Genomic DNA, 57,671 nt, shown 5'->3' with positions numbered 1-57,671 from the left:
CCGGTGCCGCAGATCTATTAAAGGCTGATGATTTTAATCAAGGCCCTCTAGTTTCTGCACAACAATTAATTTCAGGAAAAGTAGCGGGTGTCTCTGTAACTTCTGCAAGTGGTTCTCCAGGAGATGGTCAAAACATTGTAATAAGAGGTAATGGATCTTTAAGCCTATCTAGTAATCCTCTTATTGTATTAGACGGTATTCCTTTAGATCAAGGAGGTGTTGGTGGATCTAGAAATCCTCTAAACCTTATTAACCCGAATGATATTGAAAGCATGACGGTATTAAAAGATGCCTCTGCAACATCAATTTATGGATCTAGAGCAGCGAATGGAGTTATTATGATTACCACTAAAAAAGGTAAAGACTCTGAGTTTAGATTTAGCGCATCAAGTTCTACAACAATTCATACTTCTGTAGATAGAGTTGATGTTTTAAACGCAGATCAATTTAGAAGTATTGTTAACAGCCATCCTAACGCAAATGCAGCTACTCTCGCACTTTTAGGCAACTCTAACACCGATTGGCAAGATGAAATTTACCAAACAGCTTTTGGACAAGATCATTCATTTAGTGCATTAGGTAGTTTATTTGGTGTACCAATGAGGGTTTCTTTAGGACATTCTGATCACGATGGGAATCTAAAACGCGATAATTTTCAAAGAACAACAGCGTCTTTAAATTTATCACCAAAATTATTTGATGACCATTTAAAACTTGATATTTCAGCAAGAGGAAACTATACAGAAAATTTCTTTGCAGATCGAGGCGCTATTGGTAGTGCTAATAATTTTGATCCAACACAATCTATATATGATTCTAGCTCACCTTACGCAGGTTATTTCTCATGGATTGATGCTTCAACAGGTAATCAACCTACATTAGCAGGCACAAATCCTGTTGCATTACAAAATTTAAAAGATGATAGTTCTGAAGTAAGACGTTTTGTATTAAATGCAAAAGCAGATTACAAACTACACTTCTTTCCTGATATAACAGCAACAATAAGTACTGGTATTGACCAATCTAACAGTCATGGCAGAACGCTTGTCTCTGAGTTAATTCCGACATCAGACCTTACTTGGAATGGATCGAGAAGCACTTACACTAATGAGTCTACAAATAAATTATTTGACGCGTATTTTACCTACAAAAAATCATTTCAAGATGTTCACAATATTACAGCAGTTGCTGGGTATTCTTACCAATCTTTTGAGTATGATAACTTTAGTTATGATAGTGAAGCAGAAGAAGATGGAAATGATTTTGAATTTATAGACAAATCTAAAAATGTATTGCTATCTTATTTTGGTCGTTTAAATTATGATTATGATAGTAAATATTTATTAACGGCTACTTTAAGAGCCGATGCATCTTCAAAATTAAACCCAGATGATCGTTGGGGTTACTTCCCTTCTGTTGCATTAGCTTGGAATTTACACAATGAAGATTTCTTAAACGATAGCAATAACGTAAATGAACTTAAATTACGTGTTGGTTATGGTGAAGTTGGTAACGTAAATGGTTTAGGTGACTATTTATTTTTAACACGATATACAGGAAGTCAATCTACGGCTAATTATCAATTTGGAAATTCTTTTTACCAAACCTACAGACCAGAACCTTTAAATGAAGATTTAAGATGGGAAATAGGTAACACTTTTAATGTCGGTTTAGACTATAGTTTCTTTGATAGAAGAGTTTCTGGTTCGGTCAACTTATACCAAAAAGAAACTAAAGACTTAATTGCTTTTGCTTCTGTAGATCCGTTTACAAATTTCGGTTCTAAAATTCAGAAAAACATTGGTGATATGCAAAACCGTGGTGTTGAGTTTGCCGTAAATTTAATACCTGTAAGAACTGATGATTTTGAATGGTCTGTTAATTACAATATTTCATTCAATGATAATGAGATCACAAATTTACCTTTTGATCAAGACGCAGGAGGAATTAGTGCAGGAACAGGTAACAACGTTCAGATACATACTGAAGGTGCAGCACCATACAGTTTTAATGTATACCAACAAGTTTATGATACTAATGGAAAACCAATAGAAGGTGCCTTTGTAGACAGAAACGGAGATAATGTAATAAATGATGAGGATAAATACTTATACAAAGATCCTTATGCAGATATTATTATGGGATTAAACACGAACCTAAGCTATAAAAAATGGGATTTAGCTGTTGTAACCAGAGCAAATATTGGAAATTATGCATACAATGATGTATCTGCAAGTAACTCTTACTTAGATGGTGTAATACCAACAACAAATAATTTCTTAACAAACTTACACTCAAGTTATTTAGAAAATGGATTTATAAATCAATCTAATGAAAACACTTTTTTAAGCAGCCATTATGTTCAAGATGCTTCATTCTTTAAAATTGATAACATTACTTTAGGTTACACCTTAGATAATGCAATTAAGAATATGACTTTAAGACTTTATGGCTCAGTTCAAAATGTGGCAACAATAACGGATTACAACGGTTTAGATCCAGAAATCTCTGGTGGTATAGATAGTAACTTCTACCCTAGACCTAGATCTTACGTTTTTGGAGTAAATGTAGATTTTTAAAAAAGTTTGAATTATGAAAAATAGAATGAAACAAATTATATTTATAGTAACTATCTCACTTTTTATGACTGCATGTCATGATGATTTAGATCAAAATCCTATTGATCCAGATAGTTTTACAGAACAAGATGTTTTTGCAAACACAGCAGAAGCAAAAGGAGCCCTTGCTAAGCTTTATGCAAGTTTAGCCTTAACAGGTCAACAAGGTCCTTCTGGACAAGCTGATATTGCAGATATTGACGAAGGATTTTCTCAATATACACGTATGTTATTCAACTTAAATGAATTAACAACAGATCACGCTGTAGTGGGTTGGGGAGACGCAGGTTTACCAGATTTACATGGTTTATATTGGTCTGCTGGAAACGATTTTACAGGAGCGATGTACGTGCGTTTAGCACAAGAAGTTTCTTTTACTAATGCGTTTATTAAAAATGCATCTGAATTACCAGAAGGAGAATCTCAAACATTTATTGCTGAAGCTCGCTTTTTAAGAGCATTTGCGTACTATAATCTTATAGATTTTTATGCTAATGTTCCTTTAGTAACACAAATTACTACAGACTTACCTTCTCAAAGCTCTAGAACTGAACTTTTTGATTTTGTTGAATCTGAATTATTAGAAATTCAAGATTTGTTATTAGATTCAAATGAATACGGTAGAGTTGATAAAGTAGCTGCATGGGCATTACTTTCTAAGTTATATTTAAATGCAGAAGTATGGACAGGAACACCTAGATATACCGATTGTATTACATATTCTGAAAACGTACTGAACTCTTCTTACACTATTAACACAACTGATGCCAACGGAAACGGGAATGCTTATGATGAATTATTCTTAGCAGATAACAACACTAACGGAGCTCAAAATGAATTTATTTTTGTAGCCAACTTTGATGGTATTCAATCTCAAACCTTTGGTGGCTCTACATTTTTAGTTCACGCTGCAACAGGTGGAAGTATGGATCCTTTAAGCTTAGGTATCAACGGTGGTTGGGGAGGCTTAAGAACAACCAAAGCTTTAGTTGAAAAATTTGAATCAGGGGTCATTAATATCCCTCAATTAAATAGTCAACTTAGCGGTACACTTTCTAACTGGGGACTTGTAGGTGATTTAAATGAATGGGGAGATGAAGATGTAAAATTATACGAAACTTCTACAGACTTATACAAATTATATGTTGAATTACCTGATGGAGAATTAAAATTCAGATTTGATGAAAACTGGGGTAATAATTATGGTGACACTGGCGCTGATGGTATATTAGAATTTGGTGGTGATAACATCGCAGTAACAGCAGGCACATACTTAGTGACTTTTAATTTAGCTAATCTAACTTATAGTTTTGATCCTGTTATTTCAGAAGGTGATAAAAGAGGTATGTTTTATACTGATGGACAGAGTTTAGAAATAGGAAGTATTCCTCCTTTTGCAGAAGGTTATGCTGTAACTAAATTTAAAAACATTGATTCTAACGGTGCCCAAGGAAGCGATACAAGTGGTGATTTTGTTGATACAGATTTACCTCTTATACGTTTAGCTGAAATTTATTTAAACTACGCGGAAGCTCATTTAAGAGGTGGAGGAGGAAGCTTAAGCACAGCTGTTGAAAAAATAAACGAATTAAGAACAAGAGGTTATGCTAGCGAAAGTGGAAATATTACTTCGGGAGATTTAAATTTAGATTTTGTACTAGACGAACGCTCTAGAGAGTTGTATTGGGAAGGCCAAAGACGTACCGATTTAATTCGTTACAACTATTTTACAACAAACTCTTACTTATGGCCATTTAAAGGAAACCAAGCTAATGGAACTTCTGTAAGTACATTTAGAAACATATTTCCTATCCCTACAAATACAATTTCAACAAATCCTAACTTAATTCAAAACAACGGGTATTAATAAACTAATATAAACAACAACACTATGAAAACAATTAAATATCTAGCGCTACTGCTTATCACCGTAATCAGCTTCAATGCTTGTGAAAGTGACGATAGCATAACATATATAGCACAACCTACGGGAGAATTAACATTTACGAATGCTTTCTTAGAAGAATACATTCTCATACCTTCTGCTTCTAGCAACATAGGAGAGCGTTTTACTTGGAGTGATGCTGATTTTGATATACAGACAAATATTAATTATGAATTACAAAAATCTATAATTGGTGATTTTACAGATACAGAAGTTATTGGCACAACTACAGACAACTCTTACGCAGTAACAATCGGTGACTTATTAAGCTATGCAGAAGAAGCTGGTTTAGATAGTGATGATGCTACAGAAATGTCAGATACTGGTAATGTTTATTTTAGAGTGAGAGCCATTTTAGGAACGGATGCGACTTTAGAAATAATTTCTGAAACTCAAGCCTTAAACCTAAAACTTATCAATGGAGGAGAAACAGTAGAAGAAACTTTTAAAAATCTGTTTTTTGTTGGAGATGCTACAGCACCAGGTTGGAGCGAAAACAATAATAACCCCGCTTTAATTAGACATTCTGATAACGAAAACTTATTTAGCTACAAAGGCTACTTTGTTAGTGGAGGTGAAGGTTTTAAATTATTAGAACAACTAGGACAATGGCAGCCACAATGGGGTGCTGGTGCAGGTGAAAATGAAGCAGCAGTTAACGATGGTTCGGGAGAAGATCCAAGTGCTTTCACTATAGCTGCAGATGGGTATTATGAATTTACTATTAACACTGAAGAAATGACTTATTCTTTAGTAGATTACGATGCTTCTGCTGCAGCAACTTATACTACTATAGGTATCCTTGGAGATGCTACCGCAGGTGGTTGGGATGCAGATGCAGACATGACTCAATCTACTTTTGATCAACATATATGGAACATAAACGGTGTAGAATTAGCTGATGGTGAACTAAAATTTAGAGCTGACGATGCATGGGATGTAAGTTGGGGTAGTGCAAATGCGCTTAGTGGTTTTGGTGAATTAGGAGGAGCTAATATTCCTGTAACTGCAGGAACTTACAACATCTGGTTTAATGACTTAGATGGTGGGTATATTCTTATCCCTGTAGAATAATATAATTTTAACAATGAAAAAGGCTATGAAAACTCATAGCCTTTTTTTAGATATCAAAAATATTATGAAAAAAATATTACTTAATATATTATTGCTATTACCCTTAATTGCAATAGCACAAGTAACAACAAATCCTAGTCCAATATTAATTGATGAGTCTGTAACTATAACTGTAGATATTAATAGTAGTGATACAAATTGTAACAGCATTAGTAACCCTTCAAAAGTATATGCTCATTTAGGGGTTGGTAATGATAGTGATGAATATGGCATTGGCGTTGTTGGAAACTGGGGAGAAGATGATGGTATTGGAGAAATGACCAACAATAATGATGGTACATGGAGCATTACTTTTACACCTAACACTTATTTTAGTCTAACAAGTGAAGAAGAAAGCCTTGTTACCAAAATGGGAATGGTTTTTAGAAGTCCTAATGGAGACCAAGAACTAAAGGCTACTGACTGTTCAAATTTCATATTTAATATTGGTGCTTTCCAAGTTAATATGATTAACCCTTCTTCTAGCTCAAACGGTATTATAGTTGTAGATAATGGCGCTAGCACTCAGATTTTAGCACAAAACACAGGAGGTAATGCTGATTATGAACTCTTTGTTGATGGCGTTAGCGTCCACACACAAAATAGTACAACCTTTTATAATGGGTATATCTTTACAAATTTAACTGAAAATAAATCTTGTGAATTAGTTATTACTCAAGATGGTGTAAACATCATAAAACCATTTTCAATTATTGTAAACAATACTATATCTGAAACATTACCAACAGGATTAAAAGATGGTATTAATTACAATTCTACTGACAATTCAAAGGCAACTTTAGTATTAACAGCACCAAATAAAGATTTTGTATATGTCTTAGGAAGCTTTAATAATTGGGAAGCGTCTAATGAATATGCTATGAAAAAAGATAACGCTACAGATCAGTTTTGGCTTGAGTTAACAGGTTTAACTTCTCAACAAGTTGAAACTTATCAATATTGGGTTGGAGACGCAAGTCCTATATCTGGTTCACCAGCATTGGTAAAAGTAGCAGATCCTTATTCTCCGCTAGTATTATCTCCTTTTGATGATCAATACATCCCAGAAACTTCATATCCTAATATGCCAATATATCCGGCAGGTCAAGAGTTTGAAGTAACTGTTTTACAAACCGGCCAAACATCATACGATTGGCAAGTCTCAGATTTCGATAAACCATCTAAGGAAGATTTAGTGATTTATGAAGTTTTAATTAGAGATTTTGACACGGATAGAAACTTTCAAGACCTAATAGATCGCATCGATTATTTTAAAAATCTAAACATCAATGCCATTGAGTTGATGCCAATTATGGAATTTGAAGGCAATGAAAGTTGGGGTTATAATACCGCTTTTCATATGGCTATTGATAAATTTTATGGTAGTCAAGAAAAATTTAAAGAACTCGTAGACATTTGCCACCAAAATGGTATTGCCGTAATTTTAGATATTGCATTTAACCATGCTTACGGAAGAAATCCGATGGTTAGAATGTGGATGGATGATCCTGATGGTGATGGTTGGGGAGGACCTTCAACAGAAAACCCATACTTTAATGTTCTACCTACACACTCATATAGTGTTGGTAATGATTTTAATCACAGTTCTACATACACCAAAAACTATGTAAAACAAGTTGTAGATTTTTGGATTGAAGAATATAACATTGATGGTTTCCGTTGGGATTTAACAAAAGGATTTACTCAAAATTGTGGTAATGGTAGTGATAGCGGAGATGAAGGTTGTACAGGTAGTTACCAACAAGATCGTGTTGATGTTTTAAAAGAATACGCAGATCATTCTTGGGACATAGACCCTGATCACTACGTTATTTTTGAACATTTAGGTTCTGATAACGAAGAAAAAGAATGGGCAAATTATCGTCTAGATGAAGGTAAAGGAATTATGATGTGGGGCATAATGAATTCACCCTATAGTGAGCTAACAATGGCAGAAACTGGTAATAAAAACATTAGCCGAATGGGATATAATGCCCATACTGGTTTTAATGGACCACGCGTCGTTGGTTATGCTGAAAGCCATGATGAAGAGCGCTTAATGTATAAAAACATTGCTTATGGTAACACTAGCAATTCATCTCATAATGTGCAAGATCTTAATACGGCTTTATCTAGAATGTCTGCTTTAGGTGCAGTTTCTGTAATGATTCCTGGTCCAAAAATGATTTGGCATTTTGGAGAACTTGGAATGGAGAATTCAATTTTTACTTGTAGCGATGGAAGTTACAGTAACGATGGTTGTAAACTTTCTACTAAACCACAACCACAATGGACAAACAATTGGATCACTGATGCTTTAAGAAGTGAAATTTATAACGATTGGTCTAAGTTACATAGGTTAAAAATTGAAGAACCTGTATTTGAAGGCGATTACACCATTACTTCTGGTGATTTAACACCTAGAATTGATGTATATGATAATTCTATACCGACTTCTCAGCTTAGAAACGTTATTATTTTAGCGAATTTTGATGTCGTTTCTCAAACGGTAAACACTAATTTCCCTAGTGGAGTAACAACAACATGGTTTGATTTAATGGATGCTACAGGCGGTACAACTATAAGTAATTCTACAAGTACAATAACAATACCTGCTGGGCAATTTAGAATCTTAGGAAATATAGCTTCAGTAGCATTAAGTGTTGATGATGAAGCATTATCTAGTTTTAGTATTTATCCTAATCCAACGCAAACATCTTTTAGTATTAATGCTAATGTTTCTAATCTTGAAGTATATGATTTAACAGGAAAATTAGTAAAATCATTTAAAGGTGAATTGACCAATACAGATAGCTTTGATATTTCATCTTTAAATTCAGGAATGTATATTGTTAGAATTGAAAATGAAACAAATCAAACATTAACAACAAAGTTAGTAAAACTCTAATTACTAACTTAATAAACAACATCCCTATATACTGTAAAGGTGCTCAATTGAGCACCTTTACTTATTTAAAATTAAATATGATTTGTTCTAAATGTCGAGAATTAAGATAAGATCTTAATAAGCTAATATTTTACTTAATTTATATTTAAAACAAAAAAAAGCTCATCAACTAATCAATTTAAAAAATTTAAATCGTCATAGCAGATAATCTTTTACTCAAAAAAAATAATTTTTATTTATCCAATAAAAAACTCTCTAATTTTTCAACCATAGCTGTATTACCACAATAAAATGGCACACGCTCATGTATCTCTTTAGGTTTTAACTCTAAAATTCTTTGATAACCATTACTTGCTTTGGCACCTGCTTGCTCAGCTATAAAAGCAACAGGATTACATTCGTATAGCAACCTTAATTTACCATCTTGATGTATAGTACTGTTTGGATAAATATAAATACCACCTTTAATCATATTTCTATGAAAATCGGATACTAAAGATCCAATATACCTTGAAGTATATGGACGATCTCCTTCATCCATCTGGCAGTATTTTATATATTTTTTAACCCCTATAGGAAAATGGGTATAATTACCTTCGTTAACCGAGTAGATGCTTCCTGTTTCAGGAAATTTCATATCAGGATGCGACAAGTAAAATGACCCTATGGCCGGATTTAATGTAAAACCATTTACACCATCTCCTGTAGTAAAAACAATCATTGTAGATGTACCGTAAATCACATAACCTGCAGCCACCTGATTGATACCTGGTTGTAGAAAATCTTCCATTTCTACAGGACTACCAATTGGTGTAATTCTTCTATAAATAGAAAAAACAGTTCCAACAGATACGTTAACATCTATATTTGAAGATCCATCTAACGGATCCATTAAAACAACATATTTACTGCTATTGTTGTTATCAATACAATCTACTTTTATAAAATCGTCATCTTCTTCAGAAACTATTCCGCAGACAATATTTCTATTTTTTAAAGCTTGAATAAAGGTTGTATTAGCAAAAACATCTAACTTCTGTTGTTGTTCTCCTTGTACATTTACATCTCCAGAACTCCCAAATAAATCAACCAAACCTGCTTTATTAACCTCATGATTAACAACTTTAGCAGCAAGCCGAATTGCATTTAACAAACGGGACAATTCCCCACTTGAGTATGAAAACGAAGCTTGATTTTCAATTATAAATTCACCTAATGTTGGTTTTCTAGTATTCATGTATTTTGACTTTTAACAGAAATAATTATACTTAAAAAATGAAAGACCAACAAGGTAAAACATTTTTGCTTCTTTTATAAATTACATCGCAGCTTTATAAATCGCCATAGCATCTTCTACAGTTACCGTTCTAGGGTTACCACCTGTACACACATCATTAAGCGCATGTTCTGCCATAATTTTAAAATCTTCTTCTTTAACACCTAATTCTTTAAGCCCTGAAGGAATCCCTACAGCTTTAGATAATTTTTCAATAGCTTTTATTGCTGCATTAGCACCTTCTAAATCATTTTTATCATTTACCTCTACACCCATTGCTCTCGCTACTTTTTTAAGTTTATGCGTACAATTTGGTAAATTAAAACGTTCTACATGTGGTAATAAAATAGCATTTGCTACTCCGTGTGGCATATCATACATACCACCTAATTGATGGGCAAGTGAGTGAACAAAACCTAAACCTGCATTAGAAAATGATTGTCCTGCGATAAACTGCCCCCAAGCCATTTTACTACGGGCTTCTAAGTTTCCACCATTATTTACAGCTTCTTCTAAACTAGACGCTATTAATTTAATCGCTTCTAAAGCTAAAGCATCAGACCAATGAAAAGCACCTGTACACACATAAGATTCAATGGCATGTGTTAGAGCATCCATTCCTGTTGCTGCTGTTAGAGATGCTGGTTTACCCAACATTAATTCAGGATCATTTACAGCAATAGAGACTAAACAGTTTTTATCTACCATCACCATTTTAATATGGCGTTCTACATCTGTTATCACATAATTTATTGTGACTTCACTTGCAGTTCCTGCAGTTGTGTTGATTGCTATGATTGGTAAAGAAACTTTTTTAGATTTATTAATACCATCATAATCATTAATTTCACCACCATTTGTGGCTAAAATACCGATGGCTTTACCACAATCTTGAGGCGAACCACCACCGAGTGTAATTATAACATCGCAATCATTTTCTTTTAATAACTTTAATCCGTTATTTACATTCTTAACTGTTGGATTAGGCTGCACATTATCAAAAACAACCATTTCTAAATCCGATTCACTAAAAGCATCCATTACTTTTTGCGCAATACCTATATCTACAAGTACTTTATCTGTTACAAAAAGTGCCTTTTTGTAAGGTAATTCCTTTAACTCTTCACCTAAATCTTTTAAAGACCCAGGCCCAATTAAACTTAATGGCGGTAAATAAATTCGTCTACTTTGTAACATACTTTTTTATTTTAGATAATCTTTCATTAGTAATGCTGCACCTAAGGCACTTTCATTTTTACAATCGGAAATTTTAATGGTAATGTTATCTTTCAAGCATTTTAAAAACTGAATAAAGACTTCATTTTTATTAAATCCTCCAGAGATATAAACATCTTTTATGTTTGAGTTTTCATCTGAAATTAAATCAATTCCAGAGATAACCTTTTTACTTATTTCATAAATTAATTGATAATAAGCGGTTTCATAAGACAAGAATTTTTGAAGATATTCTGAATGAGCTTCAAAATCAGTATCTATTCCTTCGGCTAGAAACACACGAGAATTCTGATCAATTAATTCTTTACAAAGTGTGGTATTTAAAACGAGATCCATATGCGTATTAATATCTACTTTAAAATATTCGCTTAAAGCTTTTATGTAAACTTCATGGATACGCCCTAAAAACTGCATTGAAGATTTAACCTGCTGTTTTTCGGGGGTCATAAAACACAAACAATTATTTTTTAATTGGTGTTGTGTTAGGTTTTCTTTACTGAATGGATTCATGGTTATAATCCAAGTCCCAGTAGATAAAAGCACAAAATCCTTTCCTTCTTCATTTTCTAAAATAGGAATAATAGATGAAGAACTATCGTGTAAACCACGACCTACAGCAATGTTTTCGCCGTTAACATCTGTAATTACGGCTTCATTTCCTTTACAAGGTTTTGGTAGTGTTATATTTTCATCTTTAAGCCAATTGTGGTATTGCATGGTATCAAAATCCCACGTGGCCGTATGTGCACCAACCGATGTAAAATCGGCTGTAATTTTTTTAGTAAATAGATAACTTAAATATTGTGGATAATGTAAAATAGCATTGACTTGCTTCCACATTTCTGGCTTACTTTTCTTAACCCATAACATCTGAAGCCCCGTATTTAACATCCCGTAAGCTGGTGATGCTGTTTTTCTAGAAAACTCTTCTACACCTCCTTGTGACTCATAAAAATCACTAAAATCGTTAACATCTAATGGTTTTAAATAATTATACAAAGGAGCAATACGTTTCCCCTCTTTATTTAAATATATTAACGAAGCACCATGAGTTGAAAAATTAATGGCTTTTATTTGATAAGTTCCTAAATCTTGAATATTTTTTATTTCACTCTGAATCCAATTTTCTATGGCTTCAATATTATCGCAACAGAATCCATCCTCATCTTTTATCTCTTTAAACTGAATGGCATTTTGAAATACGACTTTAAAAGTTTCGTCAAATAAAAATATTTTTTTATTGGTTTTACCTATATCTATAACTGCTATAACTTTTTTCATGTGTGAAAGATTTGCTGTACCCACTTCTAATAGTAATAGAAACAAGTATTATTTAACATGAAGCTTCTTGATTTAGTGTCAAGAATAACTTATGAATCGTGATTTGATTTGGAAAATTAAAAATGATAACGAAGCTTCCCTTTTTAATAGTTCTCTTCTATTACAAGGGTAAGCTTCATTATCTAAATAGGGAAGGCTAAACAACTAATAACAAACTAAACGCATCCTTCCTATTTCTTTTTATGCTTGAATTTTTAATGCTTAAAACCGTATAAAGGTCCGTAATTATCACATGCTCTATAATCTGCACCTTCTAAGTTTTCACCGAAAGCAGACCATGCGCTTGGTCTAAATACATCATCTTCAGAAACATTGTGCATGTTTACAGGGATACGTAACATAGACGCTAATGAAATTAAATCTGCACCAATATGTCCGTGAGAAATAGCACCATGGTTTGCTCCCCATTTCGCCATTACTGTATACACATCTTTAAAGAATCCTGTACCAGTTGTTCTAGGTACAAACCAAGTTGTTGGCCAAGTAGGATCTGTTCTGTCATTTAAAACATTGTGTACATCTTCTGGTAACTCAACACTCCAACCTTCTACAATTTGTAAAACAGGTCCAATTCCTTTAATTAAGTTAATTCTACACATTGTTAAAGGCATTTCTGCTTTCGTTAAGAAATTAGAAGAGAATCCTCCTCCTCTAAAATATTCTACGGTAGCAGGTGGCCATTTTGTATTGTCTAAACATCTTTGAACATCATCTTTAGTAATGTCCCAGAATGCTTTCATTGTTGCGTTTCCTTCAGCATCTTGTTGTTGTGCTGTAGCATCTAAAGTTGTAGAACCAGAATTGATTAAGTGAATAATTCCGTTTTCTGCCAATCCTGTTAATTTTTTACCAGTAACTCTTTCTACAGATTCTGGACTCCAATACGTTCTTACATCAGAGAATAACTGTGCTTTATTAGTCAATAAGTGACCAAATAACATAGAAATTGCATTTAAACAATCGTTTTCTGTTGCAAATGTATATGCCTGACGAATTCCGTTCCAGTCGAAAGAAGAGTTTAAGATAGACTCTGTAAAATCTGCGTTTGGTTGGTAATCTGTCCACTGACGTTGTCCCTGGAAGCCACCCATAATAGCATTTCTTCCCTTAGATTCTTCACCAAATCCCATCTCTTTCAATTTAGGATTTCCGTTCATTAAATCTTTACAGATTAAAGTCATTTTCACAACTTTTTCCCACTCAGCATCTTTTTGCTCACGCGTTTTTTGTGCTTCAGGATTGTTTCTATCTTCTCCTTCTTTACAGTTTTCTTTTGTCCAAGCTAATGCTTTTGCATATTCTTCTTGATCAAAAATACCTTCATCTATACGTCTTAACAACTCAACAGATTCTACAAATTCTGCTCTTACGCCTAAATAGTCTTGTAAAAAGTTTACATCAACCATAGAACCAGCAATACCCATAGAACTATATCCAATAGATAAATAAGATTTTCCTTTCATTTGAGCAACGGCTAAAGCACCTTTTGCAAAACGAATAATTTTTTCTGAAACATCTTGAGGAATGGTTTGATCTCCACCATCCTGAACTTCTTTACCATAAATACCAAATGCTGGTAATCCTTTTTGAGAATATCCTGCTAAGGCAGCAGCTAAATATACCGCTCCTGGTCTTTCTGTTCCGTTAAATCCCCAAACTGCTTTAGGTAATAATGGGTCTGTATCCATTACTTCTGTACCATAACACCAACAAGGCGTTACTGTTAAAGAAACTTCTACACCTTCTCTTTTAAATTTATCTGCACAAGCAGCAGCATCTGCAACACCACCAATAGTAGTATCTGCAATAACACATTCTACTTTTTCTCCACTAGGGAAACGTAATGTTTCTTCAATTAATTTTGCAGCCGCTTTGGCCATATCCATCGTCTGAACCTCTAAAGATTCTCTTACTCCTAATTCTCGTCCGTCTATAACAGGGCGAATTCCTATTTTTGGTAATCTACCTATAAGTCTACTCATTATATATAAATTTTTTAAGTCCTATGTAAATTGTTCTAATTCTGTTAATTGCTCATTAGATAAACCAGCTGGTTTAAATCCTGCAGCCCAACACATCATTAACATTTTAGCACCTTTATTAGCTACATCTAAAAAGTCCCAAGCTTTCATTACATCTGGAGCTGTTGAAGTTGCACCGTGTTTTTCCCATAAGGACACATTTCTAGTTTTAAAAGCTTCCATTGTAACTTCTGCTAAAGCTGCTGTACTAGATAAAGCGTAAGGAGTACAGTGAATTCCTTTAGGTACAAATACTTTTACCTCAGGACACATCATCCATATTTGTCTGTTTAATTCTTCTTCGTTATCAAACAATTCGTGGTGACTCATACAAATCAATTCTAATGGATGTGTATGTACAACCGCTAAATTTTCTGGATGATTGATAGAGTTAAATAAATGAATACTAGCGTGAGAAATCAACTCACAAGTTGGTCCAAAGTTTTCACGTTTTCCTCCCCATATAATTGAATATGCAGTTGCATCTTCATTAATATAAAGAATACAAGAAACCTCTTCTAACTTATCCACTAAGTCTCTTAAATAACATCCAGTACCTGTAATGTAAATTACAAATCCAGCAGCTCCTTTAGGAAAATCGAATGGTATTTCAGTACCAATACCCTGAACTTCTTCTTTCTTAAAAAAAGATGTTAAATTCATGGATATGTTTCCTGCATTACGTTCTGCCCATTCACGTTGCCATAAATAACCAGCAACTGTTGACACACTCTTTAGTTCTGTTTCTACCTCTAATGGAAGTTTTATTGTTTTCATATCTATTCAAATAAATTGTTGTAACAAAAATACTTACCTAATAGGCTTCATTAAATATTCAAAATCTGTATTTTTGTATCCAATTCAAACATTACAGATTTATGAAATTTGTAAAAGACATTCAATTAGGAGATCCTTCACAGAATCATCAAAATTTTATTGATGTTAAATTAAAACTATTATGTTGTAGATATTGGCTCCTCGATTTATGGGATTGCCATGAGATGGTCTTTCCTTTTTGGAGGATTTATTGGAATAAAAATGCTGGTGGACAATTAATTCATCAAGACAATATTTTTGATATGGATCCGGATTACATCTATATCATTCCGCCTTTTACTTCATTTTCTACACATTACACTAAACACAAAATCTATAACGAAGGCATCCATGTCTCCGGAAAACATTTAAACACCAATCATAATGAAATAGATTATGAAGATAAATTCCTCATTCATTTCTTTGCTCATTTTAATTTAGGTGTTCCTTTTGATAATGTTTACCCAGGAATTATAAAAATTGAACTCACCGATTATTTAAGAGATCGATTAGCATATTTAACTATGCGGTTAAAAATTGAAAATAGCGATTTTAAACTTACCTTCAATTTAAAACTACAAGCTTTTATTAAAGAAGCGCTTACTAATATAGGTCCAGAATTATGGAAAGCTATTAACATAGACGAGCGTGTTTTAAAAGTTATCCGCTACATCGAAGTTAATATTGCTAATAAATTAAGCAATACAGAAATGTCATCTCTTATAAATATGGCGCCTAATTCTTTTGCTCGTTTATTTAAAGATGAAATGAATACAACTCTTCACAAGTTTATTCAAAACAGAAAGATTGCTAAGTCTTGTGAATTATTTGAACACACCAATCAATCTATTGAAGATATCTCCTTTAATTTAGGTTTTTCTGACCGCTATCACTTCTCTCGAGTGTTTAAATCTGCTACAGGCTTAACTCCAGCAGCCTATAAATCTGGTAAATACACTTAATAGAGATTTTACTATTCACAATACCTATAATAAGATTTCACAGTCGTAATTTGATTATGATATTTTTATAATAGACACTTCAAAAACCTAAGATATAGAACAATCTTTAGTGATTGGTGCTCATGGTGCTTTAAGTTTAACTATTTTCTTAAAAGCATAAATCAGGTAAAAGCATTTTAAAAACAATTTTCGACTATAGATTAGAACAACTAATTGTCTATTTTTTTTTCTTAATTTTTTGTTGTCGATAAAGCAATATTGTAATTGCAATTACAGCACCAGAAAACGCAAGGGAAGAACCAACCAATGAAGATGACGTAACACTATAACCATAAGCAATGGGTAAACCTGCTAAATAAGCCCCCATAGCATTTCCCATATTAAAAGCACTCTGATTCATAGAAGAACCTAACATTTCTGCTCCCTTGGCGGTATTAATAATAGCCATTTGTATAGGGGTTGATATACTGAAAGAAATTACCCCAATTAAAAACGTAAATATTAGAGCCATAATAGAACTTGAAGCAAAGAATGAATTAGCAACAAGAATAGCAGACATTGCCAAAAGACTAATCATAACAGAGCGTAAAGGCGTAAACGCTTCAGCCATTTTTGCTCCTAAAAAATTACCAAAAAACATCCCTAATCCTGCAAGAATCATCACATAACTAACTACATTCTCAGAAAAATGAGCCACATCAGTTAATAAAGGAGCTATATAACTGTACCACGCAAAAAATCCACCTGTACCAATAGTCGTAAGTGCAATTACACCCCATAATTCAGGATTTTTAAGTCCTTTATGATCTTCATCTTTAGGCTGATTTCCTTCTTTTTCAAAATGTGGCATCCAATAAAATATACTTCCTAGAGTAATAACACCAACAACACCTACCATTAAAAAAGAAGCACTCCAATGGTATTGATTCCCTAAATAAGTCCCAATAGGAACACCTATAATATTAGCAACTGTTAGTCCAGAAAACATAATAGCAATAGCCTGACCTGACTTCCCTTTTTGGGCTAGTTTGCCTGCAATTACAGCTCCAACACCAAAGAACGCTCCATGAGGGAGACCGGATAGAAAACGCATTATAAGTAACATGTTATAGCTTGTAGAAAAAGCAGAAAGCGTATTAAAAACAGTAAACCAAACCATAAGAAATAAAAGCATACGATTGGCAGGAAACTTATAACTAAAACTAGTTAGTAAAGGAGCCCCTACAACAACTCCTAGAGCATAAGCCGAAATAAAATGACCCGCTTCTGGAATCGTAATTCCTAATGAATTTGCCACATTGGGTAAAATCCCCATAATTACAAACTCTGTAAGACCTATTCCAAAACCACCAATTGCCAAAGACAACAAAGCTTTTTTATTAGAAAATCCCTCTTTCATAATACGTTCTTTACTTTCTAAATTTAGAATGCAAATTTCCGTACAAAAATTTGATATAATTACTTATTACATATATACTTTAATTAAATATAATATTCTGTAAAAATTAGGAGCTTTTTTTAAAGAAAATCATTTATTTTAATTTAACATGACTCAATTTTATTAATCTGATAGTCCGCCATAAGTTTAGATAATTCAATAATTTTTAATTGAATTTCTTTTTTTAATTTCAAATACTCCTGTAATCGCTCTATACAACTATCGTTAGAAGCGACCTTCATAAAAGACTCTTCAATTCCTGTGATAAAATCTAAGTGATTTAAATTCCTTTTAAGTTCTTTACTTGCCTCTTTTATTTTATTATCTATATAAAGAGTATCTTTCTGAGAACTAACCCTTATTGGATTACTAGTCTTAACGACTACATCACTATGATTAGAAATAACATGATACAAATTCATAAAATAATATAAATAATTAGCATATTTATATTCTAATAAAGAAAGAATACAACTTATTAAAAGTATTGAGAAAAATATTAAAATTAACATAACGCTACATTTAGATTACAGAATAAATTCACTTATCAGGAATTCTCTTGCTACAAATGTAGTTGGAAGACAAAGGAAGAAAGTTAGAAAATCGATGGACCAAAGCACTCTGTAGACGAATGGTATTTTTGGTAAGCTAAGTCGATTATTAAAACTAAAAAACACTATTAACCTCTTATAATGATCAGAATAACAACCTAATAAGATTTATTAACACAAAAAAAAGCTAACTCGTTAAAGTTAGCTTTTCTTACTCTGTACAGGCGGGGAGACTCGAACTCCCACACCTCGCGGCACTAGATCCTAAGTCTAGCGTGTCTACCAATTCCACCACGCCTGCAGGATCTCCAATTATTATTGGGATGCAAATATAAACAATAGTTTTAATATACAAATATTAAATATTCAAGTTTTAACAATGAATTTGATTTTTTTCACATATAAAAGATAAACAATTGATTACCAGAACTATTTTACACAATAAAAACTTAAATAAATTCCATTTAAATAAAACTTAAAATTGAGAGCAGTCACCCTTATCCATCTTATAATTCTTACTTTTGTTACAAACCGAATTCTTAATTATGCAAACCATTCAATCTTATATCGAAGAGAATAAAGATCGTTTTCTAAGCGAACTTATCGATTTATTAAAAATACCGTCAATCAGTGCTGACTCTGCTTATAAAGGAGATGTTTTAAAAACTGCCGATGTGGTAAAAGCTAGTCTTGAAAAAGCAGGTTGCGACCATGTTGAAATCTGTGAAACAGAAGGCTACCCTATTGTTTACGGTGAAAAAATTATAGACAAAAATTTACCAACTATTTTGGTTTATGGTCACTACGATGTACAACCGCCAGATCCTTTAGATTTATGGAATTCACCACCATTTGAACCTGTAATTAAGGCTACAGAATTACATCCAGAAGGTGCGATTTTTGCTCGTGGTGCTTGTGATGATAAAGGACAAATGTATATGCATGTGAAAGCCATGGAATACATGACTACAAATAACGAATTACCTTGTAACGTAAAATTTATGATTGAAGGTGAAGAGGAAGTTGGTAGTGTTAATCTTGCAAAATTTGTTGCTGCAAACAGAGAAAAATTAACCAATGACGTTATTCTTATCTCAGATACCGGAATGATTTCTAAAGAAGTGCCTTCTATTACAACAGGACTTAGAGGTTTAAGTTATGTAGAAGTTGAAGTTACGGGACCAAACAGAGATTTACATTCAGGATTATATGGAGGTGCAGTTGCAAACCCTATAAATGTATTAACGAAGATGATTGCTTCACTTCATGATGAAAATAATCATATTACTGTTCCTGGATTTTATGATAAGGTTGAAAACTTATCGGATGCAGAACGTGCTGAAATGGCAAAAGCTCCATTTTCATTAGATGCTTATAAAAAATCACTAGATATCGATGCTGTTTACGGGGAAGAAGGGTACACCACTAATGAGCGTAATTCTATCCGTCCAACACTAGATGTTAATGGAATTTGGGGAGGTTATACAGGTGAAGGTGCAAAAACAGTAATCGCAAGTAAGGCTTATGCTAAAATTTCTATGCGTTTAGTTCCTAACCAAGAATGGGAAGAAATTACAGAATTGTTTAAAACACATTTTGAAAATATCGCTCCAAAAGGTGTAACTGTAAAAGTAACACCTCATCATGGTGGACAAGGTTACGTAACGCCAATTGATAGTTTAGGTTACAAAGCGGCATCTAAAGCCTATGAAGAAACCTTTGGAAAAACACCAATCCCACAACGTAGTGGAGGAAGTATTCCTATTGTTTCTCTTTTTGAACAAGAACTAAATAGTAAAACAATCTTAATGGGCTTTGGCTTAGATAGCGATGCGATTCACTCACCAAATGAGCATTTTGGAGTGTGGAATTACCTAAAAGGTATTGAAACGATTCCTTATTTTTATAAATATTTTACCGAATTATCAAAATAATTAAGCGACTTAAAAACAGCTTATCCAATTTAAAAAAGCCCTGTGATTATTACTAATCATGGGGCTTTTTCATTTTAAAACATCCAATACTAACAACTTACCAAAATTACTTATATACCTGATTTCAACTCTACACTTGTAGAATTAAAATTTATATTCTACATTTGTAGAGTTAATTCTAAAAACGTAGAGCATGCAACTATCAAAAACCGAAGAACAACTAATGCAACACCTCTGGAAGCTCAACAAAGCTTTTATGAAAGATTTGCTAGAGAGTTACCCGGAACCAAAACCTGCCACTACAACCGTTGCCACTTTACTAAAACGAATGATTGGTAAAGGTTTTATTGATTATAAAACCTTTGGTAAATCGAGAGAATACTTTCCGCTCGTTAAAAAAGAAGATTATTTTTCAAAGCATGTTAACGGGCTTATTAAAACTTTCTTTAATGATAGTGCTTCACAGTTTGCATCCTTCTTTACACGTAAAACAAATTTAACAAAAGAAGAGTTAGAAGCGCTTAAAAAGATTATTGATACAGAAATAAAAAACAAGTAATATGGCAATCTATATCTTAAAATTTTCAGCTTGCTTATTCGTGTTTTGGATAGTATACTTTCTATTTTTAGAACGTCAACAAATGCATCACTTTAAACGCTTTTATTTATTAAGTGCATTTGTTTTGGCCATAGTAATACCAACATTAACTATAATAGAATATGTAGAACCCGTTGTAACTACTTTTGAAACTGTACCTACATTCATAAATATAGAACCTGATTTTGTTGAAGCACCAATTGAAGCGACTCCTTTTTGGAATTTAGAAACGACACTTTGGTTTATTTATGGCATTGGCGTATTATTATTAGCTATACGATTTTTGATTAACTTGTTTCAAATACAAAGACGTATTTCTAATAATGAAACGATACATAAACGTCCTTTTATTTATGTGTTATTAGAAGATAATTTAATTCCACATTCTTTCTTTAGATATATCTTTTTTAATAAAACTAGATATGAATCGCTTAACATACCAGAGGAAGTTATACTGCATGAAGAAACGCATGCTAAACAATTACACAGTATTGATATTATATTTTTAGAAGTCTTACAGATTGTATTTTGGTTTCATCCTCTAATTTACATATTGAAACATCATATAAAACTCAATCATGAGTTTTTAGCAGACCAAGCGGTTTTAAAACAAGGAGCCGACACAAAAACGTATCAAAATATTTTATTACAATTTTCATCAAACACTCAAGATTATCAATTAACGAGTGCCATCAATTATTCATCAATCAAAAAACGATTTACAGTTATGAAAACACAAACCTCAAAAACCAGAATTTGGCTAAGTACTTTATTGGTACTTCCCATTATTGCGATTCTTTTTTACAGTTTTGCTGAAAAGGAATATGTTGAAAAAGAAGAATCATCCACTATTGACCATGTTGAACACATTAAAGATGAATTAAAAAAAGCGAAGGAGTTGCAAATTAATTATGTAGACCAAAACGTTGTTGAAATCTATTTAAAAAAATACGATATCTATGAAGCGCTTAGAACTACTGAACCACATTACATTAACAAATCAAAGCAACAACAAGAAGGGTTAGATGATATGTTTTCAGATTTAGGAGGCCTATATTTTAGAATGTCTAAAGAAAATAAAGCAAAAGTAAAAAGACCTATTTCACCAATAAAACCTTATGTGCAAATTACCCTTAATGGTAAAACATATTACAAAAAACGTAATGAGTTAACAGCAGAAGAAATAGCGACTTTTCCTCCACCTCCTCCACCTCCTGCAAAACAAAAAACATCTAAAGGAGGCCCCAACCCAAATGACACTCAAAGTATATACAATCCTTCCTTTTTAGAATTTATAATAGAGATGGAAAACGAAGGTGCTTCTTTCTATTTAAATGATGAAGAAATTTCTGCTAAAGAAGCAAAAGCTATTGCAGCAAATAATAAAGGTAAGCGTACAGATATCCTAACACAATTAGATGTTAATGAAAAGTATGTTGTAAAGCTATCTAATCGTAGAAATAATGTATCACCTGATAAAAAAGTAGGCGAAGACAAAGAAATCCAAGAAAAACCAACACTAAAGGAAGTGGCAGAATACAATGATTGGGCTAAACAACTAAAAAAAGAAACGCTAGCTGCTCAAGAAGACGAACGCAACGGTAAAACAGCGAATTATCCTATCGTAAAACAAAAAGACTTAATTAAATATGTTGGAATCTATAAACGTATGACTTCAACACAGAAAGAAAATTCTGTAGAATTACCAATTGCAGATGATGAATTAAAAAATACAGGTTTAAAATTTCCACCACCACCTCCTCCTGCAAAACAAAAAACATCTAATGGTGGACCAAATGCTAATAGCATAGAAGATTATTATTTTAATGATTCAGAAATCAAAAAAGAATATCTTAAGAAGTTTAAGCAATACGAAACTTTTAGACATACAAAACCCCATTTTCTTCATAAAACAAAAGCTGAGAAGAGTAAAATGAACAACTTATGGTTAGAGCTAAGAAAACACTATATCTATAAATTATCAGAAAAAGATCAAAAATCCGTAGAATTGCCTATAACTCCTTTTGCTCCTTACGTTAAAATAAATAAAGATGGAAAATCCTATTACAAAGTTTACAATCAACTAACACCAGAAGAAGAAAAAACCGAAATGTTTACACTAAAATCTTCACCTAAAATGATCAAAACTTTAGAACTTTTAGATAAGAATGATCCAATAATCATACCAATCGAAACCTACACATCAGAAAAACCAATTAAAGAAACAGCAACAAAACGTTTGGTTTACATTACTATTTCTGAAGATGGTACTTATTCCATAAGTAAGGATAATACTTTTAAAAACTTTGAAGCTGTTTCATTAAAAACTTTAGAATCTGTAATAGCAAACCTATCACCAATTGAAATTAAGAATACTTTTGTTTTCTCAAAAAATAAAGATTCAAAGAAATTTAGGTCTAAGCCAGCCAAATCACCAGAATATCAAGATGATATCGAGGTATATCTTGTTAAAAACGATATTAGATATACTACAATTGAGTATAATGGAAAATATAGAGAGCATCCATCTTTTCAGTTAGCCTTAGATAATAGACCTTCAGAGAAATTAAAATCTCATGTTTCTAAACTAGCAAAATTATTTAAAAAGTATGGTATTACAAATCTAACTTTATAAAAATACAGATTACTTTTTTATCTAAAGCCTCAATTTATGAGGCATTTTTCATCTAAACATGTAACAAAAAGTATGTTTTAGCGTTCTAATAGTCAATCAATCAGCCTAATTTTTAGGTCAATCAAAAAACAAACACTTATGTTAAAGCAATTCTTTATCCTTTGCTCTGGCGCTGACACCGACATTTTAAACGACTGCTCCATTGGTGAACAGAACAAATATGCTGGTATTGGAGCTACCGTTTTCTTTACCGCTGTTATGGCAACCATTGCAGCTAGTTATGCCCTTTTTACCGTATTTGACAATCTCTATACTTCAATTTTCTTTGGACTCATTTGGGGTTTACTCATTTTTAATTTAGACCGCTATATTGTTTCAACGATTAAAAAGCGCGACAATATTTTAGATGAAATCCTTCAAGCGACTCCACGACTTTTTTTAGCACTTATTATTGCTGTAGTCATTTCAAAACCATTAGAATTAAAGATTTTTGAAAAAGAAATTAATCAAGTTTTATTAGAACAAAAAAATGATTTAACCTTAGCGAACCAGAATCAAATTGCGGAACAGTTTAGTCCTAAAATTGCTACGCTTGAAAGTGAAATTTTAAGCTTAAATGCTCAAATTGATGTCAAAGAAGCGGAAGTCAATGGCTTATATAATACTTATATTTCAGAAGCTGAAGGCACAGCAGGTTCTAAACTTTTGGGCAAAGGTCCTGTGTATAAGGAAAAGCGCGACAAGCATGATGCTGGATTAGCCGAGTTACAAGAATTAAAATCTGATACTAAAACTAAAATCGAAGCGCTTGAAACCCAAATAGCAACGCTTGAAGCAGATTATACTATTAATATTGAAACATCACAACCTATTATTGATAATTTTGATGGTTTAATGGCACGTATTACCGCTTTAGGCGAATTACCTTGGTTACCATCCTTCTTTATTTTTCTATTGTTTTTAGCGATTGAAACCTCTCCAATCATAGCCAAACTATTAGCTTCAAAAGGTGAATTCGATTATAAATTACAAGATCAAGAAACCACGATTCAAACCTGGACCATGCAAAAGGTTGCTGAACGCCAACTCCTTTTAAAAACCGATAATGAAATTAATAACAAAGTCTACAAAGAAATTGCAGATGAAGAAGCGCTGATGAACTACAAACGAAAGCAGGCAAGGATTCTAATACAAAATCAAGCCGATGCGTTTTTAAAACAACAAAAGGGTATTCTTTAGAAAATTAGTTGTTATTTTTAGATGATAAACAACAACCAATTCTTATGAAATATATTCTCGTCTTTGCCATAGCCTTATCGTGTTTTAGCTGTATTAGTATTAAGGCAGACGTTACCACAGAAACAACGCACAAAAGCGAATCTAACGAACTTGCTGAGGCAGGCATACGCTTAGTAATGGAAGCACAAGAGATTGCTTGGAACAACCACGATTTAGAAGGATTTATGCAAGGCTACTGGAAAAGCGATTCGCTTAAGTTTTATGGTAGCAATGGACTTACTAAAGGCTGGCATCAAACCTTAGCGAATTACAAGAAAGGCTATCCGACAAAAGCAGAAAGCGGCACCTTAAAATTTTTGATTAATGATATTTCAAAAATTGAAGGTGATAATTATTGGGTGATGGGTGAATATCATCTAAAACGTGAAGTTGGAAATGCCAATGGTGTTTTTATGATCATCTTCAAAAAAATAAATGGTGAATGGAAGATAATTGCAGATATGTCTTGTTAAAACTCCCCTTTAAAAGCTACAATCAACAAATACTAAATCAATAAATAATGAGATTAATTTAATAATCTTATATCAATACTAAGAGGTATCAGAACTTTAAATAAAATTATGAAAACCTGTATATTATTTCATTTAAACCTGTGCAATTTCATTTCGGAATAAAAAAAGGAATTGTAAAAATTCATATTTTTACAAAATGAAATATAAGTACAAAATAATACTAATGGTGTTACTAGCAGCTTTAACTATTTACGGTTTAGTAACCAAAAAATACTTATTTATGGTGTTTTTAATACCTCTTAGTTTCGATTTTTTTAATAAAAAAAATAACGATTAAGTTTTCTTAACGTATTCTGTTATAATTACAATTTGCTGAGCACCAACACGGCCTTCAATGTAAGTTTCGTTTTCGTGATCTAGCCTAATGTTTCTAACTGCTGTACCTTGCTTAGCAATCATACTAGAGCCTTTCACTTTTAAATCTTTAATTAATACTACAGAATCACCGTGTTCTAAAATAACACCGTTAACATCTCTGTGTACTAATTTATTTTCATCATCTTCACCATCACCAGAAGCTTGTGCTAATTCTAACAAATCTTCTTCCATATACATCATACCCAATAAATCTTGAGTCCAATCTGCTTTAATACGATTAAGCATTCTCCACGCCATAATTTTCACAGCGTCGTGCTCGCTCCACATACTATCGTTAAGACACCTCCAATGGTTGGCATCAATAGTATCTGCATCATTCATCTGCTCTATACAGGTTTTAGATGCGTATAATGCTGTTTTTAATCCGTTCTCTTTTACATCTGGAACGATAAAAACTGATAAGTTTTCTTCGCTTCCACTTAGCTCACACTTTGAGCCACTTCGTTGTTGTAGTTCTCTTTCTAATGACATAATATATTCTTCTATTCTGCAAATGTATCATTAATTAAGACTTTCTCGTAATTTTACAACCATATCATAAGACTAAGCAATAAAGATCTCTAGTAGTTTAGATTGTTGAGCACTAAAAACCACCTCTTTTGTATTAGCAGGAATTAAAATGGTTTCTCCCATTTTAATCAGTTCATTACTATCTTCTACTTTAATTTCTACAACACCTTCTACACACATAAAAATCACAAAACTATCAAGGTTTTTATAACTTTTATATTCTGTGCCTTTTACTTCAAAAATATTAGTTGTAAAGAAATCACAATTCACTAAATTACAAGTTTCATTTTGGGTTAATTGGTAATCACTTTTTCCGTTCGAAGCAAAAGATTTTGTTGCTTTTTGAGCTAATTCGGTATGTAATTCTCTTTGTACTCCGTTAGCATCTTTACGATCCCAATCGTAAACACGGTATGTAATATCGCTTGTTTGCTGAATTTCGGCTGCCAAAATACCTGCTCCAATAGCATGAATTTTTCCTGCTGGAATAAAATAGCTATCCCCTTGTTTTACTCTTTCGGTATTAAAAATTGTATTTACATTAGAAGCATTAATATCTGCTAACACACTTTTATCGACATCATTATTCTTTAAACCTAAAACAATTTCAGCATCATCATCACTATCCATTATGTACCACATTTCTGTTTTACCGAAAGATTTATGATGTGCCTTTGCTATTTTATCATCTGGGTGTACTTGTACTGATAAATTAGTTTTAGCATCTAAAAACTTTATTAATAATGGAAATTTTTCTCCGAAAGTAACAATATTAGACTTCCCTAAGAATTCATTTTTATATCTCTTTATTAAGTCGTTTAATGATAACCCTTTATAAACACCATTAGACACAGTAGAAATATCACCTTCTACCCCTGATATTTCCCAACTCTCACCGACATTTTTAGAATTTGAAGATTTATTTAAAAGTGTAGAAAGTTTTTGCCCTCCCCATATTTTTTCTTTTAAAATGGGTTTAAATCTTATAGGATAAGTTTGCATGGTTTAGTAAGATTATAAATTAAGTAGTTGGGATTACTAGAGAAGATTTTTCAATATGTTGCAAATATTCTACAACAGAAAAAACACTTTTAAATAATGTTTTTTTGATCTCTTGATCTTTTATTATTTTTAAATTAAAGTCAATAATGACATCTTTATGTGTACAAAAACGTTTAATTAATGTACTCAAAATAAGTCCATTTCGTTTTAAAGCATTCGCATTAACATATCCTATATGTTTTAAATTAAACTCATTAAACATATATCTAGCTCCTGCTTTGGTTGCAGCAATCTCTGATACATTTCTTTTAATTTCTATAACAGAAACCTTATCAGGGCAGACTTCTTTTATATCGTCTAAATGATTTAATGTCTCATCTTTACTTTCGTTATCTACAAAACATATTTCAATATGTTCTGAGCTCTTAATCTGGTCTATAAAGAACGATTTATCTATATCTGTTTCATTATTATGAAATATTATTATAATTCCAATCTTCATTAGTCCTCTGTTAACTAGATTATGCTACTTCTATTTTAGCTGGTTTTCCATCTGATTTTTTAGATCTATAAACCCAAGCTATTTGTGCTAATTGCCCAACTATTTTTACAGAATCTTTCATTGATAGTTTAGAACCATCTGCATGAATCCAGCGTTTTAAAGGTTGTTCGCATAGCATAGCTTTAGCCTTTTTTAAACCAAAATGGATACTCATTCTTTTAAAAATTTCTACATCAAAAATCCATTGTGTTACAAATTTTTCACCAAATGCAATCTCAATAACATCTTTACTAAATATTTTGGCACCACATTGCGTGTCTTTAAAGTCCATTTTTAAAATCTTTCTGATAATAAAATTAATTGTAAGACTTATAATTTTTCGTGCAGACTCTTTAGTTATATCTGCTCCCATCCTAGAAATCCTAGAACCACTCACAATTTTAAAATCAGAGGTTTCAATCGTCTTTACTAAATCATCAAAATCTGCTAAATCTGTAGATAAATCGGCATCTAAAAAGCCTATATAATCTAAATCTGCTTTTTTAGAAATATGCAACATACCTAAACGTACAGCTTCAGCTTTTCCTCCATTTTTTTCACAATCATAAACCGTAATAAAATCTTCTCTTCCCTTTTGTAAATCTTTTAAAAGTTCTAGAGTTTTATCCGTACTTCCATCGTTTACAAAACACAAATGATAGCCTGAATTTTTATCTATATAACTAATAAATTCATCTCTAAATAAACGTTCTTCTTCATTATAACAAGGTATGACAACACCAACACAACGCTCTTGAATCATTACATCACTATTTGCGACAGAGTTTCGCATTTCTGGAGCACCAATTAAACGCTTTACACGTGCACTGATTTCATTTAGGCTTAAAGGTTTTTTCATGTAATCATTAATACCTAACTCAAATCCTTCTGTAATCGTTTCGTCTTGCGTGTTTCCAGACAAAACCATGATTGGTATTTGAGAATTCTTAGTCTCTCTAATATATCTTACAAAGTCTAACCCAGATAAACCTGGCATGTTAATATCTACAATCACTAAATCTGGATTAAACGATTCATATAATTTTAATCCTTCAGTAGCATCAGTTTCTATTTTTACCTCATAACCTAATTCAACTAACCTTTTTTGTAAAGGAAGTAATACTAGCTGTTGATCATCTATAGCTAAAACTTTCATAATAAGTTGGTTTTTATATTATTGATGATTCAAAAGTAGTCTAGAAGACGTTTATAAAATTCTTATTTAGTTTAACTTATAGACAAGTGTAGATGAATGGTAGATTACTATAGATAATTAAAAATAGAACCCCTATTTAAATTATATATCTTTACCATGTTGTTACAGCTTAGGCTTTAAATGAAGGAAACCTCAAATAAATACTTAATATCTGCGCTTCTCTTAGGATTAGCTTTTCATGGTAGTGCCATTTTTTTTACTTTGGAAACAACTTATGATGCTTTAATACATCTGTTTTTTGCAGATCATTATGCACATAGTTGGTTTGAACCATGGAATTATGAATGGTATACTGGTTTTACAGTACAAAGCTATCCGCCATTAGTTCACCAATCTATAGGTTTACTCTCACTAATTGGCGGCTTAAAATTTGGCATGTTTAGTGTCGCATTAATAGCCATTGTATTATTTATTACAGGTACATATCGTTTTTCTCTAATGATGACAGGTAATAAAACTGTTGCTGGTTATGCTTCTATCTTAGCTGTCTTTTCATCCTCTTTTGTAGAAACGCTTCACATATTTGGGCAATTACCAAGCATTATAGGTGTTTCTGTATTAATGCATGCCTTACCAGAAATCTATTTATGGTTAAAAACAGGTGAAAAATGGTATTTAGCAACTAGTTTATCACTTATTGCTGTAACCGTTACCTCTCATCATGTGACTCCTATTTTTGGAATGATCTTTTTTATTTTCCCGTTAATAGGAATGGTTATAATGGATGTTTCTAGAGGTCAAGTCAACACAATGAAAGAGGTAACTTTTAAGTTATTTTGGAGTAGCTTTTTAAAGCTCTTTAAACGTATTGTAAGCTTTGGGATGTTATCTTTAGTATTAATTGTTGGTTGTATTTTTCCGTATTGGTTAAACTCTAAAGCCAACCCAATTACACAAGTACCAATACCGCATGGCTCTCGCGATAATTTTTTAGAAATCACATCTTCTGGTTTAGTCTTCTTTCTAATTCCTTGGGGAATTTTGTTAGTCCTATTACCTTACATATTTTACAGGTATTACAGCAAACGCTATTTGTTTTTTGGGTTATCTGTAACCATTTGTACTATTTTAGGAACTGGTGGCACAACCCCTATTCCTCTTAAAATGTTAGGCGAAACTGCTTTTAATATTTTAACCTTAGACCGCTTTACACTTTGGGCCTCTATTTTATCCATCCCTTTAATGGGTGAATTTGCCTATCGTTTAGTTGAAGGTGATTTAAAGACATTAATTCAAGAAAAGTTTGGTGCCGTTTACCATCGTATTATTGGAGGATTACTAGCAGGACTTGCTGTTTTTATGGTCGTTTTCACCATGAGTCTCAACTATTTTAGACCCTCGCAACCACAGAAAATAAAGATGTTACCCATTGTGAATTTCTTAAATCAAGATGACCATGATAAATGGCGGTTTTTAACCCTTGGTTTTGGCGACCAAATGGCTTGGTTAAGTGCACAAACCAATGCTTTAACCGTAGATGGAAACTACCACTCTGCAAGACGTTTACCCGAATTAACCACAAGACCAATAGAACGCTTAGAAAACTCTAAATTTAAAGGCGTTGCTGGTATTGGATCGTTACAACAATTTTTAACTACGCCAGAAAAATACAACCTCAAATACATATTTTCTAACGATAAATTTTACGACCCTATTCTTTATTTCTGTGGTTGGCAACGTTTACGACAGTTAGAAAATGGCATTATGGTTTGGGAACGCCTTAATATTCCACCTGTATCTTCTATTTTACCAAAAGAAGATGTTGCTACTTGGTTAAAAATAATGTGGGGTGTTATTCCTTTTCTAACCGTATTAATCGCCTTTGCTTTAAACATACAAATGCTTTGGGTTAATATGCTAAAAACACGCATAAAACCTATTCCTGATTTTTTAAAGTATTCGGCTTCTTACTCTAAATTTAATAGAAATGTATTAAGAATCACTCATGTTTGGTCATTGTTTTTGGCTGTCATAGTATTTTATGGCATCTATTTATTCTATTTAAAAAACGACTCGCAACGCAGTCCAGAAAATGCCATAATAGCCTATTATGATGCTTTAGATTTTAAAGAATTTGAAAAAGCTCACAGCTTAATCGACCCACAAAGCAAACTACCTATTGCTCAGTATATGTTAGAAACTTCGGTAACTGATGGTTTACTGAGTAGTTATGCCAAAATGGATGCAATTGAAACTGAAATCACAGCCTATAATGACAGCACTGTCTCTGCAAAGGTGACGAGTCAGTGGATTACACCTTTAGAAAAGATTGAAAAGGTAGATTACAAAACCTTATCTAAACGAAATCAAAAATGGTATTTACAACCCGACGAATTAAATAACGATTTACCACCAGACCAATTGTATTCTGCCAATGCTACCAAATATTTTAATCAAGGTAGACGTCGAATTACCACAGAACAAACCCATCATGAAGACATTTTAAAACAACCCGTTTTAGAAGTTGTATCTGCAAAACTGGTCCAATACAATGGTCATTATGCAATTATAGGTGAAGTACAAAACATCGATAATGTCCCTGCAGATGTTATTTTAAAAGGAACATTGTACAACGATGCAAATAAACAACTTGCTACGTACAACGCCAAATACCATATGAAGCATAAATTGATGCCTAAAGAATCGAGCAGTTTTAGAATTAATTTTGAAGGTATTGCCTGGTCTAAAACGCAAGACTCTATTCCTGACACCTTTAATCCTGATGAATTTACACCCGTTGAATTTGAAGAACAACCCACCAAATTCAATTTACAAGCTGCAGGAAATGTTTCTGGATCAGACTTATATAAAAGTGTTGTTTTAAGCGCTATTGATATTAAAGACGAAACCATTACTGGAAATTTATTTAATAGTGGAATTCAAGAAATTACAATACCTCAACTATTAATTACGTATTATGATGCAGATAAAAACATGGTTTGGGTAGATCATTTATTTGTAAAAGCAGGTGTAAGACAACAACGAAAACAAGATTTTGAATATGAAATTTTAAAAAATGGAAAAGTAAAAATCATTAGTGATGACATGAAAAATATTTTTATTAACGGTCTACCAAACGATGCTATTGCTAGTAAAATAGTACCTAACAGAATTGAAAACCATTCAGAAGCACAATTACAAAAAATTGACCATCCAGATTTTAGTTATATTAAAATAGAAATAAACACCTATATAGGAAACCCTAATTAATGCCAATCAAACACACATATCTATTCCTTTTAGGATTAATTTTATTATCCTCTTTTGCTGTGAAACAACAAAACGAAGGCAGTAGGATTAAACTAATTACAACCCAAACACAATATGAGGTTGGAAATCCTATTGTTTTAAAATTTTCTACTTCAAATGGAGAGCAACCTTTACTTTATTGCTCTAACAGTTTTGGTTCGACGTTAATTTCTGGTGTTTTAAATTCAAAAACCTTAGAATATACATTTCCAGAACACATAACTAAAAAAACAGGTGTTGTAAATTGGATATTAACAGACAAAACAACTTCTATAAAAGGAAGCTTCAACATTAAACCAAAAGCTGAAGTTGCTACTATGGAAACCTATATTGGACCGCCAAGTATTGAAGCTGGTGGTACAGACTACACCATGCTAGTCATTATTCCAACGGATTCATTAGACAATCCCGTTCCTACAAATACTTTAGTCACAGAAAAGCATCAATTTTTAGATTCCGAAGAAACAAACGCTATTTACACCAACAATTTAATCGCCTTTAGGAATATTTATTCAAAAAAAGAAAGTGGTCGTATGTTAGTGTCTTCAGAAAGCTTAGGTATTAACTCAAAAGAATTTACCATAAATGTAGCTTCTGCTATCCCTACAGATTTCAACATTTCAACAACGCGACCTCATCAATATGCTGATGGCAATCAGGTGACCACTTTTACAACGTCCATTATTACGGACAAGCAAAAAAATGTAGTAAGCGATGGGACGTTTGTCACCTTTTACATTACCAATAAGAATCAGAATATTTTAAAAACTACAGGGACAACTATAGATGGTATTGCACAAGCAAAAATAATCCATCCAGATTACGAAGACACTTGGAATATTAAAGCTTACGTAGATGGCATGTCTGAAAGCGATAACATTACACTAACTTATAAACAAGTTGTTGAAGATTTTGACATCTTATTTTCAAATAAAAATAGAACAATAACCGTTGGTCCTTTACATAGTTTTATGGGGCAAATGATTCCTGATGGCTTACATGTAACATTAAACATCTATAGAGACCAAGTTTTAATTGATAGCATTATAAAAACATCTTTTAATGGTTATGTTAATTTCAATTTAAAACACGCAATGTATCAAAATGGCGATTATAATTTCAGCATAAAAACGGCGGGAAAAACAAAAAAAATAAATACCAAAACACTATGGTAGGTCTTAACAAGAACATACTACGTACCATATTAATTATCTCATATATTATGGTTATTGCCTTTATTATTTCTGGTGTTAGTGCCTTATTTAGTTACTTAAATACAGGTGCAGACCGAAGTAGTATGTTACATACTGAAATACAAAAAGTAGAACAATACACACCAAAATTAACTTGGGAACCTTTACAAAACGAAGGGCGACCAATGGATAACGAAAATTTAAATGCCTTACAAAATGATTATTTGGATGCTTGGTATGTAAAACAAATAGCTTACAAGAGCAACAAAACAGCCGGTATAAAAGATTATTACACCGATAGTGCGAGAAAAAACCTGTATGATTTTATTAGCCTAAACAAATCTAAAAACATTAGCATAGAAGCCACAACCTTAAACCATAATCCTACTTTAGAATTTTTTAGTGAAGATGGACAATTAGCAGTCGTTACCGATAGAAATGTGGTAGAATACAAACGTATTTTTAAAGCTGAAAAACTGATACTTGAAACTACCGAAACCTCCACCTATAAAATGGTGTTTTTACTGGAAGATGGATTTTGGCGGATTCGGCATTTGGTAAAAGAAGAAAGTAAGCCATACCATTTTGAAGCTAAAACCATTGCAACCGATAATATTAATATTAAAGGCATCAACTATTATCCGCAAGCTAATCCTTGGGATATGTTTGGCGATGATTTTTCTACTGAAACTATTGCTAAAGACTTTAAAATCATAAAAGACGCTGGATTAAATTCCGTTCGTATTTTTGTGCAATATGAAGACTTCGGAAAAGCTAATGTAAAACCAGAAAAGCTAGAAAAACTTAAACAAACTTTAGATTTAGCTGAAGCTGTACACTTAAAAGTGGTGTTAACGCTTTTCGATTTTTACGGGGATTATTCGGTGATGGACTGGACCTTAAACCAACGTCATGCTGAAATCATTGTCTCTACATTTAAAGACCACAACGCTATTATTGCTTGGGATATTAAAAATGAGCCCAATTTAGATTTTGAATCTCGAGGTAAAGCAAATGTGGTTGCATGGCTAGACCACATGATAGACATCGTAAAATCTATAGACAGCCATCATCCGGTCACTATAGGTTGGTCTAATACACAAAGTGCACCTATTTTAAAAGACAAAGTAGATATAGTATCCTTTCATTACTATGAAGATTTAGAGCAATTAGACACAGCTATAAAAACCTTAAAAACAGAAATCCCAAACAAACCCTTAGTGTTACAAGAATTTGGAATCTCTTCCTATTCTGGCTTTTGGAAACCGCATGGATCTTCAGAAGAAGACCAAGCTAATTATCACAAAAAAATCCAAGAACTTATTGCAGCAAATAACTTACAATTTATGTCTTGGACTTTATATGACTTTACATATATACCAAAGGAAGTTGTAGGAAGGCTTCCTTGGCGTAAAAATGCTCAAAAGCATTTTGGGTTTATTGATAAAAATGGGGCAAAAAAGGAATCGTTTAAATATATTTCTAATTAATATTTATCATTTAACATGAAGTATTTCTATTTTAGGAAGTATAAGTTACTTAATCACAGTTGTGTTAACAGCCATTGAACTATGCTCTTTTTTAGCAATAATGTCTGAAAAAGTTTCTAAATACATATCTGCTATTTGCGACATTGGATGTGCTGTTGCAGCTTCATAATTAATTTTAGAAAGTTGTAACCTATAAACTTCATCGGTTACAATAGCCTCTATGGCAGATGCTAAACTTTCAATACTCGTTGGTTCAAAAAACTCACCTCTATAACCTTCATCTTGTACTAGCAAAGCTAAGTCCCCTAAATCTGGCATTACAACAGCTTTTCCGTAACTTCCGGCTTGGTGTAAAACACCCGAGCTTCCTGTAGTCGATGTGTAAGGAAATACAACTACCGCACTTTCGTTAAATAAGGTTGGTACCTCGTGTTCTTCAACATAACCTGTAAATCTTACCTGAGGAACATGTTTATAACCCTCTTGTACTTTAGCTAAATATCCTGGAACATTTGGATTATCTGTTCCTGCAATAACAACTTCTAAATCTAATCCTGTTTTAGCTCTAACTAATTCTACTGCTTCGATCATTCCTTCCACTTTTTTATAAGTCCCAAACTTCCCGAAGGTCATAATTTGCATCGGCCCTTTTGGTAAATTATAGCTTGGTTCTTCCGCAATTTCAAAAGTACCATGAGGTATCAATTTTATATTAGGTGATAAATATTTTATCTCTAAAACATTTACATATTTCTGCATTGTTACCGCTACTGTATCGGCTTGTAAAATAAGCCTTGTTAAACTAGTTCCGATAAATCCGTAAATTTTCTGCATTAACTTATTTGATGTAAAACCAGCACTTCCTAAATCTACTTCTTCAAGAATATTATGCAATAAAACGATATTAGGAATCTTTTTTAACTTACAAACCCATGGCAACATTAATCCTAAAGCTGCTGCTACTTTTTTATCGCCAAATTTCATAAACTGTAAGTTGAATAATACAGCATCTGGTTTTGTAACATTAATAGCTTTAGTTACTGAAAATATATTTTTATAACTGTTAAAAGACCAACATTCTTTGACTGTTATTTTACAACCTTGCTCAGTAAATTCGATATCCTTAGCACCTTCAGTTTTATCTGTTAATAAAATTAGTTCTGTAACCGCTTCCTTTTGTCTAAACTGCTTTACTAAATGGTAAGCATACTCGTTTAGAGTGACTTTACTAGGTGGATATGCGGTAACAATAGCTAATTTCATAATGAGGTAAGTTTTAAATGTTTTGATTAATTACAATGCAAATTTCATATTTTATTTCTCTAAAAATCATCACTTTCGTTGGGACGACTTTTACTATAGACGAATGGAATTATTCTTTAGACAAAACCTTTTGCTGTGTTGCTATTTCAATCTTAAAAAACACTAACTGTATGATTAACAATGAAATCATTGCTATAATTTGCATGTGCACTACCTGTTCTAAACTATCATGAAAAAAGACTACTAATAGCATTTGGAGCATCCCAAAGACTCCAGAAATGATTACTGGCACGTATTTATCTAAAGACAGATAGTAATAAGCGAAGATGTTAGAAATAGCAAACATCGAGGTAGCAATGGCATATTTCCATAATAAAGGAGCCATAGAAATATATTGTTCTCCAAAAAGTATATTTATAATTAACTCTGGAAAACTTAAACATGTTAAAACGATAATAATTGAAATAACAGCAATGTAACCTACATATTTAAATAATACAGAAGCCGTTTCTTTACCTTCTTTCTTCAACTCTACTACTGCAGGTAACAATAACATTACAAACATCCAAGCTATGAAATATACAATTCTACCTATTAAGGCTAATGAGGCGTATAAACCAGCTTCGTAAGATTCAAAATAATGTTTTACCAGTAAGATATCACTATTATTGATTATGATTTGTGTAAGCTCGTAAAATGCAGTTAACAAAAAGAAGTTTTTAATCTGTTTGCTATCATCTAAAGCTAGAGCTTGCGACTTTTTAAAATTGATATTTTTAGTTTTGAAAGGAAACATTCCGAACACAAAAGACAACACAATGCCAATAGCAATGACCGCTGATGATTGTATATTGAATAAAAAGATTAAACCCAATGTAATTAACAATCGGCTTAACATTTCACTTTGATAGGTTATAGATAAAGACTTGTAAGCTTTTTTACCCTGAAACGCTCCTCTATTAACACTCATTAAAAAATACAAAGGCACACCGCAACCAAAAATAACAAACATCATAGAAGAAGATGTGTTAAAAACTGTTTTTAACTGCGACGAAAAAATAATGATTAAAACTCCTAATATAACTCCTACTAAAAATGCTTGCTGATAAGTTTTAGCAATGAAGTTTTTAAAGACATTATTTTCAAATAACACAGAGAATTTTGCGGTAACCAATTGAAACGTCATCGCCATAAAAGACAGCACCAATAAAAAAGTTATTAATACGGCAGCATCAGCAAATTCGGTTGGTCCAAGCACCCTTCCTAATATAAGATTATATAAATAATTACCTCCATTTACAGCTAAAACACTTACCATAAACAGTTGCTCTGGTGTTATCTTTCTTGATTTGATTGCTGCTAATAATTGCTTCATTTTTAACTAGTATTCGTTTAAATCTGACACAAATATCTCACGTATTTCCGTGTATGTTCTGTATATTTCGACGGATGGCAAGTTGCTGTAGGTGAATGACAAACTATAACACCGTAACTTGCAATTAGAAAATTACACAGAGATTATGACATTAAAATCACTTATTAATATCAGCTTATTTTTCATCGCTTTTAGCGCCACTGCTCAAGATATGAAAGAAGGTTTTACTTACCTAGAAACAGGAAAATATAATAAAGCTGAATCTTTCTTTAGTACAATATTAGAAGACTTTCCAAACAATAAAACGGCACGTTTATGTTATGGTCGTGCTATTGGACTTAACGGACAAGCAGCAGAGGCTAATTTATTATTTACAGCGTTACTCGCAGATTACCCAAATGATTTTGAAGTAAAACTAAATTACGGAGAGTCTTTATTATGGAATAGCAATTTTACTGATGCTAAAGTTTACTATAAAGGTTTAGTTACTGAAGATCCAAAGAGTTTTGCTGCACTATTAGGTTTTGCAAATACACTTTCTAACTTAAAGGAATATGAAGATGCTTTAACTATGGTAAATAAAGCCTTAGACGTTTCACCAGGAAACCCAAATGCTTTAGTCTCTAAAAAGTATATCTATTTAGGTTATGCTTACCAAAACCAACAAGCACAAAATTATGATAAAGCCGAAATTCTTTTAACCAAAAACCTTGAGTTATATGGAGATGATAAAGACACCTTATTAAACTTAGCTAATCTCTATTTAATATGGAATAAGCTAGAGAGTGCAAAAATCATGTACAATCGATTAGCAGAACAACCAGAACACAAAATCATAGCATTAAATGGTTTAGCTTTGGTAGAACATTTAAATGGCAAAGAAAAGAAAGCACTTAGTATTAGTACTGAAGCTTTTAATAGTTTAAATGACAACACAGATCAAAATATTATTAAACAAACCACAGAGCGTTATGGACAGGCTTTAATCTGGAACAAGAAGTTTAAAGCAGCAACAAATTTAATTGACACATTAATTATTGAGAACCCAAACAAAAACTGGGTTTTAGCCCTACGTGCGACTTTAAATATATATAAGAGTAATTTTAAAAAGAGTTTAACCGATTACAACCAAATATTAGAAAACGACAGTACGTCTTTTGATGGTAACCTAGGAAAAGCCAATGTACTAAAGGCATTAGGCTACATAGATGAAGCTTATACCTCAGCAGAGAACACCTTAAAATTTTACGACAACCAAAAAGATGCTACAAACTTTATAAATAAATTAAACAATAGCTTTGCTCCTACTTTAGAATCTAAAGCAGCACATACTTTTGATAATGGAGACAACAAAGCTTATTCATTTAATAGTAACGTGGTCTTTCCTTTATCTACAAAAGTAGCTATACTCGGTAATTATAACTACAGAACTACCAATAACACCATTACAGACAATAGCGCAACCTCTAATAATATTTCTTTAGGATTATCTTATAAATTTATACCAAGCATCACATTTAAAGGTACAGCAGGTATGACTTCTGCAAACACAGAATCTGATGATTACACACAGCTTTTAACAGATCTTTCTTTTAATATTAAATCCTTTAAACTACAAACCTTAGATGTTGGTTACAAAAGACAAATTGAAAGTTTTAATGCCGACTTATTAGACCGTGAATTGGTGCAAAATAATTATTATGCTAACTATAATTTAGGTACTAATTTTAACTTAGGTTGGTTTACACAATTAATGTACACCTCTCAAAATGATGGCAACAAAAGAAACTTGTTATTTACTTCATTATATTATAATTTATTACCAAAACCCTCTCTTAAAGTTGGCTTTAACTACCAATATATTACGTTTAAAGATCAGTTACCAACCGTATATTTTAGTCCTGAGAAATTTCATAATTACGAAATATTTATAAACCTCATTAAAGATGAAGCAGCTGCAAAACCTAAAGAATGGTTTTACAATGCAACGGCAGCTTTTGGTTACCAATATATTGAAGATGATGCTAAAATAACGGCTTACAGAATACAAGGTGCTTTTGGTTATAAATTCTCTGAGCGTAGTTTATTAAATCTATACGGAACCCGAAGTAACATTGCTTCTGCAACTGCTGCTGGTTTTACATTTACTGAAATTGGTTTACGTTTTAAATGGTTATTTTTGAAGAAGGCGGTTTTTAAGAGAAACTAAAACTTTCTATTTATATTAGGCTAGATTAGGTTTTAGAACAACTTATTTAGCAGAATAATATTGAACATAAAACCCCAAAAAAAACCTCATAATTAACTTATAAGCAATTAATTATATATATTTTCACATGTATTCTGCTCTGATTTTCTTAAAACCTTACAAGGATTTCCTGCTGCAAAAACACTTGAAGGAATATCTTTAGTCACCACACTTCCGGCTCCTATAATTGTTCTATTTTCAATTGTAACTCCTGGACAAATTACAACAGCACCACCAATCCAAACATCTTCTCCAATACTAATAGCTTTTCCAAATTCAAGCCCAGAAGAACGTTCTTTATAATTCATTGGATGCGTTGCTGTATATATTTGAACATTAGGGCCAATTAATGTTCTTGAACCTATAACAACTTTCATTACATCGAGAACAACACAATTAAAATAGACATCTTCTCCTAGCTCAATGTTAGTTCCGTAATCACAATAAAAAGGCGTTTATATAAATAAATTCTTTCCTTTATGAGGCAATAATTCTTCTAAAAGATAGCTATTTTTTTCTTCTTGGTTTTCTACAAGATCATTTTTTTTAATAACAACCTTGCATTTAACCTTTCTTTTGGTTAATTTTTTATCTGAAGCATCATATAATTCTCCTGAAAGCATTTTCTATTTTTCAGTTTTCATAAATCAATTTATTCAATAATTTTAATTTAGTTGGTGTAATATCAAAAATCATATATAACATCTGAATGCAAATATTAATAATACCCATATTATTTACTTAGTTTATCTAATTATATTTTTAATATCAAAGCAAACACCTCATGAAAATATGATTAAAATCCTAACCAATAAAAAAGGCAAAAGCTTTCGCTTTTGCCTTACATAGGGGGAAATTAAAATTAGTTTAGGGTTATTTCACTATTAATTTAAAGGTTTCAAAATCAAACTGATTACTAATAATTTTACAGAAATATAAGCCTGAACTTAAGTTATCTCTGTTAACATTAATACTGTTTGCTCCTGATGTCACTTTATGCTCTGCTGTGTAAACTACTTTACCAGTTTGGTCATAGATTACAAACTGCACTAATTCGCTATAATTAGCAGAGAAAGTAACTGTTGCATGGGTTGTCATAGGGTTTGGGGACACTTTTAATAAATTTTTATCTGTACTATAATCTATTACAGATAAGGCACTAGTTTCTGAGAATCGTAGGTTACTCAAGTGCATCTCTTTAGATACTGTTATTCCATTCTCTGCAACCATTGTAAACACGATGGTTACAACATCATTTAATTCTACTTCATTATCACTATTATTTTGTAGGTCTTCTATATTAATTATATATTCTTGAAACTCGTTTGTTAATACTATTGTTGCTTTATATTGTTCTTCCCAATTGGTAATACTTTCTTTTACAAAAGTGATTTCTAAATTACCAGTACCTTTTGCACTTAATTGAAAACTACTGTAATCCGTAACATCTACAGCTTTAAATCGTGGAGTTAATGCTCTATAAGCGGCAACGTATGTACTGATCGTTGCATTTAACTCTACATTACGTTCTATTGGAAAACTTGTAGAATCAAAGCTATAATCATTAGTTGTTACGTTATAAAGCCCCACTACTGTTCCTTCTTGTGAGGCATCAATTCCCCAAGGACCATCAGACATAAATAAATCGTCTGGTGTAGCAATACCGTCACCGATTCTAAATCCTATATCAAAAAGATTCCCTGTATCTACAGATACATTAGTGATATAATTACCATTAAGATTTATTGTAGAATTAAGGTTTCCGAAGTCTTCTGTTTCTGTAACTCTATAGCCCGCATCTAAAGTTACACTCTCTGTACCATTAGTATTCACAATTTGTAAATCTAATGCCCCATTAGTATAACTTCCTTTTCTAACAAACACAGTTGGTGGTGTAGAATTATTATAACTTGTAATTGGTTTTTCTATATCTAATAAATTTAGAACCTCTTGCCCTAAGATGTACAAATCATCAATTGTATTAGACCATATTTGAAAATTATAGAATGTTACGTTTTCTTCATATTGACCTAAATTCCAATGGCTTTCTATAGCAAAATTTGCTTCATCATTTACTACTTTGGCAGACAAACTTAATACAAACTCATAAGTACCATCTTCATTTTTAATGATAGATTTTATAAATTGTTGCTCATTTATCTCTATAGTATTTACGGTTATTAACTCCCCCCCTAATAAACGATCACAGATATATTTGGTATGCTCATAAACACCATTTTCTGTTTTTAAAGCTAAAACTGAAGCTACAGAACTATTATTCTTCATATAATCTACGGCATAGATTTCCGTTGCATTTGTAATACCTATTAAGTCTGATGGTGATGCTTCTATAGCTTCATCTTCATTAATGCTTGTTAATGGCACAAAATCTTGCAATGTAAAACCAGAATCTAAATTACTCTTAGCATAACTTGTTGTTTTAGAAACACGTTTAGCTCTCGCTGCATTAAATTTATATCCTGTTTTTGCTCTTTTAAAGTTACGTGCATTAATTTGCTCAGATAACCTACTATTACTCTCTAATCCGCCTGAATTAGAACTAGAAATTGATGTTTCAATGACATCGCATAATCCAAAACCAGAACAAGAAGGATCTTCACAATCAATAAGTCCATCACCATCATCATCAATACCATTATCACAAATTTCTTGTAAAACTGGTGCTGTTGGGCAACGTGCACCATCATTACTTGAGCTAGATGGCCCAAAAGCAAATAAGTTAGACTCTATAACATTAATACCATTTAAATCTTGTACTGCCTGAATAGCATATATAGTTCCTGTTTGATTTGCTGAAATATAAAAACGTCCTTCATTATCAAAATAAACTGCACCATAAGTATAAGTTAAACCAGATATAATTGGCACAACACCTAAAGCACTTACTACACCTGTCTCTGGATTAATACGATATAAGATATTTGTATTTTTCTCTACAGCATATAATTGACCATCTACTGAATTAAAAGCCCAATCATGAATACTTATATTTTGAGACAATGTTTCTGTTGACTGATATTGTGTATAATTCTCTGACTCTGGGTTGAGATCTATTTTATAATATGAAGTTCCACCACCTTTTAAATAATAGACACCCGCCGAACTAATATCACCAACATAACGATTGCTTGAAGGTAACTCATCTATATAATATGTTGTTGTACTAAAATCTTTACCTATTTTAACAATAGATTTAGTTGGTGACGATAATGATCCCCAAATAAATCCATCAGCAGGATTGTATGCTGTTGCATTAATATTACCAGGTGTAACATCTTCTGCCACTTGATAAGAATTACCTGAAGCTAAATCAATCGCATAAACATCATTGTATTGAAATAAATATGCGTTAAAATCACAATTAAAAGGCACATCTTGTGCTTTTACAGCGAAGCTCATTAAAGCTATTCCAATAGCAAGTAATTGATTTTTAAAAGTGTAAATTAGTTTCATAGTCTGGGCATTATTAGATTATGACGCAAAATTAACCTCTTAACACGTGTTTTCTTTTAATATTCGATTGACACAATCGATTGAACGCCAAAACACTATTTACTGTCGACGAATGGTTTTTCATGCCCTTTACATATTGAAAAATAAGGGAATAAAAAAAGGCAAAAGATTTCTCTTTTGCCTCAAAACTCAATTAACTAACTATACTTAATCATCAACCAAACGATCATGGGTCAAAAGTAAGAGATAGTTTAATTCTATATATTTTATTTCGTTAAGCCTAAGCCTTAGCACGTTGACTGACCACATTACATAGATTAATGGTATTTTCTAAAATGAATTAAATTTCTATGAAACGTTTAGTATTGTCACAGACAACTTTATAATACTTATAATAAATTAAGACGTTTCATCAATTCTGGCCTATTAGAACGACTAACTGGAATAACATCTTTTTTTATAAGCACGCTATTATCCTCAATATCGATAATTTTATCAATATTAATAATGTATGATCTGTGTACTTTTAAAAATAAATCATCGGGTAATTTATCTGCTATTTTTTTTAATGTAGAATGCACAGTGTAATTCTTACCTTCTGTTTTTACATTAATATAATCTCCTTTTGCTTCTACAAGATAAATACTTGGGATATCTATTTTAATTAAGCGCCTGTCTATATTAACATAAAGATCGTTACCAGAACTAACTTCTACTTTTTCTGTACCTAAATCAGCAGTTAGTTTTGGCTTATGATTTTTAATCTCTGCTTTCTGAATTGCTTTCTGAAACCTTTGTGGTGTTATAGGCTTAACCAAGTAATCTACTATACAATCATATTCAAAAGCTTGAATGGCAAAGTTTGGATCTGAAGTTGTTAAGACTATTTTAGGTGGATTTTTTAATGTTTCGATAAAATCGAAGCCAGTGAAATCTGGCATATGAATGTCTAAAAATATTAAATCAATTTCATTCTGATTTAAATATTTTATAGCCAACATTGCATTAGGAAAATCCTCTAAAACATTTAAACCGTCCTCATTAGAGCATAGCTGCCCAATAATTGCTCTTGCTGTAGCTTCATCATCGATAATAATACAATTCATCTTCTCCCTAATTATAACTTTTGTAAATAATTAGTTATGGTTTTAAGAATAGATTCGAATTGGTCTTGAAGCTTAGTACTTCCTTCTAATAAATTATTTTCGAACGCTATTGCAATCTCATAACTTTTCTCGAGGCCTAAAATACTAATTTTATGCTTAAGCTTGTGAACGTTATCTGCTACAAGCTTATAATTATTAGCTTTTAAATTATTATAATATTCAGCTTTCTCTTCAGGAAATTCACTTTTAATGATACCAATAAGCTTTTGTTCAAAAGCTTTATCTCCTCCTGACATACTATAAATATAGGATAAATTGGGTTCCTCCATCTTATTATTTTTTTATAGTGAAATAAAATGTAGTACCCTCATTTACTTTTGAATGCAACCATATTTTACCTTCATATAAATCTACAATTTTTTTAACAATTGAGAGTCCAATTCCTGTAGATTCTGGTCTACTTTCTAATTTTTCAAAAGTTTTAAAAATTTTATTGAAATAAATTTCATCAATACCTTTACCATTATCTTCAACATAAAACTCCCAAAAATCACCTCTATCTGTTGCTCCTATTTTAATTATGCCATTTTCCTTATCATTATAGACTATAGCATTTACTATTAAATTTTGAAATAACTGTTGTAATCTATATTTATCACCTTTAATAGTTGGTAGGTTAGATTTTGTAATCTTAATATGCTCCGGAACTTCTATTACACTTAATATATTAAATAATAATTTATTGAGATTTACATCGTACACCTCTATTTGATCTTTACCAATGGTTGAATACTCTAAAATACCATTTATTAGTGTATCCATTTTTTGAACATTAGTTCTAATAAGATTTAAACTCTTCTCTCCATTAGCATCAAAAGCACCTTGGTAATCTTCTTTTAACCAAGTTGTTAAAGTATATATACTACGTAATGGCGATTTTAAATCGTGAGATACCATATGAGCATAATCATTTAACTCTTGGTTTTGATAAGCTAATTCGTTTAAAAGGGCTTCTTTTTGTTTATTCATTTCAATAATCTCTTTGGTTTGATCATCAATAAAATCAACCAAATCAGAACCCGACAATTCTACAGCATCAGCTTTTTCTTCTTCTTTTATATTATAAAATTTTAGGGTATTAATAACGTCTTTCAACTTGTCTATTAATTCTTTTTGCTCTCTTGCCTCTTCTTTTAATTTTCTATTGGCTGTAAATAATTCATCCGAGCTAATAGACATCGCCCTTTGAATCATGGTAGATTGCTCATCAAAATTATTGTAGGAGTTATCTATAGCATCAAGAAACACCGCTAAGTCTTTATTGTTACTTAAATCCTTACTTAAATATTTTCGTATTTGTCTTTTAAGTAGTGAATTCATTATTCACTCATTAAAGTTATAGTCATGGTCTGGTTGTGTAACTGACATGCTGTTTCGCCATGAAAAGGTGCAATTTCTCCATAGGAGTAAAAACCGCTTACTGTAGCCCCTTCTCCTAAAACTTCTATAACCTCTTCTACCTCTTCTTCTACACGTTGATCTAGCACTAATTTTCTACCAATACAACTTACTAAAAAGGCTAGTTCAGGTTTGTTTTTTCTATTGGTCAAAGCTTGTTTTGCTGCACGTTCTGATGCATTTGCAATATTATCAACGTTAGTCATCATTAATTGCACTTTAGAGTTTTCTTTAATATCTCCTGCTAAAACAACCGAGTGTTCTTCTTCATTGATATTAAGAATAGATCGTACTATAGACTGCTCCTCTTCATCAGATTTTACATTCATAGGATACAACAATGCTGCTCCTGGTAGATCTTTGGCTTTATCGCCTAAATAATTTTTATACAAATCTAATGCTGGCAAATCGTCTAATTCATAAAGTATGTTTCCTTTAGCCTTTGTAACTATTCGTTCTGGACCAAAAGGTGTCCAACCTCCATGAATAGAAAAAGAAACCTCTAATGTTTCTCCATAAAAACCAATAGCTACTATTTCTCCTTCTTTTGGGTTTTCGTTATACGATGCTAATGTTTTTTCAAAACGAGTATCATCCCCACATAAGCCTCCTGTAATTAACAGATTATCTTTATTAGAAGCACTCATACCTTTTGTTAACTCACTGCCATTAATAAAACTACCGTCAGATACAACAAATACATACTTTAACCCTTCTGATGGTAATTGTTTAATAAGATCTCTCCCGGTCTTAAAACTATCTAAATCTGTATTAAGTACATTACTGGTCTTAATTAAAAATTGGCTTTTTTCAAATTCTATAGCCGTAATCGTAATACTATCTTCATTTACTGTATTAGATGAAATTTCAGCACAAGAAGATCCAAAAACAATATGTCCATCAGGAAATAAAGCTTGCATTTCTTGATAAATAGTAGAACCTTCTAATAAATAGCGATCTCCAAACACTAAAACTAAAGGTTTTATCAATGTTTTATTTTCACCAATATAAATCCAATCTTTATTTTTCTGCTTTACTAACTGTATTGTCTTCATCTTTATTTTTTTAAAGTAAAATAAAAGGTAGTCCCCACATTTAACTGACTATCTAACCATATTTGACCTTCGTGTAGATCTACAATTTTTTTAACAATAGATAATCCTATACCTGTAGAATCTTTACTTTTATTTAAAGCGTGAAAAATTTTAAATATTTTATCATGAAATTGTTTGTCAATCCCCATGCCATTATCTTGAATTGAGAACTTGTAGTGACTTTTAAAATCTTCAACGTTTATCGTTATAAACCCTTTCTCTTTGTCAATAAATTTAATAGCATTACTAATTAAATTCTGAAATAACTGCTGTAATTTAGTAGCATCTCCTTTTATAGCAGGTAATTTATTTAAAACCTTTATTGATATGTGTTCTGGCACATAAAGTATGGTAATAAGATCATCTAACATTTTATTAAGATCAACCTCTACCGAAGAATTTCTTTCTGTTCCAATACTAGAGTAATCTAGCACATCAGAAATTAATTGCTCCATTTTTTCTAAGGTAGTTTCAATGAGGTTAAAATTTCTTAAACTCATCTCATCTAGTTTCCCTTTATTATCTTCTTTAAGCCAGCTTACTAATGCATCTATACTTCGTAATGGCGATTTTAAATCATGAGAAACAATATGAGCATATTCTTGAAGCTCATCATTACTTTTCTCTAGTTTAGAAAGCAACTTCTCTTTCTGAAGTTCAAGATTTTTTAAATCTGTAATATCTATATGAACTCCTATAGAACCAACAACATGACCGTTAATATCATAATTTGGAGCACCACTTATAAGCCAATATCTAATGTCTCCGTTTTTAATTTCTACTTTTACCTCGTAGGAATTAGACTCACCTTTTTTTCTTTTATCACTTTCTATTGCAATAATATCTATGGCTTCTCTGGTCTTAAAAATTTTGCCAGCATGTTTACCTATTAATTCCTTTTCAGTATAACCAGACATTTCAGAGAAACTCTGATTTACCATTAATATTTCTTCTTTATTATTAACTTCAACTAATCCTAAATTCATATTAGCGATTATGCTGTAGTACTTTTGCTTTTGTGCCTCTAAACTTTTACTATAAGATCTTTTTAAAGTTACATCTGTAAAAGTCCATAAAAATCCTTTAGATTTTTCTCCTATGATAATTGGTAAATAATTACGTTCTAAAATCTTACCATCTAACATCTCTAGCTCATCACCAATCACTTCTACTTCAGCTTCATCTATATCATTCATCCGTTGTACAAATGCCTCTGGATCTTTAAATAAAACTTTATTTTGTTCTGCTGCTATAGAACAATCCATGCCATATAAATCTTGTATTGGTATATTTATATTTAACAACTCACAGAATTTATTGTTTGTCAATACAACTTTTCTATTTTCGTCTTCTAAAATAATACCACTATCTAAGTTTAATACCAATGTGGCTAATCTATTTTCGGACTCAATTAGTTTTTCTTTTGCTTCTCGTTCTTTAGAAACATCTTCAATTGTTACAACTTGGTAATCAATTTCACCAACTTTATTTCTAACAGCTGTAACGTTTGTTTTTGCCCAAAAAATATTACCGTCTTTTTTTATGTATTTTTTTTCTACATTAAATTTATCAATCTTACCGTTTAAAAGTTGATCTCTTAGTTCTTTTGAAAATTCTTCATCATCAGGATGCGTAATATCCTGAACCTTCATTGACATTAATTCTTCTGCCGTATAACCTAGCATATCAATTAGTGCCTGATTTATTTGTAAAATACCTGAATAATCGGCTTTGGTAAGAGAAATTCCAATTGGTGAATTATTTATAATAATACTCAATTGGTTTTTTTGATCTTTAAATTCTTGTTTTAACAGCCTCTCTTGTGTAATATCTCTAACAATACCTTGAGCAGCAACTGGTTTATTGTTTTTATCAAAAACTAAACTCGCATTGATATGCACCCATTTAATCTCTTTAGATTTTGTGTATACTCTTGCTTCATAATTTTTAAAAAAACCTTTAGTTCTTAATTCTTCAAAAGACAACATCGCATATTGTAAATCGTCTTTATGAACTAAATTTGAAACATTTATAGACTCTCTGGATACATCATAACCAAATAATCGAGTAGCAGCATCGTTAAATTTTAAAATATCCCCTTTGATATTCATCACGACAAAAGCATCAATAATATTTTCGAAAACACCTTGTAGTTGTGATGATTTTTCGTCTAATAGACTCTCTAATCTATTTGAGGTAAGATAGAGTTCTCTTGATTTTTCTTCAAGAATTTTTTCAGCGGCTTTACGAGCTTTCTTTTCTCGTTCTAAGGCACGCTGTAGCAATTCGATTTGGTCTTGGCTCATTTATTTTTATTGATAATAAATCTTACCTGAGTACCGTCTTCTTTAATTTTTTTTAATTCTATAGTTGCTGTGGCATTGAAATGCTCGAACGTTTTGTTCATCAGTCCAAGTCCAAAATGATGCATTGCTCTACTAGAGCTGTAATCCATTACCAATGAATTCTCTGTTTTTTCTATAACTTCGAATGTTGGTAATTCTGCATCTGGATAAATTTTTCGCACCTCAATATGAATATGGTTTTCTATAGAAGACAGCATTTCAATAGGATCTTTGTAGGTTTCTAAAAGTCCAGGGTAGCTTTGTTTTATTACACTAAAAAAATGTTCAGCATACACTAAAAGGAGGTTATCAATAGATACCCCTGTGTTTTCACTTAAATGTTGAAGTAATTGCAACATTTCTGAAAAACTGTATGTACCAACAGAGGTGTAAACACCTTCCGATTCTAATTCTGAACTTGAAATGATTCGATCTACCATTTCTAATCCAAACTTATCTTCAACAAGATCTAAAAACTCAGTAAAAACAATTCCTTTCATTAAACTGTTATTAACTCATTAATACTCCAGTAGGATAATAATTTCTCTATTTTAGAAACATAATCCTCATATTTCAAAGGCTTTAAAACATAACCAGCAATCCCTATTTTATAGCATTCTAATAAATCTTTCTGATTGTTTGACGTTGTTAAAATAACTGTAGGAATATATTTTAACCTATTATCTGCTTTCAGAATTTTTAAGAATTCTATACCATTGATTTTTGGCATGTTTAAATCTAATAAAATAATATCAGGTAAACTATCTTTATCTTCAAGTAATTTTAATGCATCTTCTCCATTATTAGCTTCCGTAATTTTATGATTTAATTGAAGTGAACTTGAAGCTCTGTTTAGCTTCATAATTTCAATCATATCGTCTTCTATAAGTAAAATATTGAGGGTTTTCATTAACATTAAATTTTAAAATATAGAGCAAAACTACTTTATTTAATGGTATAAAAATGTATAAATCAGTTAAGGAGCATTTACTGTCGACGGATGGAAAAAAAGTATCGACGAACGGTAATTTGAATTTCTAAAACACACCAAAACCCTCTACAACACTGAAATTCAAGTCTTTTTAGTTGTTTCTGAAATTATTTAAAAAGTTAATTAATTAAGACTTTCTCGTAATTTTTTAGGTAAGCCTTTTACAACCATATCATAAGAGTGATCTATTAAACCTTTAATAAGTTGTATTGAAAGTTCGCCCTCTTGAATATAAACGCTATTCCATTGCTTTTTATGCATGTGATAACCAGGCTTTATGGCATCGTATTCTGCTCTAAGTTCTTGTGCATATTCTGGATCGCATTTTAAATTAATAAATGCTTCTCCGTTTTCCCAGCGTTTTAAAGATGTTAAGGCAAACATTTTGCCCAAAACTTTAAATACAAGCGCATCATCATTAAAAGGAAAATGTTCAGTGACTTCTTTTTTCTTTAGACAATAATTTCTATAATCTTCTATATTCATGATTTGAAGATTTTAGTTAAGTTTCTTCTTCTCTTCAGCTTCAATTTTAAGTGCAGAATAATCTACCTTCCACCCAATTGTTTCAACTAAATTTTCAATAAGATGAATGGCCTCTAAGGCTTCTTGCTTTGCCACATTAAAGAGTCCACTTTCTGGCACTTTAGCCATAATATGAGCCTTTGCCTTAACATGTAGATCTGTTAAATCGGCAGCTTCAAACCGATTAAACATACCATCACTTTTATCGTAATAATTAATATTACTTTCTATAGATAATACTTCGGGTTGCGGAAAATGAGACAAAACAACTGTTTTTGTTTTAGCATTAGAACTCATTTCAATTTTACTTAAATCAAATCCAACATAAGCTTTAGCATTAATAACAACTAAAGCCTTTTTACGACTAGATATTAGTTTTAAAAACTTAGCTTTTACGTCTTCATAATGGTAAATTTCAGCAAAATCACCTTCTACCGTAACAAATTTACAAACACGCTTTATTTTATCTAAAAGTAAAACTGATTGCTCATTAGTTTCTTTTTTAGTTTTCCATGCTTTATAGATTGTAACCAATCCTAAAGTGACAAGAACACTGATGATGATTATAAAAAAAGTTTCCATAATTTATTTAAATATATGACACTAAATAAACGAATATGTCACAAGTTATTATTCTATAACTTTATACAAAACAGGCTTACTAGGACTGGCATCATTCTCAAAAGGTGCAATTTGCAAATTAAGCATATACTCACCATCTTCTATTTTATTAGACACATAAATGAGTTCTGTAATTGTAGCATCTAAACGTAATTTACCACTTGTATTCCAAAATGCATTATGCGCTAAAAGCTCTCCTCCATCTTGCTCCTTATCTACACTTGGTAAATCTATTAAAAGGTGTTTAATGTCTTTAGATTTTAAATAATTAGCAGATTCTTCTAATAAATAAGTAGGGTTAGTATTAGAATATTGTCTCGATAATTTATCGCGCATATTTGGCATTGTTCTAATCACTATAGCCTCTCGTTTTTTATTACCTAACGCAAACTGTAATTGTTTTTTAGAAATCACATAATCATCTCCTAATTTTTCAGGAGCAACAGTTATCACTTCAGCTAAAAAGAAAAACTGTTTTAAATGTTTATTAATAGAGTAAAACTTTTCTGTGATATGCCCAACAGTTTCCGTATGTGTTCCGTGAGAATGCGGATTAAAAGTGATGGTATTAAAATTCACTACAGCACCGTTAGCAACACTAATTATGTCACCATCTATAACTGCTGGTTCAATTTTAGGAGGAGCTAAATACCAAGCATTAACGTTGGTATCTTCACTTGTTAAAGGTATTGAGATATCTAAAGGTTGTTTTAAATCTACTTTTAATTTCCTTGAGTTGTATTGTATTGTTGCTATCATTTTTGCTTAATTTATACCAATATTTCAGGAACTTTTTTAATATAATTTGAATTGTATTACCACAAAATTACTTCAATTTAATCTTAAATTAAAAGATTCTGAGACTAGTTAAGGTTAAACAACTCAGATGCAATACCATCGCATAAAAATTGACCTTTTTTTGTGACACGGATATAGCCTTCATCTATGTATAATAACTCTTGCTTTATAAAAATATCTGCTTGTTTAAGTAAATAATTTTTAGAGTCTAAACCAAAATCTTTATTTACTTTCTCAATAGACACACCCCAAATTGTTCTAAGACCCGTCATAACATATTCGTTATACTGATCTGTTTTAGTAAGGGTTTCTATCTCAATTGGTAATTGGTTAGCCTCTATAGATTTAATGTATTTTGAATTGTTTTTCACGTTCCAACCACGCTGTTTTCCATTAAAAGAATGTGCAGAAGGTCCAATTCCTAAATAAGATTTACCTTGCCAATAGGCTGAATTATTTTTACTGAAATAGCCTTCTTTTCCAAAATTAGAAAGTTCATAATGAACAAATCCTGATGCTTCCAATTTATCTTTTAAAATATGAAACTGCTCATGCGCTTGCTCATCATCTACATTATCAATAATTCCTTTTTTTATGAAGGAAGCCAATGCCGTTTTAGGCTCTACAGTTAAAGCATAACTAGAAATATGCGGCACATTAAAACCAAGAGCCATCTCTATATTTGCTAACCATTGCGCGTTTGAAGCATTAGGGATTCCGTAAATTAAATCTAGAGATATATTGTCAAAATGTTTTGTTGCTTCTTCTAAACACGCTTTAGCTTCTTCTGCATTATGTGCACGATTCATCAGTTTTAAATCGGCTTCAAAGAAGGATTGAATTCCTATAGATAAGCGATTAATTCGACTTTTAGAAAGTGCAATAATGCGTTCTTTAGATAAATCATCTGGGTTAGCTTCTAGGGTTATTTCTGGGTTTTCAGAAACCGTGTAATGTTGGTAAACGGCATCAATAACAAACTGAATTTCAATATTTGATAAGACAGAAGGGGTTCCGCCTCCAAAATAAATAGTTTCAACGGTTATCTCTTCAAATTCCGATTTTCTAAGTTCTAATTCTTTAGCTAATGCAGCTATCAATTCATCTTTTTTCTTCATGGAAGTAGAAAAATGAAAGTCGCAATAATGACATGCTTGCTTGCAGAATGGTATGTGAATGTATATGCCTGCCATTTCGTTTTTGTATTATAAATCGACCAAGCTGTTAACTTAGCACATCTTATAAATTAGAGGAATTATTTTAACTTGAAGATTCTTGCCTTCGCAGTAATAACAAACGGTTATTTCTTTACACGATCTTCATTCTGTTTTACAAAAGCACCCCAACCAGAATAACTTTTACCAACTTCTACACGTCCTTCATTATAAAAATGACAAACCGCAGCTGCTAATCCATCCATTGAATCTAGATTTTTAGGTATGGTTTTTAAACCCAGCATACTTTGCAACATTTTAGCCACTTGCTCCTTACTTGCATTTCCGTTTCCAGTAATTGCCATTTTAATCTTTTTTGGGGCGTACTCCGTAATAGAAACTTCGCGTGACAAACCTGCAGCCATAGCCACACCTTGTGCCCTTCCTAACTTCAACATACTTTGTACATTTTTCCCAAAGAAAGGGGCTTCAATCGCTATTTCATCTGGATGATATGTATCTATGAGTTCTACGGTACGCTCAAAAATAAGCTTGAGTTTTAAATAATGATCGTCATACTTTTTAAGCATGAGCTCATTTAATTGTAAAAACTCCATTTTTTTACCCACAACTTTTATGAGTCCAAAACCCATAATTGTAGTCCCAGGATCAATTCCTAAAATAATTTTTTCTTTACTCATGCTTTAGTTACAGTATCGGCAGCCATCTAAAGAAACCGCCAAGCCAAAGGTAAGATTAAAAACACTACCGTTAAAAGCACCTAGACCTGTTGAGGCCGGATTATAATCATCTAAAGATGTTAAGCCATAGATATAAGCAACATCGGTGTAAACAGAAACTTTTTCGTTAATAGCATAATGCAACTCTAAACCACCTAAAAGATTAGCATAGGTCTGCTTATTATCTCCTAAAGTTCCTAATGGCTTCACAAAACTTATACCAGGACCTGCATGCAAAATAGTACGCATGCGCATGGGCACAAACCCAATATATTCCGTTGGGTCAAATACAAATTGTGCGTTGATCCTAGAGTAGTTAATCTTAAAATCTGGTGTATCACTCGAGTTTTTAAAACGATTAAATCCGTAATCTAATTTTACACCATAGCGATTAGTAAGCATATGTTGAATTCCTAAATTTACAGTTGGAAAATTCACCGATTTGGCATAAGACCCATTTACAAAACCATCTGTTGTAGGATAGTTGAGGCCAACTGCAAAAAGAGCTTTCCATTTAGCCGTGTTGCCATATTGTGCCTGACTACTGAATGTTATAAAAACAATACCAAAAAAGAAAATGTATTTTTTAAAAGCGTGTTGCATCTGTAAGTTTTTGATTTTATTTGCAATATGAATCTCATTAAACACTACAAAACTAAGCAATTATTGCTTTTACTCTTTAAATTGAGTATTGTAGTTGCTGCTTTTTATTTTATCTACATTAAACTGACTGAAAACAAAAACTTACAATTTAGTGTATTTATTACTTTTTTAGACAAATACGAATCATTTTCATTCAAAACCATCACTTTTTTAATCCTTTTAAGCTTTTTTAATTGGTTTTTTGAAATTCTAAAATGGAAAAACCTTGTAAAGTCAATAAAACCAATTTCTATACACCAAGCTACCGAACAAAGTTTAGGTGGACTCACAGCATCGTTAATTACTCCAAACCGAATTGGCGAATATGGTGCAAAAGCGATGTACTACACAAAACCGTTTAGAACAAAAATTGTACTATTAAACCTTCTTGGGAATTTAGCACAAATGATCATAACAACACTATTAGGTTGTATTGGCTTATTGTTTTTTATCAATCGGTATTCAATAAAAATCAATTATTATACAGTCTTACAATATAGTGTGATTGTATTATTGATTGGTTTACTTTTACTTTTTTTAACAAAGCAGAACCATTTTAAAATTAAAGGATTTTCTTTCCGCTCTGTTATTATTTTCTTAAAATCGATTAGCTTAAAAACACATCTAACAAATATTTTATACTCGCTACTTAGATATATTTTATTTTCATCTCAATTTTATTATTTATTGATTGTTTTTAGGATTGAAATTAGCTATTTTGACGCTATGATCGTTATTACAAGCATGTATTTATTAGCCTCTATTATACCTGCTATTTCTATTTTAGACTTTGTGATAAAAGGTAGTATTGCCGTATTTTTGTTTGATTTTTTAAACGTGAATGAACTTACGATTTTAACCATCACAACACTTATGTGGTTATTCAATTTTGTACTACCAAGTAGCATTGGAAGTTATTTTGTTATTAAATTTAAACTCCCAAAACCATTAGAATAATGCTGCTATTAATCGCCATATGTATTACGATAGCTTATCTCATTATTATAGGAATATTGACTTATGGCTTTGATAAAGTAGAAGATCTAAAACTTGAAGATTTAAAACTTGAAGATTTAAAACCTAAAACTAAATTTTCTGTTGTTATTCCTTTTAGAAATGAGGCTGAAAATCTACCCAATTTATTAGCGTCTATTGAAAACTTGAATTATCCTAAATCATTATTTGAAATTATTTTTGTAGATGATGATTCTGAAGATGAATCGGTTTTAATTCTCGAAAAAATTCTAGCTTCAAATTCTACTATTAATAACATTAGGATTATTAAAAACGAACGAACATCAAATTCCCCTAAAAAAGATGCTATAACCTCAGCGATTAAAGTTTCTAATTATAATTGGATTGTTACAACGGATGCCGATTGTGTTTTACCACAATATTGGCTTGATACTTTTGATGAAAGTATTCAAACAGAAAAACCAAATTGTATTGTTGCCCCTGTAACTTATCACGGTGAGAATTCGTTTTTAAATCGTTTTCAAACTTTAGATTTTTTGAGTTTACAAGGTGCTACAATTGGTGGTTTTGGTATTGATAAGGCCTTTATGTGTAATGGTGCGAATTTCGCTTATAAAAAATCGGAATTTAAATCCGTTAAAGGTTTTGAAGGTAATGATGGAATTGCGAGTGGTGACGATATGTTTCTACTTGAAAAATTTATTAAACACGACTCAAAAAAAGTAAATTATTTAAAAGCAAAAACAGCTATAGTAACTACAAATCCGGCTGAAAATCTTAAAAACCTAGTGCATCAACGTATCCGTTGGGCCTCTAAAGCTAGTCGTTATAATTTTTGGTTTTCAAAATTAGTTGGATTGATTGTCTTACTTGGTAATCTTGTTTTTTTAGGATTAATTATTTCGCTTATTTTCAACTATTCATCATCACAAACAATAATCGCTTTATTAGTTATAAAATTTAGTATCGACTTTTTATTACTATTTAAAACAACACGTTTTTTTAGGCAAGAAAACTTGTTACTTTCTTATCTATTTTCTAGTATGCTATATCCTATTTTTAATGTGAGTGTTGCCTTTTTATCTTTCTTTAAAACTTATGAATGGAAAGGCAGGAACTTTAAAAAGTAAACTTAATTAATATTTACATTAACAGGAAACTCAAAAGCCGTAGTCACTTGTTGACCTCTTTTTATTGCTGGATAAATTTTTGGAATAATTTTTAAACTCTGACGTAATAAACTATCAATTTCAGGGATTTCACTAACCGTCTCAGGTTTTATAGCTATCGATTCTACTTCTAATTTACCATTATAATCTATAATTATTTTAAGTACTATAGTATCGCTAACATCTTTAGATACAACAAGATTTTGATGCGCTAAATATTGATTAACATTGGTAATTAAAGTATTTTGAAAACAGATTTTACGATCTTCTTTTGCAGACATAGAATCGCAACTTGTAAATGTTGGGTAAGCATCAACCTCATTCCAATTAAAGGTTTGCAATTCTTCCTCTAGCAAATCTTCGGTATAGACTTTCTTCTTGTCGAAATAATCACAAGAGATCATTGTGAAAAATAAGAGTAAAAGACAAACAATTTGTTTCATTAATACAGTTCTAACACCGAAAAGTACAAATATTTTCTAGAATATACCGCATAGACCACAACGCATTTAAAATCAACTATGAAGACACCTTCTACTTCATAATTACAATATTAATTTTCAGCTAAAAACTTTTCTTGCTTTAATTCTTTTAATCTAGATTCTGAAAACCTAACAAACGGATTTTCTTTATGTTTTTCTACAAACTTCTCATACGCTCTAATTTTTGCATCAATATCAGCGTAATATTCGTCTTTGGTTCTTAACAGATAGAATTCAGTAACCATATTAGAAGGATCTTCTTTTAAGGATTTTTGAAATGTTTTAATGGCTGCTTCGTACTTTTTCTGACGATTTAAAATTGTGCCTAATCGTTGATATTCATCTGAAAGCGGAAGATCTTTTAATTGTAAAGATTTAGTCATAAATTCTTCTGCCTTTTCAAAATTGTTTAATTTTTCATAATAACCA

47 protein-coding genes and 1 tRNA gene (2 of these 48 cut by a window edge) are annotated in these 57,671 nt (G+C 31.7%); 16 read left to right on the top strand and 32 right to left on the bottom strand.

The genetic code is table 11. The annotated features are described in order from the left end of the window. The 4 genes from H0I32_RS09860 to H0I32_RS09845 form a co-directional block, all read left to right on the top strand. A protein-coding gene (locus tag H0I32_RS09860) for a SusC/RagA family TonB-linked outer membrane protein (RefSeq protein WP_179313486.1) crosses the window boundary here: on the top strand, nt 1–2,579 show its 3' portion. It extends 352 nt beyond the left edge of the window; 2,579 of the gene's 2,931 nt are visible here — the last part of the coding sequence; the start codon falls outside the window, past its left edge; the stop codon is at nt 2,577–2,579. Between the two features lie 25 nt (nt 2,580–2,604). Then, on the top strand, nt 2,605–4,485 hold the full coding sequence (locus H0I32_RS09855) for a RagB/SusD family nutrient uptake outer membrane protein (RefSeq protein ID WP_218747069.1): 1,881 nt from the start codon (nt 2,605–2,607) through the stop codon (nt 4,483–4,485). Nucleotides 4,486–4,509: 24 nt separating this feature from the next. Continuing rightward, nucleotides 4,510–5,637 (top strand): SusF/SusE family outer membrane protein, encoded by a 1,128-nt coding sequence (locus H0I32_RS09850; RefSeq protein ID WP_179313488.1) that lies wholly within the window; start codon nt 4,510–4,512, stop codon nt 5,635–5,637. A gap of 64 nt (nt 5,638–5,701) precedes the next feature. Beyond that, nucleotides 5,702–8,584 (top strand): alpha-amylase family glycosyl hydrolase, encoded by a 2,883-nt coding sequence (locus H0I32_RS09845; protein WP_179313489.1) that lies wholly within the window; start codon nt 5,702–5,704, stop codon nt 8,582–8,584. Nucleotides 8,585–8,816: 232 nt separating this feature from the next. On the opposite strand, the gene fbp is transcribed toward H0I32_RS09845, so the two are convergent. The 5 genes from fbp to rhaD form a co-directional block, all read right to left on the bottom strand. After that, nucleotides 8,817–9,821 carry a class 1 fructose-bisphosphatase gene (gene fbp / locus H0I32_RS09840; RefSeq protein ID WP_173586326.1) on the bottom strand — a complete coding sequence of 335 codons (1,005 nt, stop codon included), beginning with the start codon at nt 9,819–9,821 and terminating at the stop codon, nt 8,817–8,819. Nucleotides 9,822–9,902: 81 nt separating this feature from the next. Beyond that, nucleotides 9,903–11,057, bottom strand: coding sequence for an iron-containing alcohol dehydrogenase (locus tag H0I32_RS09835; protein WP_179313490.1), 1,155 nt, complete (start codon nt 11,055–11,057; stop codon nt 9,903–9,905). A 6-nt stretch (nt 11,058–11,063) separates the two neighbouring features. Further along, nucleotides 11,064–12,377: an FGGY family carbohydrate kinase gene (locus H0I32_RS09830; protein WP_179313491.1), complete on the bottom strand. Its 1,314-nt coding sequence runs from the start codon at nt 12,375–12,377 to the stop codon at nt 11,064–11,066. Between the two features lie 254 nt (nt 12,378–12,631). Further along, complete coding sequence (locus H0I32_RS09825; RefSeq protein WP_218747068.1) at nt 12,632–14,419, bottom strand: L-fucose isomerase; 1,788 nt, start codon at nt 14,417–14,419, stop codon at nt 12,632–12,634. 21 nt (nt 14,420–14,440) lie between these two features. Beyond that, entirely contained in the window at nt 14,441–15,235 is a 795-nt protein-coding gene (gene rhaD, locus H0I32_RS09820; protein ID WP_179313492.1) for a rhamnulose-1-phosphate aldolase, read from the bottom strand. A gap of 101 nt (nt 15,236–15,336) precedes the next feature. Here rhaD and H0I32_RS09815 point away from each other — a divergent pair, with 101 nt between their 5' ends. Further along, nucleotides 15,337–16,236: a helix-turn-helix domain-containing protein gene (locus H0I32_RS09815; RefSeq protein ID WP_173586321.1), complete on the top strand. Its 900-nt coding sequence runs from the start codon at nt 15,337–15,339 to the stop codon at nt 16,234–16,236. A gap of 217 nt (nt 16,237–16,453) precedes the next feature. On the opposite strand, the gene H0I32_RS09810 is transcribed toward H0I32_RS09815, so the two are convergent. From H0I32_RS09810 to H0I32_RS09800, 3 genes are all read right to left on the bottom strand, one after another. After that, a complete protein-coding gene (locus tag H0I32_RS09810; RefSeq protein ID WP_179313493.1) occupies nt 16,454–17,635 on the bottom strand; it encodes an MFS transporter in 1,182 nt (393 codons plus the stop codon). Between the two features lie 143 nt (nt 17,636–17,778). Beyond that, nucleotides 17,779–18,186, bottom strand: a complete 408-nt coding sequence (locus H0I32_RS09805; RefSeq protein WP_179313494.1) for a hypothetical protein — start codon at nt 18,184–18,186, stop codon at nt 17,779–17,781. Nucleotides 18,187–18,444: 258 nt separating this feature from the next. Continuing rightward, nucleotides 18,445–18,526, bottom strand: a tRNA-Leu gene (locus tag H0I32_RS09800). A 244-nt stretch (nt 18,527–18,770) separates the two neighbouring features. Here H0I32_RS09800 and H0I32_RS09795 point away from each other — a divergent pair. The 5 genes from H0I32_RS09795 to H0I32_RS09775 all read left to right on the top strand — a co-directional run bounded on the left by H0I32_RS09795 (nt 18,771) and on the right by H0I32_RS09775 (nt 25,143). After that, a complete protein-coding gene (locus H0I32_RS09795; RefSeq protein WP_179313495.1) occupies nt 18,771–20,159 on the top strand; it encodes a dipeptidase in 1,389 nt (462 codons plus the stop codon). Nucleotides 20,160–20,352: 193 nt separating this feature from the next. Continuing rightward, the gene (locus H0I32_RS09790; RefSeq protein WP_179313496.1) at nt 20,353–20,718 is read left to right on the top strand and encodes a BlaI/MecI/CopY family transcriptional regulator; all 366 of its coding nucleotides are present in this window, start codon (nt 20,353–20,355) and stop codon (nt 20,716–20,718) included. A 1-nt stretch (nt 20,719) separates the two neighbouring features. Further along, entirely contained in the window at nt 20,720–23,392 is a 2,673-nt protein-coding gene (locus H0I32_RS09785) for a M56 family metallopeptidase (protein WP_179313497.1), read from the top strand. Nucleotides 23,393–23,530: 138 nt separating this feature from the next. Continuing rightward, the gene (locus tag H0I32_RS09780; RefSeq protein ID WP_179313498.1) at nt 23,531–24,631 is read left to right on the top strand and encodes a DUF4407 domain-containing protein; all 1,101 of its coding nucleotides are present in this window, start codon (nt 23,531–23,533) and stop codon (nt 24,629–24,631) included. Between the two features lie 44 nt (nt 24,632–24,675). Beyond that, on the top strand, nt 24,676–25,143 hold the full coding sequence (locus H0I32_RS09775) for a YybH family protein (RefSeq protein WP_173586314.1): 468 nt from the start codon (nt 24,676–24,678) through the stop codon (nt 25,141–25,143). A gap of 333 nt (nt 25,144–25,476) precedes the next feature. Here H0I32_RS09775 and H0I32_RS09770 read toward each other — a convergent pair whose 3' ends face one another. The 4 genes from H0I32_RS09770 to H0I32_RS09755 form a co-directional block, all read right to left on the bottom strand. Then, nucleotides 25,477–26,052 (bottom strand): PhnA domain-containing protein, encoded by a 576-nt coding sequence (locus tag H0I32_RS09770; RefSeq protein ID WP_179313499.1) that lies wholly within the window; start codon nt 26,050–26,052, stop codon nt 25,477–25,479. A 72-nt stretch (nt 26,053–26,124) separates the two neighbouring features. Next, nucleotides 26,125–27,093 (bottom strand): type I phosphomannose isomerase catalytic subunit, encoded by a 969-nt coding sequence (locus tag H0I32_RS09765; RefSeq protein ID WP_179313500.1) that lies wholly within the window; start codon nt 27,091–27,093, stop codon nt 26,125–26,127. Between the two features lie 19 nt (nt 27,094–27,112). Further along, on the bottom strand, nt 27,113–27,595 hold the full coding sequence (locus tag H0I32_RS09760) for a glycosyltransferase (RefSeq protein WP_173586311.1): 483 nt from the start codon (nt 27,593–27,595) through the stop codon (nt 27,113–27,115). 19 nt (nt 27,596–27,614) lie between these two features. Then, nucleotides 27,615–28,790 (bottom strand): response regulator, encoded by a 1,176-nt coding sequence (locus H0I32_RS09755; RefSeq protein WP_179313501.1) that lies wholly within the window; start codon nt 28,788–28,790, stop codon nt 27,615–27,617. Nucleotides 28,791–28,970: 180 nt separating this feature from the next. Between H0I32_RS09755 and H0I32_RS09750 the strand changes: the two genes are divergently transcribed. From H0I32_RS09750 to H0I32_RS09740, 3 genes are read left to right on the top strand one after another with little or no spacing between them, the layout of a single operon-like run. Beyond that, on the top strand, nt 28,971–32,060 hold the full coding sequence (locus H0I32_RS09750; protein ID WP_179313502.1) for a hypothetical protein: 3,090 nt from the start codon (nt 28,971–28,973) through the stop codon (nt 32,058–32,060). Further along, nucleotides 32,060–33,274, top strand: coding sequence for a hypothetical protein (locus H0I32_RS09745; protein WP_179313503.1), 1,215 nt, complete (start codon nt 32,060–32,062; stop codon nt 33,272–33,274). The genes H0I32_RS09750 and H0I32_RS09745 overlap by 1 nt, the downstream gene beginning before the upstream one ends. Then, on the top strand, nt 33,268–34,782 hold the full coding sequence (locus tag H0I32_RS09740) for a glycoside hydrolase family 2 TIM barrel-domain containing protein (protein WP_179313504.1): 1,515 nt from the start codon (nt 33,268–33,270) through the stop codon (nt 34,780–34,782). Before H0I32_RS09745 ends, H0I32_RS09740 begins: the two co-directional genes overlap by 7 nt. 45 nt (nt 34,783–34,827) lie before the next feature. Here H0I32_RS09740 and H0I32_RS09735 read toward each other — a convergent pair whose 3' ends face one another. Together H0I32_RS09735 and H0I32_RS09730 are read right to left on the bottom strand one after the other, a co-directional pair. Next, complete coding sequence (locus H0I32_RS09735) at nt 34,828–36,045, bottom strand: glycosyltransferase (protein ID WP_179313505.1); 1,218 nt, start codon at nt 36,043–36,045, stop codon at nt 34,828–34,830. A 109-nt stretch (nt 36,046–36,154) separates the two neighbouring features. Next, nucleotides 36,155–37,420: an oligosaccharide flippase family protein gene (locus H0I32_RS09730; RefSeq protein WP_179313506.1), complete on the bottom strand. Its 1,266-nt coding sequence runs from the start codon at nt 37,418–37,420 to the stop codon at nt 36,155–36,157. A gap of 145 nt (nt 37,421–37,565) precedes the next feature. Between H0I32_RS09730 and H0I32_RS09725 the strand changes: the two genes are divergently transcribed. Then, the gene (locus H0I32_RS09725; protein ID WP_179313507.1) at nt 37,566–39,629 is read left to right on the top strand and encodes a tetratricopeptide repeat protein; all 2,064 of its coding nucleotides are present in this window, start codon (nt 37,566–37,568) and stop codon (nt 39,627–39,629) included. Between the two features lie 107 nt (nt 39,630–39,736). Here the strand turns inward: H0I32_RS09725 and H0I32_RS18130 are convergent, their stop codons facing one another. The 16 genes from H0I32_RS18130 to H0I32_RS09650 all read right to left on the bottom strand — a co-directional run bounded on the left by H0I32_RS18130 (nt 39,737) and on the right by H0I32_RS09650 (nt 54,577). Then, complete coding sequence (locus H0I32_RS18130; protein WP_306456225.1) at nt 39,737–40,045, bottom strand: DapH/DapD/GlmU-related protein; 309 nt, start codon at nt 40,043–40,045, stop codon at nt 39,737–39,739. A gap of 78 nt (nt 40,046–40,123) precedes the next feature. Further along, on the bottom strand, nt 40,124–40,291 hold the full coding sequence (locus H0I32_RS18125) for a maltose acetyltransferase domain-containing protein (RefSeq protein WP_306456224.1): 168 nt from the start codon (nt 40,289–40,291) through the stop codon (nt 40,124–40,126). A 250-nt stretch (nt 40,292–40,541) separates the two neighbouring features. Then, a complete protein-coding gene (locus tag H0I32_RS09715) occupies nt 40,542–43,142 on the bottom strand; it encodes a DUF6923 family protein (RefSeq protein ID WP_179313508.1) in 2,601 nt (866 codons plus the stop codon). Between the two features lie 389 nt (nt 43,143–43,531). Continuing rightward, nucleotides 43,532–44,248, bottom strand: coding sequence for a LytR/AlgR family response regulator transcription factor (locus tag H0I32_RS09710; RefSeq protein ID WP_179313509.1), 717 nt, complete (start codon nt 44,246–44,248; stop codon nt 43,532–43,534). 11 nt (nt 44,249–44,259) lie between these two features. Then, on the bottom strand, nt 44,260–44,577 hold the full coding sequence (locus tag H0I32_RS09705) for an Hpt domain-containing protein (protein WP_179313510.1): 318 nt from the start codon (nt 44,575–44,577) through the stop codon (nt 44,260–44,262). 4 nt (nt 44,578–44,581) lie between these two features. Then, the gene (locus H0I32_RS09700) at nt 44,582–45,628 is read right to left on the bottom strand and encodes a sensor histidine kinase (protein WP_179313511.1); all 1,047 of its coding nucleotides are present in this window, start codon (nt 45,626–45,628) and stop codon (nt 44,582–44,584) included. Then, entirely contained in the window at nt 45,628–46,761 is a 1,134-nt protein-coding gene (locus H0I32_RS09695; RefSeq protein WP_179313512.1) for an FIST signal transduction protein, read from the bottom strand. The genes H0I32_RS09700 and H0I32_RS09695 overlap by 1 nt, the downstream gene beginning before the upstream one ends. Nucleotides 46,762–46,763: 2 nt before the next feature. Next, nucleotides 46,764–49,106, bottom strand: coding sequence for a PAS domain-containing sensor histidine kinase (locus H0I32_RS09690; RefSeq protein WP_179313513.1), 2,343 nt, complete (start codon nt 49,104–49,106; stop codon nt 46,764–46,766). Next, nucleotides 49,103–49,645 carry a heme NO-binding domain-containing protein gene (locus H0I32_RS09685; protein WP_173586297.1) on the bottom strand — a complete coding sequence of 181 codons (543 nt, stop codon included), beginning with the start codon at nt 49,643–49,645 and terminating at the stop codon, nt 49,103–49,105. Before H0I32_RS09685 ends, H0I32_RS09690 begins: the two co-directional genes overlap by 4 nt. Then, nucleotides 49,645–50,055, bottom strand: a complete 411-nt coding sequence (locus tag H0I32_RS09680) for a response regulator (RefSeq protein WP_173586294.1) — start codon at nt 50,053–50,055, stop codon at nt 49,645–49,647. The genes H0I32_RS09685 and H0I32_RS09680 overlap by 1 nt, the downstream gene beginning before the upstream one ends. A 204-nt stretch (nt 50,056–50,259) precedes the next feature. Further along, the gene (locus tag H0I32_RS09675; RefSeq protein WP_179313514.1) at nt 50,260–50,622 is read right to left on the bottom strand and encodes an MmcQ/YjbR family DNA-binding protein; all 363 of its coding nucleotides are present in this window, start codon (nt 50,620–50,622) and stop codon (nt 50,260–50,262) included. Between the two features lie 12 nt (nt 50,623–50,634). After that, entirely contained in the window at nt 50,635–51,243 is a 609-nt protein-coding gene (locus tag H0I32_RS09670) for a DUF4230 domain-containing protein (protein ID WP_173586292.1), read from the bottom strand. A 48-nt stretch (nt 51,244–51,291) separates the two neighbouring features. Further along, nucleotides 51,292–52,041: a cyclase family protein gene (locus tag H0I32_RS09665; protein ID WP_173586291.1), complete on the bottom strand. Its 750-nt coding sequence runs from the start codon at nt 52,039–52,041 to the stop codon at nt 51,292–51,294. A gap of 104 nt (nt 52,042–52,145) precedes the next feature. Further along, nucleotides 52,146–53,273: a radical SAM family heme chaperone HemW gene (gene hemW / locus H0I32_RS09660; protein WP_179313515.1), complete on the bottom strand. Its 1,128-nt coding sequence runs from the start codon at nt 53,271–53,273 to the stop codon at nt 52,146–52,148. 107 nt (nt 53,274–53,380) lie between these two features. Beyond that, nucleotides 53,381–53,935, bottom strand: coding sequence for a crossover junction endodeoxyribonuclease RuvC (gene ruvC / locus H0I32_RS09655; RefSeq protein WP_173586289.1), 555 nt, complete (start codon nt 53,933–53,935; stop codon nt 53,381–53,383). Nucleotides 53,936–53,938: 3 nt separating this feature from the next. Next, nucleotides 53,939–54,577 carry a cell envelope biogenesis protein OmpA gene (locus H0I32_RS09650; RefSeq protein ID WP_173586288.1) on the bottom strand — a complete coding sequence of 213 codons (639 nt, stop codon included), beginning with the start codon at nt 54,575–54,577 and terminating at the stop codon, nt 53,939–53,941. Nucleotides 54,578–54,604: 27 nt separating this feature from the next. On the opposite strand from H0I32_RS09650, the gene H0I32_RS09645 reads away from it, so the two are divergent. Together H0I32_RS09645 and H0I32_RS09640 are read left to right on the top strand one after the other, a co-directional pair. Next, complete coding sequence (locus H0I32_RS09645; RefSeq protein ID WP_179313516.1) at nt 54,605–55,573, top strand: lysylphosphatidylglycerol synthase domain-containing protein; 969 nt, start codon at nt 54,605–54,607, stop codon at nt 55,571–55,573. Next, entirely contained in the window at nt 55,573–56,721 is a 1,149-nt protein-coding gene (locus tag H0I32_RS09640) for a glycosyltransferase family 2 protein (RefSeq protein ID WP_179313517.1), read from the top strand. Before H0I32_RS09645 ends, H0I32_RS09640 begins: the two co-directional genes overlap by 1 nt. Nucleotides 56,722–56,723: 2 nt before the next feature. On the opposite strand, the gene H0I32_RS09635 is transcribed toward H0I32_RS09640, so the two are convergent. After that, nucleotides 56,724–57,203, bottom strand: a complete 480-nt coding sequence (locus H0I32_RS09635) for a hypothetical protein (RefSeq protein ID WP_179313518.1) — start codon at nt 57,201–57,203, stop codon at nt 56,724–56,726. 110 nt (nt 57,204–57,313) lie between these two features. After that, a protein-coding gene (locus H0I32_RS09630) for a tetratricopeptide repeat protein (RefSeq protein ID WP_179313519.1) crosses the window boundary here: on the bottom strand, nt 57,314–57,671 show its 3' portion. It continues 773 nt past the right edge of the window; the window shows 358 of its 1,131 coding nt (coding positions 774–1,131); its start codon lies beyond the right edge, outside the window; its stop codon occupies nt 57,314–57,316.

The sequence above is a fragment of the Winogradskyella sp. HaHa_3_26 genome, from assembly GCF_019278425.1.
GTDB classification, from domain to species: domain Bacteria; phylum Bacteroidota; class Bacteroidia; order Flavobacteriales; family Flavobacteriaceae; genus Winogradskyella; species Winogradskyella undariae.
The sequence above is the reverse complement of the archived record's forward strand: the minus strand, read 5'-3'. Positions and strand labels throughout refer to the sequence as shown.

Coding starts and splice junctions, on each gene's coding strand:
- H0I32_RS09855 (WP_218747069.1), top strand. CDS start 2,605: ATGAAACAAATTATATTTATAGTAACTATCTCACTTTTTATGACTGCA.
- H0I32_RS09850 (WP_179313488.1), top strand. CDS start 4,510: ATGAAAACAATTAAATATCTAGCGCTACTGCTTATCACCGTAATCAGC.
- H0I32_RS09845 (WP_179313489.1), top strand. CDS start 5,702: ATGAAAAAAATATTACTTAATATATTATTGCTATTACCCTTAATTGCA.
- fbp (WP_173586326.1), bottom strand. CDS start 9,821: ATGAATACTAGAAAACCAACATTAGGTGAATTTATAATTGAAAATCAA.
- H0I32_RS09835 (WP_179313490.1), bottom strand. CDS start 11,057: ATGTTACAAAGTAGACGAATTTATTTACCGCCATTAAGTTTAATTGGG.
- H0I32_RS09830 (WP_179313491.1), bottom strand. CDS start 12,377: ATGAAAAAAGTTATAGCAGTTATAGATATAGGTAAAACCAATAAAAAA.
- H0I32_RS09825 (WP_218747068.1), bottom strand. CDS start 14,419: ATGAGTAGACTTATAGGTAGATTACCAAAAATAGGAATTCGCCCTGTT.
- rhaD (WP_179313492.1), bottom strand. CDS start 15,235: ATGAAAACAATAAAACTTCCATTAGAGGTAGAAACAGAACTAAAGAGT.
- H0I32_RS09815 (WP_173586321.1), top strand. CDS start 15,337: ATGAAATTTGTAAAAGACATTCAATTAGGAGATCCTTCACAGAATCAT.
- H0I32_RS09810 (WP_179313493.1), bottom strand. CDS start 17,635: ATGAAAGAGGGATTTTCTAATAAAAAAGCTTTGTTGTCTTTGGCAATT.
- H0I32_RS09805 (WP_179313494.1), bottom strand. CDS start 18,186: ATGTTAATTTTAATATTTTTCTCAATACTTTTAATAAGTTGTATTCTT.
- H0I32_RS09795 (WP_179313495.1), top strand. CDS start 18,771: ATGCAAACCATTCAATCTTATATCGAAGAGAATAAAGATCGTTTTCTA.
- H0I32_RS09790 (WP_179313496.1), top strand. CDS start 20,353: ATGCAACTATCAAAAACCGAAGAACAACTAATGCAACACCTCTGGAAG.
- H0I32_RS09785 (WP_179313497.1), top strand. CDS start 20,720: ATGGCAATCTATATCTTAAAATTTTCAGCTTGCTTATTCGTGTTTTGG.
- H0I32_RS09780 (WP_179313498.1), top strand. CDS start 23,531: ATGTTAAAGCAATTCTTTATCCTTTGCTCTGGCGCTGACACCGACATT.
- H0I32_RS09775 (WP_173586314.1), top strand. CDS start 24,676: ATGAAATATATTCTCGTCTTTGCCATAGCCTTATCGTGTTTTAGCTGT.
- H0I32_RS09770 (WP_179313499.1), bottom strand. CDS start 26,052: ATGTCATTAGAAAGAGAACTACAACAACGAAGTGGCTCAAAGTGTGAG.
- H0I32_RS09765 (WP_179313500.1), bottom strand. CDS start 27,093: ATGCAAACTTATCCTATAAGATTTAAACCCATTTTAAAAGAAAAAATA.
- H0I32_RS09760 (WP_173586311.1), bottom strand. CDS start 27,595: ATGAAGATTGGAATTATAATAATATTTCATAATAATGAAACAGATATA.
- H0I32_RS09755 (WP_179313501.1), bottom strand. CDS start 28,790: ATGAAAGTTTTAGCTATAGATGATCAACAGCTAGTATTACTTCCTTTA.
- H0I32_RS09750 (WP_179313502.1), top strand. CDS start 28,971: ATGAAGGAAACCTCAAATAAATACTTAATATCTGCGCTTCTCTTAGGA.
- H0I32_RS09745 (WP_179313503.1), top strand. CDS start 32,060: ATGCCAATCAAACACACATATCTATTCCTTTTAGGATTAATTTTATTA.
- H0I32_RS09740 (WP_179313504.1), top strand. CDS start 33,268: ATGGTAGGTCTTAACAAGAACATACTACGTACCATATTAATTATCTCA.
- H0I32_RS09735 (WP_179313505.1), bottom strand. CDS start 36,045: ATGAAATTAGCTATTGTTACCGCATATCCACCTAGTAAAGTCACTCTA.
- H0I32_RS09730 (WP_179313506.1), bottom strand. CDS start 37,420: ATGAAGCAATTATTAGCAGCAATCAAATCAAGAAAGATAACACCAGAG.
- H0I32_RS09725 (WP_179313507.1), top strand. CDS start 37,566: ATGACATTAAAATCACTTATTAATATCAGCTTATTTTTCATCGCTTTT.
- H0I32_RS18130 (WP_306456225.1), bottom strand. CDS start 40,045: ATGAAAGTTGTTATAGGTTCAAGAACATTAATTGGCCCTAATGTTCAA.
- H0I32_RS18125 (WP_306456224.1), bottom strand. CDS start 40,291: ATGCTTTCAGGAGAATTATATGATGCTTCAGATAAAAAATTAACCAAA.
- H0I32_RS09715 (WP_179313508.1), bottom strand. CDS start 43,142: ATGAAACTAATTTACACTTTTAAAAATCAATTACTTGCTATTGGAATA.
- H0I32_RS09710 (WP_179313509.1), bottom strand. CDS start 44,248: ATGAATTGTATTATTATCGATGATGAAGCTACAGCAAGAGCAATTATT.
- H0I32_RS09705 (WP_179313510.1), bottom strand. CDS start 44,577: ATGGAGGAACCCAATTTATCCTATATTTATAGTATGTCAGGAGGAGAT.
- H0I32_RS09700 (WP_179313511.1), bottom strand. CDS start 45,628: ATGAATTCACTACTTAAAAGACAAATACGAAAATATTTAAGTAAGGAT.
- H0I32_RS09695 (WP_179313512.1), bottom strand. CDS start 46,761: ATGAAGACAATACAGTTAGTAAAGCAGAAAAATAAAGATTGGATTTAT.
- H0I32_RS09690 (WP_179313513.1), bottom strand. CDS start 49,106: ATGAGCCAAGACCAAATCGAATTGCTACAGCGTGCCTTAGAACGAGAA.
- H0I32_RS09685 (WP_173586297.1), bottom strand. CDS start 49,645: ATGAAAGGAATTGTTTTTACTGAGTTTTTAGATCTTGTTGAAGATAAG.
- H0I32_RS09680 (WP_173586294.1), bottom strand. CDS start 50,055: ATGAAAACCCTCAATATTTTACTTATAGAAGACGATATGATTGAAATT.
- H0I32_RS09675 (WP_179313514.1), bottom strand. CDS start 50,622: ATGAATATAGAAGATTATAGAAATTATTGTCTAAAGAAAAAAGAAGTC.
- H0I32_RS09670 (WP_173586292.1), bottom strand. CDS start 51,243: ATGGAAACTTTTTTTATAATCATCATCAGTGTTCTTGTCACTTTAGGA.
- H0I32_RS09665 (WP_173586291.1), bottom strand. CDS start 52,041: ATGATAGCAACAATACAATACAACTCAAGGAAATTAAAAGTAGATTTA.
- hemW (WP_179313515.1), bottom strand. CDS start 53,273: ATGGCAGGCATATACATTCACATACCATTCTGCAAGCAAGCATGTCAT.
- ruvC (WP_173586289.1), bottom strand. CDS start 53,935: ATGAGTAAAGAAAAAATTATTTTAGGAATTGATCCTGGGACTACAATT.
- H0I32_RS09650 (WP_173586288.1), bottom strand. CDS start 54,577: ATGCAACACGCTTTTAAAAAATACATTTTCTTTTTTGGTATTGTTTTT.
- H0I32_RS09645 (WP_179313516.1), top strand. CDS start 54,605: ATGAATCTCATTAAACACTACAAAACTAAGCAATTATTGCTTTTACTC.
- H0I32_RS09640 (WP_179313517.1), top strand. CDS start 55,573: ATGCTGCTATTAATCGCCATATGTATTACGATAGCTTATCTCATTATT.
- H0I32_RS09635 (WP_179313518.1), bottom strand. CDS start 57,203: ATGAAACAAATTGTTTGTCTTTTACTCTTATTTTTCACAATGATCTCT.